Origin of the sequence: Mycobacterium sp. shizuoka-1 (genome assembly GCF_002723835.1) — a bacterium.
Taxonomy (GTDB): domain Bacteria; phylum Actinomycetota; class Actinomycetes; order Mycobacteriales; family Mycobacteriaceae; genus Mycobacterium.
Genome location: NZ_BEWG01000024.1, coordinates 22,616 through 80,286 on the forward strand (window position 1 = coordinate 22,616; position 57,671 = coordinate 80,286).

Below are 57,671 nucleotides of genomic sequence, written 5' to 3' on the forward strand. Positions count from 1 at the left end.
GCGCGACGTCGCGCACCCGACGCCGCCGGGTGCGCGTCCGGTCCGCGACCGGGCGGGCGTCGGCGGTCACCGGCCCCGGGCCTGACACACCAAGCCGGGGTTTCCCCGCCGGGCGCGCGGGTAAGTTGGCGGGCATGGGCAAGTCGATCGTCGCAACATCGTTGGCCACCGCAGCGGCGGCCGTCACCGGAAGCATCGCGAGCCGTCAGGGCGTCGAAACGTGGTATCCGAAACTGCGCAAGCCGCGCTACGTTCCGCCGAACGCCGTGTTCCCGGTGGCGTGGACGTCGTTGTACGCCGATATCGCGGTGACCTCCGCGGCGGCCATCGACAAGTTCCGGGCCAACGGCGAGGACGCCAAGGCCCGTGCGTATATCGGAGCGCTGGGCACCAATCTGGTGCTCAATGCCGGCTGGAGCTGGCTGTTCTTCAAGCAGCACAAGCTCGGCCCGTCGGTGGCCGTGGCCGGGGCGCTGGCGCTCAGCAGTGCCGATCTGGCGCGCCGAGCCGGTGGGGCGGATCCCAAGCTCGGCGCCGCGCTGGTGCCGTATCCGCTGTGGTGTTCGTTTGCGACGCTGCTGTCGACCGACATCTGGCGCCTCAACCGCTAGAGAAAGCTTGCGGACGAGGCGGATTCGCCCCGTCCGTCCCATGTCGGGCGCGGGGTCGCACACCGCACCGGCAATCAGTGGTATCAAGACCCGGTGCGGCAGCTCATCGTCTGCCTGACGACCCTCTGGCTGGCCGCCTGCGCGGCGCAGCCCCCGTCGGCGCCTCCGCCGTTGTCGACTGAGGCGGCGACTCCGGCCGCGCCGCAGTTCGACCCGGCTCACATCAAACGGATCCGGTCGGCGCTTCCGGCGGGATATGAGATCGCCGACGTGTCCGGACCGTTGAGCGCGGCGGGCTTGTGGGGCTTCGGATCCGGCTGGACTGCGGGCCCCGCGCCGTGCGCCGCGCTCGCCGACCCCGCGCCTGCCGACCCCGGCGCGCGCGGGTATTCGGCGTCCGGCCCGGGCGGAATCGTGTATGTCGTGGTCGCGGTCCCCGGCCAGGGGCCGCCAGACGCCGGGCTGATCGGCGATTGCCCCCACTGGACGATGACGTTCGCCCACACCACCGGTGAGGTGACCCTGGCCCCGCCATCCGAGGTGCCCTACATCGAGGGCGTCGACACCGTCGCGATGACGGTCGCGACCCGCACCGTCGTGGAGTCCGGCACCGAGACCGACGGCCGGGCCGTCACCGCGCAGGCCTATCTCGGCGACCACGTCGCGTTCGTCACGCTGGTCACCGATCCCGGATCGCCCCACCCGCCCCTGGATTCGCGATTCGTCGGCGACCTGTTGGTCGCGACGGTGTCCGCCCTGCGCGGCTGACCCCTGCCTGGTTGGGTACATTGGCCCCGATGGTGAAACCCGGCGCGCTCCTCGCGGTGCTGTGTGCCGGTCTGCTGGCCGGCTGCGGCGCGGCCGAACCCAAGGCCGACATCGCCAAGGTGACCACGCTGAAATCCAGCTTCGGTCCCGAGTACGCGGTGTCCGAGACGGCACCGACGGGGATCAACCCGCAACTGCTGACCGGGCAGAAACTGCCCGGCGGGTTGACATTCGACCCGCCCGGCTGCGCGAAATTCGGCACCGGACAACTCGTGCCGGCCGACACCGAGGGCAACATGGCGGCCGTCACCGCACAGGGCGCGGGCAACCGGTTCATCGTCATCGCCGTCGAGACCAGCGCCGCGATCCCGGTGACCGTGCCCGGCCCCGACTGTCAGAAGGTCGCCTTCAGCGGTGCCGGGATCCGGGGTCTGGTCGAGACCGTCGAGGCGCCGACGATCGACGGCACCCAGACCCTTGGTGTGCACCGGGTGCTGCAGACGGTCGTCGACAACCAGGTGCGCCGCGGCGAGACCTACAACTACTCCGCTCACTTCGGTGTGTACCAAGTCATCGTCAGCGCCAACCCGCTGGTGCTGCCCGACAAGCCGGTCGTGCCGGTCGACACCGGACGCGCCCGTGACCTGTTGGTCGCCGGCGTCACCGCGATCCGCGGCTGAGCTCAGCGCACGTCGCGCGGCCGGAACTGGATGCTGATCCGCGGGCCCTTCGGCAGCGCGGTTTTGGGAACCGCGTGCTCCCAGGTGCGTTGGCAGGACCCGCCCATCACCAGGAGATCGCCGTGCCGCTGCGGGAGCCGCAACGAGGGCCCGCCACCGCGGGGTCGCAGGGCGAACACCCGGGTGGCGCCGAGACTGACGATCGCCACCATGGTGTCCTCGGTGCTGCTCCGCCCGATCGTGTCGCCGTGCCAGGCCACGCTGTCGGCACCGTCGCGGTAGAGGCACAACCCGGCGCTGGTGAACGGTTCACCGAGTTCTCCGCCGTAGATGTCGTTGAGGCGGCGGCGCAGCTTGGTGATGACCGGGTGCGGTGCCGGTTCGGTGACCAGGTCGTGGAAGCTGACCAGGCGCGGGACATCGAGGACACGGTCGTACATCTGCCGCCGCTCAGCACGCCACGGGACATCCTGCAGCAGCCCGTCGAAGAGCGCGTCGGCGTCGTCGACCCAGGCCGACCGCAGGTCGACCCACGCCCCGGCACCGAGGTTGCGGCGCTCGCTGTGCTCGAACAGTGCGCCCTGAACCGCCACAGACACAGCTGCGAGGATATCGCACATCTGTTCGATGGGAAGGGCCTAGAGTCGTGCCGCCCCGGGGCCCTGGCCGGCGAGCACGTCGTCGGGGTTGGACAGCGCGCAACTGCGCAGGCTCAGGCAGCCACAGCCGATGCAGTCGGCGAGGTTGTCCCGCAACCGCTGGAGGTGACCGATGCGCTCGTCGAGGTCTTCGCGCCAGCCCGCCGACAGGCGCGCCCAGTCCCGGCTGGTCGGCACCCGGTCGGCCGGCAACGACGCCAGCGCCTCACGCACCCGCGCCAGCGGGATGCCGAGGCGCTGGGACATCCTGATGAACGCCACCCGGCGCAGCACGTCACGGGCGTAACGGCGCTGGTTGCCAGATGTCCGGCGGCTGCTGATCAGCCCCTCGCGTTCGTAGAAATGCAGTGCCGAGATCGCCACGCCGGCCCGTTGCGCGAGCTCGCCGGGCGCCAGTTCCTGCTCGGTCACACCTCAACGATAGTTGGGGTGGCTGACCTGTTGTTACGGTGCTACCTGTGACTGCCACCGTGCTGGGCTCCAACTCCGAGGTCGGGACGCTGCGGGTCGTCATCTTGCATCGGCCCGGCGCCGAGTTGCAGCGACTGACGCCGCGCAACAACGACAAGCTGCTCTTCGACGGCCTGCCGTGGGTGTCGCGGGCCCAGCAGGAACACGACGCGTTCGCCGATCTGCTGCGCTCGCGGGGCGTGGAAGTGCTGCTGCTGTCGGACCTGCTGACCGAGGCGCTGGCGAGCGGCGCCGCCCGGATGCAGGGTATCTCCGCGGCTGTCGACGCACGCCGCCTGGGATTGCCGCTGGCGCAGGAACTTTCGGCCTACCTGCGCAGCCTGGAACCTGCGCCGCTGGCTCACGTGCTCACGGCGGGGATGACCTTCACCGAACTCCCCTCGAGCGCCAAGTCCGACACGTCGCTGGTGCGGCGCATGCATCACGGCGGCGACTTCGTCATCGAGCCACTGCCCAATCTGCTGTTCACCAGGGACTCGTCGTTCTGGATCGGTCCTCGGGTGGCCATCACCTCGCTGGCGCTGCCGGCCCGGATGCGGGAGACCTCGCTGACCGACCTGATCTACGCCCACCACCCGCGTTTCCTCGGCGTGCGGCGCGCCTACGAGTCGCACACGGCGCCGGTGGAAGGTGGTGACGTGCTGCTGCTCTCGCCCGGTGTGGTCGCCGTCGGAGTGGGGGAGCGCACCACCCCGGCCGGAGCGGAAGCGTTGGCGCGCAGCCTGTTCGACGACGAGCTCGCGCACACCGTTCTGGCGGTGCCGATCGCGCAGGAGCGCGCGCAGATGCACCTGGACACCGTCTGCACGATGGTCGATGTCGACGCCGTGGTGATGTACCCGGCCATCAGCGATTCGTTGTCGGCGTTCACCATCAAACGCACCCCCGACGGCGTGACGATCATGGACGAGGCGCCGTTCGTGCGCGCGGCGGCCGACGCGATGGAGATCGATCGGTTGCGGGTGATCGACACCGGCCTCGACCCGGTGACCGCCGAACGCGAGCAGTGGGACGACGGCAACAACACGCTGGCTCTGGCACCCGGTGTCGTGGTCGCCTATGAGCGCAACACCGAAACCAATGCCCGGCTCCAGGATTCCGGTATCGAAGTGCTTCCGATCGCCGCCTCGGAACTGGGTACCGGGCGCGGTGGGCCGCGGTGCATGTCATGTCCGGTGGCCCGAGACCCGCTGTGACCGACCTGCTGATCGACGGCCGACTGCGCGCGGGCGGCTCGGGCACGTTCAGCACGATCAATCCGGCCACCGAAGAGCCGCTCGGCCCGGCCGCCGACGGTGATGCAGCGGACATGGACGCCGCGATCGGTGCGGCCCGGCGCGCCTTCGACGGCGGCGACTGGGCGCGCGACGTGGCGCTGCGGGTGCACTGCCTGCGGCAGTTACGACCGCGCTGAACACCGAGATCGAGCAGCTGCGCCAGATCACCGTCGCCGAGGTGGGCGCACCGATCAGCTTCACCTACGGCTCACACTTGCAGGGCCCGGTCGAGGACCTCGCGTTCCCCGCCGATACCGCTGAAAACTATGTATGGCGAACCGATCTCGGGGTGGCAGCCCCGATGGGGATCGCGTCGCGGCGCGAGATCGTGCGCGAGCCCTACGGTGTGGTCGGCGCGATCACACCGTTCAACTATCCGCACCAGATCAACCTGGCCAAACTCGGGCCCGCGCTGGCGGCCGGTAACACCGTGGTCCTCAAACCGGCGCCCGAGACGCCGTGGTGCGCCGCGCATGTCGGGCGAATCATCGCCGAGCACACCGACTTTCCCCCCGGCGTCGTCAATATCGTCACCTCAAGCGATCCTGGCGTCGGCGCCCGGCTGGCCGCCGACCCACGGGTGGACGTGGTGTCGTTCACCGGTTCCACCGACACCGGCTCGGCGGTGATGGCCGCCGCCGCGCGCAACATCGCCAAGGTGTGCCTCGAACTGGGCGGCAAGTCGGCGTTCGTCGTACTCGACGACGCCGACCTGATCCGGGCGTGCGAGGTGGCGGCGCTGGGCGTCACCCGGCACGCCGGCCAGGGGTGCGCATTCACCACTCGGCTGCTGGTGCCCCGCGAGCGTTATGACGAGGCCGTCGACGCCGCCGCGGCGGCGATGAGCGCGATTCCGGTGGGTGACCCGACCGATCCGGCGACGGTGTGCGGCCCGCTGATCTCGGCTCGCCAGCGCGACCGGGTGCACAGCTATCTGGATTTGGCGCTGGCCGAGGGCGGTTCGTTCGCCTGTGGTGGGGGCCGGGTCGATGGGCGCAGCCGCGGGTACTTCATCGCCCCCACGGTGATCCGCGGCCTCGACAACTCCGCCCGGGTGGCCCGCGAGGAGATCTTCGGGCCGGTGCTGGTGGTGCTGGCCTACGACGGAGACGACGACGCGGTTCGGATCGCCAACGATTCGCCGTACGGACTGTCGGCGGCGGTGTGGGGTGCCGATGTCGACCGGGCGGGCCGGGTGGCCGCCCGGCTGCGCACCGGCACGGTCAGCGTCAATGGGGGAGTGTGGTATTCGGCCGACACGCCGTTCGGCGGCTACCGGCGTTCGGGTATCGGGCGGGAAATGGGCGTGGCCGGGTTCGAGGAATATCTGGAGACCAAGGTCATTGCCGGCGCGGTGACCCTATAGTGCCCACAACGTGACCGATGTGCCCTTCGACCCCGACGCGCTGCGTGCTCGCTATGCCCGTGAGCGTGAGGTCCGGCTGCGCCCCGACGGCATCGGCCAGTACGTGGAGGTCGCCGGTGATTTCGCCGGGTTCGCCCACGACCCGTGGTCGGGACAACCGCCTGCCCGCGAGCCGCTGACCGACGAGGTCGACGTCGCGGTCATCGGCGCCGGATTCGGCGGCCTGCTGACCGGCGCGCGGCTGCGTGAGCTCGGCGTGCAGCGCATCCGGCTCATCGACAAGGCCGCCGACGTCGGTGGCACCTGGTACTGGAACCGCTATCCCGGCATCGCCTGTGACGTCGAGTCCTATGTCTACCTGCCGTTGCTGGAGGAGGTCGGTTACCTGCCGACCGAAAAGTACGCCAAGGGACCGGAGATCTTCGCCCACTGCCGGCGGATCGCGCAACACTACGACCTCTACCGAGATGCCTGCCTGCACACCGAGGTCCGCCGGATCCACTGGGATGACGGGCTGTCGCGCTGGATCGTGGAGACCGACCGCGGCGACGCGATCCGGGCCCGGTTCGTCGCGATGGCCAACGGCTATCTGCAGAAGCCCAAGCTGCCCGGCATCCCGGGCATCGCGCGGTTCGCCGGGCATACCTTCCACACCAGCCGGTGGGACTACGACTACACCGGTGAGGACCTGGAGCTGGTCTCCGACAAGCGAATCGGCATCATCGGCACGGGTGCGACCGCGGTGCAGTGCGTGCCGCACCTGGCCCGCGCGGCCGGCCACCTGTCGGTGTTCCAGCGCACGCCGTCGTCGGTCGACGTCCGCAACAACCAGCCGACCGACCCGCGCTGGGCCGCCGAGCTGACGCCCGGTTGGCAACGCCGCCGCATCGAGAACTTCCAGCAGCTCACCGCCGGCGGCGAGGCCGACGAGGACCTGGTGGCCGACGCCTGGACCAGCATCACCAAGACCCTGCTGGTGATGCAGGACGGCGAATTGGCCGACTTCGCCAAGATGGAGGAGGTTCGCGCCCGGGTCGACGCCGTCGTCACCGATCCGGCCACCGCCGAGGCGCTCAAACCCTGGTACGGCTACTTCTGCAAGCGCCCGTGCTTTCACGACGACTATCTGGCAACCTTCAACCGGCCCAACGTGACTCTGGTGGACACCCGCGGGCGCGGGGTGGAATGCATCACCGAGCGCGGTGTCGTGGTCGACGGTGTCGAGCACGAACTGGACTGTCTGATCTTCGCGACCGGCTTCGAGGTCGGCACCGAGTATGCCCGCCGCACCGGATTCGAGGTCGTCGGCCGCGGCGGTCGCACGCTGACCGACACCTGGCGCGACGGGGTGCGAACCCTGCACGGGTTGCTGGTGGCGGGCTTTCCGAACCTGTTCGTGGAAAGCATTGCGCAGTCCGGGTTTACGGTGAACTTCCCGTACCTGCTCGACGTCCAGGCCACCCACGTCGCCTGGATCATCGCCGCGGCCCTGGCCGGCGACATCAGCCGGCTCGAGGCGACCACCGCCGCCGAGGACGCCTGGGTGGCCACCGTGGTGGAGCGTTCGGCCGGTACCGCCGACCGCGCGCGGTCGTGTACCCCCGGCTACTACAACCGGGAGGGGCAGGCCAATGCCACCACCCGGCAGGGCAGCTTCTTCTACGGCACCCCTACCGAATACGCCGACATCCTGGCCGCCTGGCGTAACGCGGGCACGCTGGCCGGCCTCGCCGTCGGCGGCGGTGCCGGCCGATGACCAAGCGGTATCTGGCCGGTCGACTGCGGGCGGCGCTGCGCCGGCGCCCGTCGCCCAGGGTCGCCATCATCGGCGCGGGGTTCGGCGGCCTGGCCGCGGCGGTCGCCTTGCGCCGGATCGGCATCGACGATCTGGTGATCATCGAACGCAGCGACGGGGTCGGCGGAACCTGGCGGCTCAACACCTATCCCGGGGCGGCGTGCGACATCCAGAGCCACCTGTACTCGTTCTCGTTCGCGCCCAATCGGAACTGGAGCCGCACCTATGCCCGCCAGCCCGAGATCCTGGCGTACCTGGAGTCGGTGGCGGCCGACTTCGACCTGAACCGGCATGTGCTGACCGACACCGCGGTGCGCGGCATGCGCTGGGATGCCGGCCGATCGCGGTGGGATCTCGACCTCGAATCAGTCACCACGGGAACCGGCTTCGGATACACCGCCGATGTCGTGGTCAGCGCGGTGGGGTTGTTCGGAGAACCGAAGCTGCCCGACATCGACGGCCTGACCGACTTCACCGGTCCGATCATGCACACCTCCCGGTGGGATCGGCACGCCGACCTCGCCGGGTGCCGGGTGGCCGTGATCGGTACCGGAGCCAGTGCCGTGCAGGTCATTCCGGAGCTGGCCACCCTTGCCGCACATGTGACGGTCTTCCAGCGCACCCCGCCATGGATGGTGCCCAAGGACGATCGCGCGTTCACTGCCGCCGAGCTCGCCAGGTACGCCCGCAGCCCCTGGGCGGCGCGGCGGGAGCGCTGGCGACTGTGGAAGGAACAGCACGACAACACCGCGCTTCGGCTCGACGACCCGCTGGTTGCCGGACGGCAGGGAATCGCCGAGGAGTTCCTGCGCCGCAACGTCGCCGATGACGACCTGCGCGCGGCGCTGACCCCGGACTACCCGTTTCGCTGCAAGCGGGTGCTGCTCGGCGGCGACTATTACGCCGCCCTGCAGCGCGACAACGTCTCGCTGGTGACCGAACCGATCACCACCGTCACCGAGGCGGGCGTGCGCACGGCCGGATCGGCGACCGACGTCGATGCGATCGTGCTGGCCACCGGCTTCCAGACCAACCACTACCTGTCCGGCATCGAGGTGATCGGCGCCGACGGGCGCTCGCTGCACCAGCGGTGGGGCGAGGATCCCAGCGCCTACCTCGGCGCCGCCGTCAGCGGGTTCCCCAACTTCCTGATGCTCTACGGCCCCAACACCAACCAGGGCGGCAACTCGATCGTCTACATCCTGGAGGCCGGGGCCCGGCTGGTCGCCGACGCAGTCGGCCGGCTGGCCCGCCGGGGCGGCACGCTCGCGGTGCGACCGGAGGCCGAGCGGCGGTTCAACGAGGAGATCTCCGCCGAGCTCGAGCAGACGGTGTGGACGCAGTGCGGCAGTTATTTCCGCTCGCCGGGCGGCCGCATCGTCACGCAGTGGCCGTACAAGGAACTCGACTACGCGCGGCGCACCCGGCGGCTCAAGCCCCGTGATTGGATTCACCACCCGGCGGTCACAGCCCCAGCGGCCGGCTCCCGATGACGTCGGCATCCTCCAGGCGTGCCAGCTCCTGATCGCTGAGACCCGCTGCACCGCCGAGGATCTCGGCATTGTGCTGGCCCAGCAGCGGCGCGCTGTGATGCACGAACTCACCGGTGACAGGGGGACGCGGATATGGCAGTGGTCCGCACAGCGGGTGGGTGGCCGGCTGGAAGAAGTCGCGGGCCACCAGCGCGGGGTTGTCGATCACGTCGGGCGGTGCCACCACGGGCGCGGCCGGGATGCCCGCCGCGAGCAGCGCCGCGACCGCGGCATCGCGGGGCCGGCTCTTCAGCCAGTCGGCGAGGCGGCTGTCGATGTGGTCGGCGGTGTCGGCGCCGTATGCCAGTCCGTGGGACCAGATCGGCTGTCCGAGAACAGCTTTGAGCGCAGTCCAGTCATCGCTGTGGCGGATGCTGACCGCGGCCCACTGATCGTCGCCGGCGCAGGCGTAGACGTTCTGGACGGCGAACTCGTGGCCGCGGTTGCCCCGGCGGGTCAGCAGCACACCGGCGGCCTCGTGCTCGATGACCTGCAGAGCACTCGCGTTGAGCACCACGTCGATCATCGGCACCTCGACCAACTGCCCGTGGCCGGTGCGGCGGCGGTGCTCGAGCGCCGCGAGCGTGAGGAACGCGGCGTGCACACCCGCCAGCGGGTCGCATGCGCCGCGCGGCGCGGTGGGTAGCCCGTCGGGATAACCGGTCAGCCAGGCCAGCCCGGCGAGCTGTTCCATCGTCATCGCGAATCCGACCCGGTCGCGCCACGGCCCGTCCAGCCCGAAGCCGGGCATGCGGACCTCGATGATCTGCGGGTTGTAGGCGCACAGCTGCTCGTAGCTCAGGCCGAAGTTCTCCATCACCCGCGGCGTGAAGTTCTCCACCACCACGTCGGCGTCGGCGACCATCCGGGCGAACAGCGCCTTGCCGTCCTCGGATTCCAGATCCAATGTCACCGAACGCTTTCCGGAGTTGACCCCGTGAAACACCCAGCTGTACTCCCACCAGCGCTCGACGTCGGCGCGGAACCCGCCGGCGAATCGCATCCCGTCCGGGCGCTGCACCGATTCGATCTTCACCACGTCCGCGCCGAGCATCGCCAGCAGGTGGGTCGCGGTCGGGCCGGCCCAGAACGCCGTCAGGTCGACCACCCGGACGCCGTCGAGCGGCAGGGCCGTGCGCTGCGCCGGTGTCTCGCGTGGCGCCCAGACGTGCGCGGCACCGGCGTCGCCAACGGCGGGCGGCAGCGCAGGCGGCAGCGCGGGAGTCCGGCTCATCCGCCACGGCGGGCGCGGCGCCCGGAACCCGGCCGGGTGATCAAGGAAGGACTGACGGGCAACGAAATGATCTATGCCGGTCAGCGTTTCGCCATTGCCGATGGCGGTCATGGGGATTCGGAACAGCGCCGCCAGCTCGACGATCTCGGCGACGGTGTGGGTGGCGAAGAAGTCCGCGGTGCGGGCCCGGATGAGGTCGCGGTGTTCCCAGCGGCCGACCTGGAAGCGCAGCTCGGGAATGTCGGCCAGATCGGGGCACTCGACCATGGCGCAGAAGTCCTGCCACTGCTGGCCGGTGGCCATCGAGATGCCCACATAGCCGTCGCTGGCCCGCTCGACCGAGGGCACCTCGGTGGACCGGCCGACGACCTCCAGCAGCATCAATTCCTTACGCAGCCAGGAGAACACCTGCATCGAGGTGGTCATGGCCTCCAGGACCGACATGTCGAAACCGCCACCGCGGTGCGCGGCCAGCGCGAAGAAGGCGGCGTAACTGCCCGCGATGAACTCGCCGAGATCGCCGCCGACCGCGATCGGCGGCCGGTCGGGCTCCCCGCGGGATCCCGTCGATCCGCACCACGCCTGCAGGGTGAACTCGGTGGCGGGCAGTTCGGTCCACGGACCGGTCCAGCCGAAGTCGGAGACCGTGATCACCGATGTGGTAGCGGGTACGGTGTCGGCGGTCCAGCCCATCTCGGTCGCCTGCGCCGGGGTCGCCCCCAGGATCACGATGTCGGCGCAGGCCACCAACTCCGGCGGAATCGTCGCGCCGGTGACGCTGCGCTTGCCGCCGGCCAGAAACGCGAAGAACGGGCTGTCGCCGGCCGACGGGGTGACGCCGGCCGGGCGGTACGTCCGCAGCCGGTGTCCGCGGGGTGGTTCGAGCATCACCACGTCGGCCCCGGCGTCGCGCAGCAGTTTGCCGCAGTAGGCGGTGGCGATCCGGTCGCCGATCTCGAGTACCCGGATGCCCGACAGTGCAGATGTCATGCGCCGGTGGCGATCCCGAAGTCGATGACGCCGCGGACCAGGCGACCGCCCAGCAGGTCGTCGAATGCGGCGTTGATGTCGTCGAGGCGGTAGCGGCGGGTGACCATCTCGTCCAGGCGGAGTTGACCGGACGTGTACAGCGCCGCCAGCAGCGGGATCTCGGAGCGCGGATTGCACGAGCCGAAGACCGTTCCGCACAGCGTCTTGTTCATCAGCACCAGATCCTGGATGTCGAGCAACACGGGCAGCGCACCGGCCGGGGCCATGCCGGTCAGGACACAGGTGCCGCCTTTGCGGGTCAGCGTGAGCGCATCGCGGACGTCGTCGCCGGTGATGTCCGACGGTGCGACGATCACACAGTCCGCCATCACGCCTCGGGTCAGGTCGCGGACCAGACCGACGGCCTCGCCGGCCGATGCGGCGGTGTGGGTGGCGCCGAACTCGGCTGCCGACGCCCGTTTGGTGTCGAGGAGATCGACGGCGACGATCGTGCTCGCGCCGTTGATCCGGGCGCCCTGGATGGCTGCCGTCCCGATACCGCCCGCGCCGAGCACCACGACGGTGTCGCCGCCGCGCACGTTGCCGCGGCGCGCCGCCGAGCCGTAGCCGGTGGGGATCGCGCACGCCAGCAGCGCGGCGGGCACCAGCGGGATGTCGGAGTCGATCTTCACCAGTGAGTCGGCGGCGACGACGGTGTGCTCGGCGAAGGCGCCGATCTTGGAGGTGTGCCCGAGGTCGTGACCGTCGAGGGTGTGATGGCGAAACGTGCCGTCGGTGGGCATGCCGGGCATCAGCACGCCGGCGCCCTTGTCGCACAGGTACTCCATGCCCGAGGCACACCACCGGCAGTGTCCGCACACCGCGACGAAGGAGGTCACCACGTGGTCGCCGGCGGCCAGTCCTTTTACGCCGGGCCCGACCTCGAGCACCACGCCCGAGCCCTCGTGGCCGCCGATGGTCGGAGGCCGGGTCCGCGGGGCGCCGGGCGGTGCCATGAACCCGTTGCGGATGTGGTCGTCGGAGTGGCAGAGCCCGGCGGCGGCCAGCTGGACCAGCACCTCACCGGCGCGGGGCGGGTCGAGCTCGAATTCCTCGACCGACCAGCCGCCGCCGACGTCCCGCACGACGGCGGCGCGGCTTCTCATGGCCCTGACCTTACGGGGCGGTGCGGTCGGCGGATATTCCCTGATTCGCCGGGAGCGAAACGGGGCGCACGCCCCGCTTAATCGTGGTTACGTAACCCACGTGACCATCAAACTCGGACTTCAGATCCCCAACTTCTCCTACGGCACCGGTGTCGAAGCCATCTTCCCCACGGTGATCGCCCAGGCGCAGGAAGCCGAGGCCGCAGGCTTCGACTCCGTGTTCCTGATGGACCACTTCTACCAGCTGCCCGGTCTGGGCACGCCCGACCAGCCGATGCTGGAGGCCTACACCGCCCTCGGCGGCCTGGCCACCGCCACCGAGCGGGTACAGCTGGGCACGCTCGTCACCGGCAACACCTATCGCAACCCGACCCTGCTGGCCAAGGAGATCACCACGCTCGACGTGATGAGTCAGGGGCGGGCCATCCTGGGCATCGGCACCGGCTGGTTCGAGTTCGAGCACGATCAGCTCGGCTACGAGTTCGGCACGTTCACCGACCGCTTCAACAAGCTCGACGAGGCGCTGCAGATCATCCTGCCGATGCTGAAGGGGGAACGCCCGACCTTCTCCGGCAAGTACTACCGCACCCAGGAGGCGATGGCCAACCCCCGCTTCCGTGACCACATCCCGCTGATGATCGGCGGCAGTGGTGAGAAGAAGACAATCCCGTTGGCGGCCAAGTACTTCGACCACCTCAACGTCATCGCCGGTTTCGACGAGCTGCCCCGCAAGGTCCAGGTGGTCAAGGACCGCTGCGAAGACATCGGCCGCGATCCGGCCACCCTGGAGACCAGCATGCTGCTGATCACGATCATCGACGAGAACGTCACCGCCGACTTCATTCCCGACGACTTCAAGCAGCAGGCCGTCTTCGGCAGCCCGGAGCAGATCGTCGACCAGATCAAGACCAAGGTGCTCGACGCCGGCATCGACGGTGTCATCCTCAGCCCGGTCACCAGCCTCAACGGCTATCAGCCCGGCGGGGTCACCGCGGTCGCCGAGCTGCTCAAGCCGTTGCTGGGGCTCTAGCGACTCCCTGCCGAGATCGACACCAGGGCTGTGGTGCGGCCCGATTCACGACCGTCATGCCGATCTCGGCAGCGAGACTTGACGCCGACCGAACGCGTCGCGAACTCGCCGCAGGATGTACCCCCGGCTGTGCTCCTTGACCACGCGCACGATCAGCCAGCCCGCTTCCTCGAGCAGATCGTGGCGGCCGATGTCCCGCACAAACTGACGCCGGTCCGACTGGTGTTGACCACCTTCGTATTCCAGCCCGATCTTCGGCTCGTCCCATCCGAGATCGACGAACATCGTCGTGTGGCCGTTGGAGACCGGAATCTGGGTGGCGGGCCGGGGGAATCCGGCGTCGATCAACAGCAATCGCAGCCACGACTCCCGTGGTGACTGGGCGCCGGGATCGACCAGTGCCAGGGCGGCGCGCGCTCGTCGGATGCCCCGCGCCCCGCGGTAGCGGTCGGCAAGCGACAGCACGGCGTCCGGGTCGATTCCGGTTGCCGCGGCCAGTGCGTCGAGATGGGCTACCGCGTCCACCCTGGGCAGAAATCGCGCAAGGTCGAGGGCTGTGCGGTCCGCGGAGGTGACAGGGAGATCGCCGAGCGACACGGTTTCGTCGCTGCCGACGCGGTCCTGGCGCACGACGACACCGGGCTGGGGACGCCGGGCGCGACCGATGAGTTCGACGGGTGACGTAGCGGACACCCACGGCGACCCGTGCCGCGCAGCGGCCGCGCGCCCGGCGACGACGCCGCCGGGCACCCACAGTGCTGCCGCCCGGGTGCGCAGGTCGAGGGTGAGCGCGACCCCCTTGGGGACGTAGACATCGGGATGTAATGCGGTGTAGTTCCAGCGCAGTTGGCCCCGGGTGAGCGCGCCGGCCGCGATCGCCTGGCTTCCGATGATCGGCGAGGACATGCCCAGCATGCTGGTGCGCGGGCCCGACAACTCCGGGACCTCGACCGCGAGATCGACACCAGGGCTGTGGAATTCTCGCGATCACGACCCTGGTGTCGATCTCGTGCCAGACATCAGCGCCAGCTGGGCAGCCAGATCTCCATGTTCCACGTGGACTGTGAGATCGGGACGCCGGTCAGCACCGGGTACAGCCAGGCGAAGTTGGTGATCACCAGCGCGACATAGCAACTCACCACGATCAGCCCGAGCGTTCTTCGTTCGGCGTTCTGACGCGGTGCGTGCAGCAGGTCGCCGAGGATCAGCGCGATCGCCATCACCAGGAACGGCGCCATCGGTACCGCGTAGAAGAAGTACATCTGCCGGTCGATGTCGGCGAACCAGGGCAAAAACCCCGCGCAGTAACCGGTGAGCACCACGGCATACCGCCAGTCGCGGCGCACGAACGTCCGCCACAGGGCATAGACCAGCACGGGCACCGCCAGCCACCACATCGCGGGCGTGCCGACCAGCATCACGGCCTTGACGCAGGAGGCCGCCCCGCAGCCGGGCACGTTCTGGTTGTCGATCGCGTACAGCACCGGCCGCAACGACATCGGCCACGTCCACGGCTTGGACTCCCACGGGTGGTGGTTGCCCGCGGAGTTCGTCAGCGTGGAGTGGAAGTGATACGCCTTGTAGGTGTAGTGCCACAGCGACCGGATCGCGTCCGGCGGCTGATACCACTGCCGTTCGCCGATCGACTCGCCGACCTCGTAGCGGTTCACCGCGGTTTCCGAGGAGAACCACGGCGCATACGACGCCAGGTACACCGCGAACGGAATCAGCAGAAACACGTAGGCGGTCGGCCCGAGATCGCGCCGGATCGCCCCGAACCACGGCCGCGGCACCCGGTAGGCGCGACGGGCGGCGATGTCGAACGCCAGCGACATCGCGCCGAAGAACACGATGTAGTACAGCCCCGACCATTTGGTCGCGAACGCCAGGCCCAGCAGCACGCCCGCGCCGAACCGCCACCACCGCACCCCCAGCCGCGGCCCCCAGGGCGTCTCGGCGATGCGGCCTTCCAGCAGGGCGGTGTGCATGCGCTCGCGCATCTGGTCGCGGTCGACGATCAGCGCACCGAACGCCGCGACCACGAAGAATGTCAGGAAGGCGTCCAGCAGCGCGGTGCGGGCGGCCACGAAGCTCACACCGTCGGCGATCAGCAGTAGCCCGGCGATCGCGCCCACCAGCGTCGAGCGGCTGATCCGGCGCACGATGCGCACCACCAGGGCGACCAGCACCACGCCGAGGACCGCGGCGGTGAACCGCCAGCCCACGCCGTTGTACCCGAACAGCGCCTCACCGACGGCGATCAGCTGCTTGCCCATCGGCGGATGGACCACCAGCCCGAAACCGGGGTTGTCCTCGACGCCGTAGTTGTGCAGCATCTGCCAGGCCTGCGGCGCGTAGTGCTTCTCGTCGAAGATCGGGGTGCCCGCATCGGTCGGCGAGCCGAGGTTCATCAGCCGGGTCAGCGCGGCCAGCGCGGTGACGATCGCCGTGGCCACCCAGCCCTCGATGCGGTCGAGCGGACCGAAGTCGGCGACCGGCACCAACGGTGCCGGGCTGATGACGGGCACATGGCGCTCGTGCACCGCGAGGTCATCGGCTGTCGTGGACATCGTCTGCGATCGTAGGCTGTCGGGCGTGACTACCGGACGGCTGATCCTCGGTGCCACGCCGCTGGGTCAGCCGGGCGACGCGTCGAAGCGGCTGGTCGACGCCCTATCCACCGCCGACGTGGTGGCCGCCGAGGACACCCGGCGGGTACGCACGCTGGCCCACTCGCTGGAGGTCAAGATCCGCGGTCGGGTGGTGAGCCTGTTCGACCAGAACGAGGCGGCCCGGGTGCCCGCGCTCGTCGAGGACATCAAAGGCGGTGCCATCGTGCTGGTGGTCAGCGACGCCGGCATGCCGCTGATCAACGATCCCGGCTACCGAATGGTCGCGGCATGCATCGACGAGGGCGTCGCCGTCTCCTGCCTGCCCGGCCCGTCGGCGGTCACCACCGCGCTGGCGGTGTCCGGGCTGGCGTCCGACCGGTTCTGCTTCGAAGGGTTCGCGCCGCGCAAGCAGTCCGCGCGTCGGACGTGGCTGGCCGCGCTGGCCGCCGAACCGCGCACCTGTGTGTTCTTCGAATCCCCGCGCCGGCTGGGCGAGTGCCTGAGCGACGCTGTCGAGGTACTCGGCCCGGCGCGCCGGGCGGTGGTGTGCCGCGAGCTGACCAAGGTGCACGAGGAGATCCGCCGCGGCACGCTGGCCGAACTGGCCCAGTGGGCCGACGACAAGGTGCTGGGCGAGATCACCGTGGTGCTGGCCGGCGCTGTGCCGAGCACCGACCTGCCGACCCTGGTCGGCGAAGTCGAGGCACTGGTCGCCCACGGCATGCGGGTCAAGGATGCCTGCGCCCGGGTGGTCGAAGCCCATCCGGGCGCGCCGGCCCGCCGCGAACTCTACGAGGCGGTGCTGCGCGCCCGGGAGTCGTAGCGCGACGACGGCGCCACGATGGGGCGGGCCTTGTGCAGGCACTCCTGCCATTCCGCGGCCGGGTCGGAGTCCGCAGTGATACCGCCGCCGACGCCGAGCACCGCCGCGCCCCGGGCGTCGAACTCGACAGTGCGGATCGCGACGTTCAGCTCGGTGCCCGCGATCGGCGACGCCATGCCGACCGTGCCGCAATACACCCCGCGCCGCCGCGGCTCCCACGTCGACAACAACTGGCGGGCACGGCCTTTCGGTGTCCCGGTGACCGACGCCGGCGGGAACGTGGCGGCCAGCACGGCCGCGTTGGTGACCTGTGGGCGCACCGTGGCCGCCACCGTCGACACCAGGTGCCACACGCCGGGCGCAGCCCGAACGGTCAGCAGGTCGGGGACCGTGACGGTGCCGATGTCGGCCACCCGGCCCAGGTCGTTGCGGACCAGGTCGACGATCATGATGTTCTCGGCGACGTCCTTGACCGACGCCAGCAGCTCGGCGGCCGGACGGTGCAGCGGCAGGGTGCCCTTGATCGGGCTGGACGTCACCCGGTCGCCGACCCGCCGGATGAACAGCTCCGGGGACAGCGAGGCCACCGCACCCCAGTCGCCGGCCAGATAGGCCGCCCGGGCCGGCGCGGTCTGCATGACCGCGTCGGCGAAGAACTGCAGGGACGAACCGCGCAACGTGCCGGTGAACTGCGTGCACACGCAGGCCTGGTAGACCTCGCCGGCGCCGATCGCGGCCAGGCAGGCCCGCACGCCGGCCTGATGGCGCTCGAAATCTGGTTCTTCCCAATCAATTTCGTATGATGCGTCGGGTATGGACGACGACAGCGCGTCGGCGACCCAGCCGGAGACCGCTGCGCCGGTGAGACTTTCGTGCCACCAGCAGCCGTCGCGGTCCTGGCGCAGCACGCTGTCGGTCCAGCCGCCGGCCGCCTCCGGGATCCGCGGTGGTGCGCCGTCGGCCGCGGCGTCTGGGTAGGACAGGTAGCCGATCCACCCGCCGCCGACCGCGTCACCGCGATCGCCCGGGGCGACGGCGAACACCTCGGCGGGGGCGGTGGGGCGCACCGACACCGTCGGTGCGATCACCGCCGCCGCGGCGAACCAGTCGCCGACCAGCGCGGCCGGCGGCGGCAGCCGACGCCGCGCGGCGGCGGCGCCGACGGCGCGCAGCACGTCGGCGGCGGTGCCGAGGTCGCCGAGCCGGTCGATGCGCATCGCCATAGCCTGACGCCTGGCGGCGGCAGACGCAAAGGCGTCAGCGGCTGATCTCCCGGGGCACGGTGACGGCGGCAAGCTTGTCCGGGTTACGCATCGCGTAGAAGTTGGCGATCTTGCCGTCGATCACCTCGATCATGAACACACTGTCCGGGCGCTCGTCGCGATACACGATCGCCGCAGGCGCGCTGTTGTAGGACGCGAGCTCCACCCGGTACTCCGAGCCGGCCCGGCTCATCAGACCGATCAGCAGCCGGGCCACCTTCTCGGCGCCCAGCACCGGGCGCCTGGCCGCGCTGACCTTGCCCGCGCTGTCGGAGGTGAACACCACGTCGGGAGCCAGCATGTCCATCAGCCCGGCCAGGTCGCCGGTGGCCGCCGCGGTGAGGAACGCGGTGGTGATCTGCGCGGACCGCTGCGGGTCCAGCGGCTCGAACCGGCGCCGGCGGGCGTGGACGTGTTCGCGGGCGCGATGCGCCATCTGGCGCACCGCGACCGCGGATTTGCCTATGGCGGCGGCGATTTCGTCGTGGCTGAAACCGAACACCTCGCGCAGCACGAACACCGCGCGTTCGTCGGGTGTCAGCGTCTCGAGCACCACGAGCATCGCCATCGACACCGATTCGGCGAGCACCACGTCGCTGGCGCCGTCGTGTTCGTCGAGCAGCAGCGGCTCGGGCAACCACGGCCCGACGTAGTCCTCCCGGCGACGGGATTGGGTGCGCAGGGTGTTCAGCGCCTGCCGGGTGACCAGCTGGGCCAGGTAGGCCTTGGTGTCCCGAACCTCGGCTAAATCGACTGTCGCCCAACGTAAATAGCTGTCCTGCAAGACGTCGTCGGCTTCGGTTGTCGACCCCAGGATTTCGTAGGCGATGGTGAACAGCAGCGGCCGCAGCAGGGTGAACCGGTCGGCGTGCTCGTCGGGGGTGCTCACGGTGTCTGCACAGCCTCGGGGGCCGGGCGGGTGCCGCCGCCCTTGAGCCAGAAGTAGGACCCCGGCTTGCGGGCCTCGCGCCGCAGGAAGCTCACCGTGCCCTTGCAGACCGCCTCCTTGATCAGCGCGGCGGTCCGCCCGCCGAGGTAGAGCGGCAGCGGGACATCGTTGGTGCGGGCGATCTGCACGGTGCCGCCCGCCCGCCCAAGGCTGATGCACTGGCCGGTGAACGCCTGATTGATCACCGCGGGCGATTGGCCGGCAATGCGGGCAAGCACGGTGTTGGCGGCCTGCGCGCCCAGCGGGATCGCGGCCTGGCAGCTCATCCGCAGCGGCTGGTCGGACGGGGCCGCGGCGTCGCCGGCCGCCACCACCCGGTCGTCGTCGACGCTGGTCAGGGTTTCGTCGGTGAGCAACCGGCCGATCGCGTCGGTGCGCAGCCCGGACCGTGCCGCCAGATCGGGCACGCCGAACCCGGCGGTCCAGATCGTCACCGCGCTCGAAAGCCTGCGCCCGTCGGCCAGCCGCACCGCGTCGGCGGCCACCTCGGTCACCGTCGCCTGCGGTCCGTCGACGATCGTCACGCCGAGTTTGTGCAGCCGTTTGGCCACCGACCGGCGCCCCGGGGTGCTCAGGTACGGGCCGAGCGCCGCACCGCACACCAGCGTGACCCGCCGGCCCTGTTCGGCCAGTTCGGCGGCGGTCTCGATCCCGGTCGGCCCGGCGCCGACCACGCACACCGGCGCGCCGTAGTGCAGCTCGCCCAGCGCCGCGGTCAGCCGCTGCGCTTCCTCGAGATCGGCGATGGGATAAGCGAATTCGTCAGCGCCGGGCACGGCGGGTTGAGCCGAGCCGCTGCCGACCGCGTAGATCAGATAGTCATAGGGCAGCGGCGGGCCGCTGAACAGTTCCACCTGCCGGGCCTGGGTGTCGATCCGGGTGGCGGCGTCGACCACCAGCTCGATTCCCTCGCCGAGGATCTCGCCGTAGTCGACCACCGCGTCGTCGGATCCGGTGACCAGCTGGTGCAGCCGGATCCGTTCGACGAACTCGGGGCGGGGGTTGACCAGCGTGATGTGGACGTCGGGTCGCAACCGGAGATGGTTGGCCGCGATCACCCCGGCGTAGCCGCCGCCCACGACGACGACTCGGGTGCTGTGGTGTGCGTTGTGTTCGGTCATGCCCTCAAGACACCCCGGAGGCCATGACTGTGACTCTACGTGATGTAGATCACTGCACCTGGTACCGCGGGAACACTCCGGTCGGTGCCGGCAGCTCGGTGCCGGGCGCGATCCGCACCGCCACCGCGCCGAAGTCGCGGGCGTCCTCGGGCTGTCCGAGCAGGTCCAGCAGGGCGGCCGCCGACGTCGGCAGCACCGGCTGGACCAGCAGTGCGGCGATCCGCACCACCTCCAGCGTCACGTAGAGCACGGTGCGGAATCGTTCCTGGTCGGCCTCGGCCTCCGACTTGCGCAGTACCCACGGCTCCTGGGCGGAGAAGTAGCGATTGGCCGCGCCGAGCATCGCCCAGATCGACTCCAGGGCCAGGTGCATGGCGGGCACGTCGAACTGTGCGCGCACCGTGGGCAGCAATTCGTCGGCCAGCGCCAGCAGCTCGCGGTCGGCGTCGGTGAACGCGCCGGGTTCGGGCACCCGTGCCTCGAGGTTCTTGTTGACCATCGACAGCGACCGCTGCGCCAGGTTGCCGAACTCGTTGGCCAGGTCGGCGTTGATCCGGCCGATGATGGCGTCTTCGCTGTAGCTGCCGTCCTGGCCGAACGGCACCTCGCGCAGCAGGAAGTAGCGCACCTGATCGAGACCGAACGCGTCGACGAGCGCGGACGGATCCACGACGTTGCCGACCGACTTGCTCATCTTCTCGCCGCTGTTGAGCAGGAAGCCGTGCACGAACACCCGTCGAGGCAGTTCGATGCCGGCCGACATCAGAAACGCCGGCCAGTACACGGTGTGGAACCGGATGATGTCCTTGCCGATCATGTGCAGATCGGCGGGCCAGTACTTACGGAACGACTCGGAGTCGGTGTCCGGGAAGCCCGCGCCGGTGAGGTAGTTCGTCAGCGCGTCGACCCACACGTACATGACGTGGTCGGGGTGGCCGGGCACCGGCACACCCCAGTCGAAGGTGGTGCGCGAGATCGACAGGTCGCGCAGCCCGCCGGAGACGAAACTGACGACCTCATTGCGCCGGACGTCGGGGCCGATGAACTCGGGGTGGGCTGCGTAGTGGGCCAGCAGGCGCTCGGCGTAGGCCGACAGCCGGAAGAAATAGGTCTGTTCCTCGGTCCAGGTCACCGGGGTACCGGTCTCCAGCGAGTACTTGTTGCCGTCGGCGCGCGTCTCGAGCTCGTCTTCGGTGTAGAACCGTTCGTCGCGCACCGAGTACCAGCCCGAGTACGAGTCGAGGTAGATGTCGCCCGCCGCATCCATCCGCTTCCAGATCTCGATCGAGGCGTCGATGTGGTCGGCGTCGGTGGTGCGGATGAACCGGTCGAACGACGCCCCGAGCTTCTCCTGCATCGCCTGGAAAGCGTCGGAGTTGCGCCGGGCCAGCTCGGCGGTTCCGATGCCCTCGGCGGCGGCCGTCTGCGCCATCTTGAGCCCGTGCTCGTCGGTGCCGGTGAGGTAGCGCACGTCGAAGCCGTCGAGGCGTTTGAAGCGGGCGATGGCGTCGGTCGCGATGTACTCGTAGGCGTGCCCGATGTGCGGCGCACCGTTCGGATACGCGATCGCGGTGGTGAGGTAGAACGGCGTCTTCTGGCTCATGTCAGAACTCACCTTATGGTGTTGCGGTGGCTTCCAAGCGTTCGGCACCGCCGCTCCCAGAGCCGTTGTCCCCGCTGATCGACGCGCACACCCACCTCGACGCGTGCGGCGCCCGTGACGTCGGTGACGTGCGCGCGATCCTCGACCGCGCTGGTGCGGCCGGGGTCGAAGCGGTGGTCACTATCGCCGACGACCTCGACGCCGCCCGCTGGGCCGCCGAGGCGGCCACCTGGGATCCGCGGGTCTACGCGGCGGTCGCGCTGCACCCGACCCGGGCCGGCGCCCTGGACGACGCCGCCCGTGCCGAGCTCGAGCAGCTGGCCAGCCAGGAGCGGGTGGTGGCGATCGGGGAGACCGGCATGGACCTGTACTGGCCGGGCCGGCTCGACGGCTGCGCCGAACCTTCGGCGCAGCGAGAGTCCTTCGCCTGGCACATCGACCTGGCCAAGCGGACCGGTAAGCCGCTGATGATCCACAATCGCGACGCCGACACCGAGGTGCTCGACGTGCTGCGCGCCGAGGGCGCCCCCGAAACGGTCATATTCCACTGTTTCTCCTCCGGGCCGCAGATGGCACGCACCTGCCTCGAGGCCGGCTGGGTGTTGAGCCTGTCCGGCACGGTCAGCTTTCGCAACGCCCGTGACCTGCGAGAGGCGGCCCTGCTGATCCCGCCCGGCCAGCTTCTGGTGGAGACCGACGCTCCGTTCCTCACGCCGCATCCGTACCGCGGGGCCCCCAACGAGCCGTACTGCCTGCCCTACACCGTGCGGGCGCTCGCCGAACTCGTCGACCGTCCGGCGGAGTTGCTGGCGGAGCAGTCCTCGGCGACCGCGCGACGGGTCTACGGTCTCTAAGGGTCTGTTGAGAGCGGCGTCCCCGGGTTGCTCCGGTCCGGCCTGGTTCGTTACCGTCTTGTGATCAAAGGGGGCCACGACGGCCCCTTGTTTTGTTTAGTGCTGAGGCGGGATCGAACTTTTGAATGCGTTGACCAAGCTCCACCAGTCGCCGTCACCGATCCTTCGTCTCGTCGTCGCCGCCGTGCTGCTGACGCTGTCCGGTGCCGGGGTGTTCGCGGTCGTGTCCGACAAGACCGTGACGCTGAACATCGACGGAACCCAGATGAAGGTCAGCACGATGAAGTCGCGGGTGATCGACGTCATCGAGGAGAACGGCTACACCGTCGGCGAGCGTGACGATCTGTTTCCGGGCGCCAACCAGACGGTGAACGACGCCGAGACGATTGTCCTGCGCCGCAGCCGCCCGCTCCAGATCTCGCTGGACGGCCAAGATTCCAAGCAGGTGTGGACCACCGCGTCGACCGTGGACGAGGCACTGGCTCAGCTGCGGATGACCGACACCGCCCCGGCCGCCGCCTCGCGCGGCAGCCGGCTGCCGCTGGAGGGGATGGCCCTGCCCGTGGTCAGCGCCAAGACCGTGCAGATCAACGACGGCGGCGTGGTAAGCACGGTTCATCTGGCCGCACCGAACGTAGCCGGACTGCTCGCCGCCGCGGGCGTGCCGCTCGAGCAGGCCGATTCGGTGGTGCCCTCGGCGTCGTCTCCGGTGATCGCCGGCATGCAGATCCAGGTGACCCGGACCCGGGTGGAGAAGGTCACCGCGCGGGTACCCCTGGCACCGGTTGCCCAGCGGATCGAGGACCCCACGATGAACATGAGCCGCCAAGTCGTCGAAGACCCGGGAACTCCGGGAGTGCAGGACGTGACTTTTGCTGTCGCCACGGTCAACGGGGTCGAGACCGGACGGTTGCCCGTTGCCAACACCGTGGTCGTCCCGGCCCGTGATTCGGTGCTGCGGGTCGGCGCCAAACCGGGAACGGAGGTGCCGCCGGTGCTCAACGGTCCGATCTGGGACGCCATTTCCAGGTGCGAGGCGGGCGGAAACTGGGCGATCAATACCGGCAACGGTTACTACGGTGGCGTGCAATTTGATCAAAACACCTGGGAAAGAAACGGCGGACTGCGGTATGCTAGCCGTGCCGATCTGGCAACAAGAGAAGAACAAATTGCAATTGCTGAAGTAACGCGTTCGCGACAAGGCTGGGGAGCGTGGCCCGTGTGTGGTAGGGGTGCATCGTGACAATTCGTCTCCTCGGGCGTACCGAGATCAGAAATCTGGCCAAAGAACTCGACTTCAAGCCGCGTAAATCTCTCGGCCAGAATTTCGTCCACGACGCAAATACCGTGCGTCGCATTGTCTCGGCGTCCGGCATCAACAAGCACGACCATGTGCTGGAAGTCGGGCCAGGCCTGGGTTCGCTGACTCTGGCGTTGCTGGATCGTGGCGCCACCGTGAGCGCCATCGAGATCGACCCCGTGCTGGCCGCGCGCCTGCCCAAGACCATTGCTGAGCACTCGCACAGCGAAATCCATCGGCTGACCGTGCTCAACCGGGACATCCTGGGTATCGAGCGCGCCGACCTGCCCGAGCAGCCGACCGCCGTCGTCGCCAACCTGCCCTACAACATCGCCGTTCCGGCGCTGCTGCACCTGCTGGCCGAGTTCCCCTCGATCCGGACGGTGATGGTGATGGTCCAGGCCGAGGTGGCCGAGCGGCTGGCGGCAGAGCCCGGCGGCAAGGACTACGGCGTTCCCAGCGTCAAGGTCCGGTTCTTCGGCAAGGTCCGCCGCTACGGCATGGTGTCGCCGACGGTGTTCTGGCCGATTCCCCGGGTCTACTCCGGCCTGGTGCGGATCGACCGCTACGAGACCTCGCCCTGGCCCGCCGATGACGGCTTCCGCCAGCAGGTGTTCGACCTGATCGACATCGCGTTCGCGCAGCGTCGCAAGACCGCCCGCAATGCCTTCCTGGAATGGGCGGGCACGGGTAACGAGTCCGCCGAGCGGCTGCTCGCGGCCAGCATCGACCCCGCCCGTCGTGGGGAGACGCTGACCATCGCCGATTTCGTCCGGCTGCTGCAGCGCTCCGTCGACTTCACCGAGAAGGACTCCTCAGACGGCCCGTCGCGGCCGGCTCAGGTGTTCTAGACGCTTCGTCTCACCGTTTCGGCCAGTTGGTGCACCAATTCGGTGCATGACGGGTACCGCCGGTCCGGATCCTTGGCGATCGCTCGGGCCAGGACCATGTCGAACGACCGTGACAGCCACGGGGTCTGCCGAGACACCTCGGGCGGCGGCAGGTGCAGGTGCGCGTCGACCAGGATCACCGGATCGTCGGCCGGGAACGGTGGCGCGCCGGTCAGCAACTCCACTGCCGTGCAGGCCAGCGCGTATTCGTCGGTGGCGGCCTGGGGTAGTCGGCCCTGCACCAGTTCGGGCGCCGCGTAGGGCAGCGACGCCAGCACCTGGGCCGGCCGGTGCCAGACGTCCTCGGCGAGTACGTGGGCGACCCCGAAGTCGATCAGTACCGCACCGCTTTTCGAAAACTCCTGGTGCACAAGAATATTCGCAGGTTTCACGTCGCTGTGCACCACCCCGTCGTGGTGGGCGTGGTCGAGTGCGGCGGCGATCTGGGCGAGCGCCTCGAGCTTGGCCTGCAAGCTCGGCAGCCTGGTCACGTTGCCGCCGTCGACGTACTGCATGGTCATCCAGTGCGGGCCGTGGTCGTAGACGGCCACGATGTGCGGGTGGCGCAGCCGGTCCGCGAGACGAAACTCGCGAGCCAGCCGGGCGGTGCTGATGTGGTCGCGGTGGTCGTCGTCGAGCACCTTCAGCGCGACCGGTCGCAGGTTCGCGTCGTGGGCGAGGTAGACGCAGGCCTGCCCGCCGCGGCCGGCCACGCCGTCGACGACATAGCCCGCGACCGACTGCCCAGGAGGTAGCACGCTTCGACCCTAGATACGCGGGCCGGCGGCCGGCCGGGGAATCCCGCACGGCGCGATAGTCTCGTCCGGTGTCCCCGACCAACGGCTCGATCGCGCCGGAATGGGTGCCGACCGGGTCGGTGACTGTACGAGTGCCGGGCAAGGTGAACCTTTACTTGGAGGTCGGCGACCGGCGCGCCGACGGCTATCACGAACTCACCACGGTCTTCCACGCGGTGTCGCTGGTCGACGAGGTGACCGTGCGCAACGCCGACGTGTTGTCGCTGCGGATGGTGGGGGAGGGTGCTGAGGAGCTGCCCGCCGACGAGCGCAATATCGCCTGGCGGGCTGCCGAGCTGATGGCGCAGCACGTCGGGCGCGCCCCGGACGTGGACATCACCATCGAGAAGTCGATCCCGGTCGCCGGCGGCATGGCCGGCGGCAGCGCGGACGCCGCGGCCGTTCTGGTCGCGATGAACAACCTGTGGGAGCTCGGTGTGCCCCGGCGCGATCTGCACGCGCTGGCCGCGCAATTGGGCAGTGACGTTCCGTTCGCGCTGCACGGCGGGACGGCGTTGGGCACCGGCCGGGGTGAGGAGCTGGCGACGGTGTTGGCCCGCAGCACCTTTCACTGGGTGCTGGCGTTCGGTCAGGGCGGATTGTCCACCGCCGAGGTCTACCGGGAGATCGACCGGCTGCGCGAGACAGGCGACCCGCCGCGGCTGAGCGACCCCGAGCCGCTGCTGGGTGCGCTGGCCGGCGGCAACCCGCGCGAGCTGGCGGCCCTGCTGGGCAACGATCTGCAGGCCGCGGCGTTGAGCCTCAACCCCGGGCTGCGCCGCACGCTGCGGGCCGGCGCCGACGCCGGTGCGTTGGCCGGGATCGTGTCCGGATCCGGTCCCACCTGTGCGTTTCTGTGCGAGTCGGCGGCGGCCGCGGTGGATGTCGGCACCGAACTGGCCGGTGTCGACGTGTGCCGCACCGTGCGGGTGGCCAGTGGCCCCGTGCACGGCGCCCGCATCGTGTCGAGCTAGGCCTCTCCGAATCCGCCGGCGTGGTGTGACGCGCTTCTCAATAGCTCTTAAAACTTGGCAGTAACTTAAGGGAAGTTTAAGATGATCGGCGGTGATAACTCGCGGCCTGGCACTGCATATGTGCTCGTCGCCCACCCCGACCCGGGGCGGGCGATGGCCGGGCGGCACCGCGGCGTGTGATGTCGCATCACCATTTCGAGACCGAACCGCTCCCCAGTCGTACTGGCGTGCCTCCTATGCAGTGCGTTGCGGTAGGCGGAGCATGAAGTCATCGTCGCTGATCAGCCAGCTCCGGATGCCGAGGAGGTCGTCGTGAGCCGTTTCACCGACAAGATGTTCCACAGTGCCATGACCAGCAGCAAGGGCATGGTCACCGGTGAACCCAACGAGCCGGTCCGGCACACGTGGCGCGAGGTCCACGAACGCGCCCGCCGGATCGCCGGCGGCCTGGCCGAAGCAGGCATCGGTCTCGGTGACGCGGTCGGCGTGCTGGCCGGCGCTCCGGTGGAGATCGCACCCACCGCCCAGGCGCTGTGGATGCGCGGCGCCAGCCTCACGATGCTGCACCAGCCGACTCCGCGCACCGACCTCGAGCAGTGGGCCAAGGACACCGCCACCGTCATCGACATGATCGAGGCCAAGGCCGTGATCGTCTCCGACCCGTTCCTGGTCGCCGTGCCGGTGCTCGAGGAGCGCGGGGTCACCGTGCTCACGGTGGAGGCATTGCTGGCCGCCGAGCCGATCGACCCGGTCGAGACCTCCGAGGACGACGTCGCGCTGATGCAATTAACGTCCGGATCGACTGGTTCTCCGAAGGCCGTGGTGATCACCCACCGCAACATCCACTCCAACGCCGAGGCGATGTTCATCGGCGCCAAGTACGACATCGACAACGACGTCATGGTCAGCTGGCTGCCCTGCTTCCATGACATGGGCATGGTCGGATTCCTGACCATCCCGATGTACTTCGGTGCCGAGCTGGTCAAGGTCACCCCGATGGACTTCCTGCGCGACACGTTGCTGTGGGCCAAGCTCATCGACAAGTACAAGGGCACCATGACCGCGGCGCCGAACTTCGCGTACGCGCTGTTCGCCAAGCGGCTGCGCCGCCAGGCCAAGCCCGGCGAATTCGACCTGTCCACGCTGCGGTTCGCGCTGTCCGGTGCCGAGCCGGTCGAGCCCGCCGACGTCGAGGACCTGCTGGACGCCGGCCGTCCGTTCGGGCTGCGGCCCGAGGCCATCCTGCCGGCCTACGGCATGGCCGAGACCACCCTGGCGGTGTCGTTCTCCGAGTGCGACGCCGGGCTGGTGGTCGACGAGGTGGACGCCGACCTGCTGGCGGCGTTGCGGCGCGCGGTGCCTGCCTCCAAGGGCAACACCCGCCGGCTGGCCACCCTGGGCCCGCTGCTGACCGATCTCGAGGCGCGCATCGTCGACGAGGACGGCAATGTGTTGCCGGCCCGCGGCGTCGGCATCATCGAGTTGCGCGGCGAGTCGCTGACCCCGGGCTACATCACGATGGGCGGCTTCGTGCCGGCCCAGGACGAGCACGGCTGGTACGACACCGGTGACCTGGGCTACCTGCTGGAGAACGGCCACGTCGTGGTCTGCGGCCGGGTCAAGGACGTCATCATCATGGCCGGGCGCAACATCTACCCGACCGACATCGAGCGGGCCGCCGGCCGCGTCGAGGGCGTGCGTCCCGGATGTGCAGTCGCGGTGCGGCTCGACGCCGGCCACTCCCGCGAGACCTTCGCGGTGGCCGTCGAATCCAACGCCTGGCAGGACCCGGCCGAGGTGCGCCGGATCGAGCACGAGGTGGCGCATGAGGTGGTGGCCGAGGTCGACGTGCGACCGCGCAACGTGGTGGTTCTCGGCCCGGGCACGATTCCCAAGACGCCGTCGGGCAAGCTGCGCCGGGCCAATTCGGTCGCGCTGGTCACCTAGCTCAGACCCGGCAGCTGATCTCCATCGCGTCGGAGTCCCGGACCGGGAAGCTCACTCCGGCGTAGCCGTTCGCCGGGTCGCGGATGTACTCGACGTAGGGCCGGGCGTCCGGCAGACCGGTGTTGTCGGCGACGACCAGCGCGCCCGGACGCAGCCTGGGCTCCAGCAGATGTAGGACCGGCAGATAGAGGTCCTTCCAGCCGTCGAGCAGCACGAAATCCACCGGTTCCTCGATGCCGGCGAGCGTCTGCAGCGCGTCGCCGGCCAGCACGGTGATCAGATCGCCCAGGCCGACCTCGGCAAAGCTGGCCTCGGCGGTCGCGACCTTGGCCTCGCTGAGTTCGGTCGTCACCACCCGGCCGGTGCCGTTGTCGCGCACCGCGCTGGCCAGATGAAGTGCCGAGAGCCCCAACGACATTCCGAACTCCACCACCAACGCCGGGCGGACCGCGCGGACCAGGGTGTAGAGCAGCTGCCCGGACTCCGGAGTCACCGGCAGGTAGAAGTCGGCCAGGGCGTCGGCGCGTTCCTGAGCCGTGGTGCCCGCGAAGATCTGGCCGCCACGCTCGCGCAGCTGTGCCATCTGCTCGCCGGCCTCTTTGTACATGCGGTCGATGGTCGCGGCGACTTTCGGATCGCGCAGGGTGTTCATGGCGCGAGGCTACCCTCGTCATCTGAGTATGCTGTACCATACTCAGCTATGAGCGTGCCGCCCCGTTTGGCCGACCACCCGACCGTGCAGGCAGTGGCGGCCCGACGGAAACCGCCGCCGGCGCCGGTGATCGACGCCGGCTGGCTGCGCGAACTGTGCCTGTCCGCCGGAGCCGACGATGTGGCGTTCGCCAGCGTGGACAATGCCGAACTGGCAAGTGAGCGAGACCATGTCGAGGCGGCACTGCCCGGGACCCGCAGCTACATCAGCCTGGTGGTGCGGATGAACCGGGACAACGTGCGCTCGGTCGCGCGCAGTGTCGCCAACCAGGAATTCCACCGCACCGGTGAAATGATCAACGAGGCCGCGCATCGGATCACTCGTGCGCTGCAGGACGCCGGTCACCGCGTCCTCAACCCGTCGGCCACCTTCCCGATGGAGATGGATCGCTACCCCGGCCGGATCTGGGTGGTGGCGCACAAGCCCGTCGCGGTGGCCGCCGGTCTCGGCGTTATGGGCATCCATCGCAACGTCATCCATCCGAAGTTCGGCAACTTCATCCTGCTCGCCACCATTCTCGTCGATGCACCGATCAGCAGTTACGGTGTGCCGCTGGACTATTCGCCCTGTCTGGAATGCAAGCTCTGCGTCGCCGCCTGTCCGGTCGGGGCGATCAAGAAGGACGGCGAGTTCGACTTCGTCGCGTGTTCGGTGCACAACTATCGCGAGTTCATGGGTGGGTTCACCGACTGGGCGCAGACGATCGCCGACAGCGAGGACGCCGCCGACTTCCGCTCCAGGGTCACCGATTCGGAGAACGCGTCGATGTGGCAGAGCCTGTCGTTCAAAGCGAATTACAAGGCCGCCTACTGCCTGGCGGTCTGCCCGGCCGGCGAGGACGTCATCGAGCCCTACCTCGACGACCGCAAGGGTTTCATGGACCTGGTCTTGCGGCCGCTTCAGGAGAAGGTGGAAACCCTTTACGTGCTGCCGAATTCAGCAGCCAAGGCGCACGCCGAACGGCGCTACCCGCACAAGCCGGTCAAAGTCGTGGACTCCGGTACCCGGGGGCGCGCGTAGGCTGGGGCGATGGAGCGCGCTCTCGGCTGGGTCGGGGTGTCCGGTGCCGTGGCGGCGATGGTCGTGGTGCTCGCGCTCGACGCCCTGCTCGGCGGGCAGCGCACCCGGGGCCGCGAGCTACGCGCGGCAACGATCTCCGAATACGTCTACACCTCGGGCAGTTGGGCTTTCGTGGCCGCGGTGCTGATGCTGGCCGGCGGCTCGACGGCCCTGCTCTTCGGACTGATCAGGGCCGGCCTGGTCCGTCTGTTCTCGGCGGGGTCGGTGGCGATGGCGCTGTGGGTTGTTGCACTGGTGGCCATTGTGGCTTTTCCCAAACACAATTGGGTCACCGGGCCGAGCGCGTCGGGCACGGTACACCGGGTTGCCACCCTGGTCGCGTTCATCGCGCTGCCGGTCGCAGTCCTGCTGATCGCCGACGGCCGGTCCGGCACCGCCAGGGCGGCCAGGTGGTTCGCCGTGATCGGAATCGGCTGGCTGACAGTCCTGTTCGGGGCCATCGCGGCCGGCATGATGACCGACCGGCCGTGGTGGCGGCTCATCCCGCTCGGCTTGGTCGAGCGGGGGATCGCCGGGTTCGAGGTGGCGGCTGTCATCGCGCTCGGGCTGTGGCTGGCCCGCGCTCAGCACGCCAGGCTAGCCGGCCGGCTGCCGGCGTCCTGATTGCATCGACAGTGTCACCGCGCGGGGCTGCGGCTCCATCGCCTCGAGAACGTCGTACACCTGCCACCAGCGCGCCTCGTGCTGCGACACCGAGATGCGGCCCTCGTCGAGGTCGAGGTCGGCGTGGTCCAGTGCTCGGGCCAGGTCCCGCAGCGTCGCGTAGCGCCGGTCGACCTCGTCGTGGCCGTAGCCGGCGACCGTCACGGCCGTCAGCGTCTGAACCCTGGCCCGCACGTCGCCGGCCAGCACGAACGTCAATGCGCCGACGGCGATGTAGACCATCGTCCCGCCGATCAGCGCGGTCTCCGGCATGCCGGTGAATTCCCCGCCGACTTGCAGGCCCAGCCACAACGCGGCGCCCCACAGCGGCCAGCCCCGCCACACCCGCAGCATGCGCCGCTGCCCGGCGGTGATACCGGGCGGGAACACCACCAACCGATAGCGGGCCACGCCGTAGCGCGCGGGGTAGGCGTCGAAGGAACCCCAGGTACGTGTTGATCTCACGTATTCAGATCTACGCCGGTGGCGCCCCCGGAGCGGCGATCCCTACGGAATCCTGACGCCCCGCGCCCGAATCCTTACGGTCGCCTCACCAGGCGTGCACCTGGTTCTGGGCGGTCTCCAGCCCGACCTCGATCAGCAGCTCGGTCGCGTCGGCGGCCTGCTCGCAGATCGCCGGGACCTCCCTGCGCTCGACCGCGCTGAACGGCTCCAGCACGTAGGCCGCCGGATCTTTGCGCCCGGGCGGGCGCCCGATCCCGATGCGGACCCGCTGAAAGTCCTTGGTGCCCAACACGTTGGCCACCGACCGCAGCCCATTGTGCCCGCCCTCGCCGCCACCGAGCTTCAGCCGGATCCGGCCGAAGTCGATGTCGAGCTCGTCGTGGATGACGATGATGTCGGCCGGGTTCACCGAATAGAACTTCGCGAGCGGACCGACCTGGCGCCCCGACTCGTTCATGTAGGTGCGCGGCTTGGCCAACACCACCGGACGGTGCGCGAGCCGGCCGGTCACGATCTCCGCGCCGGACCGCTTGTGCACCTTGAACTGGTCGCCCATCCGGGCGGCCAGCAGGTCGGCCACCATGAAGCCGACATTGTGCCGGGTCTTGGCGTACTGCGGTCCGGGGTTGCCGAGGCCGACGACCAGCAGGGGTTCGGCCATCCGGGCTTACTCGGCCTCGGCCGACTCGCCCTCGGCGGCTTCGGCAGCCTCGGCTGCCTGGTCGGCGATCGACTCGCCGCCGCCCTCGGACTCGAGCTCCTCGGCCGACGGCGCGGTGACGATGTTGACGACCAGCAGCTCGGGATCGCTGACCAGGGTGACGCCCTTGGGCAGCTCGACCTGGCCCGCGGTGATCTGGGTGCCTTCCTCGGCGCCCTCGATCGAGATGGTCAGGTGCTCCGGGATCGACATGGCTTCCGCCTCGATCTCGATGACGTTGGCGTCCTGGGTGACCAGCGTGCCGGGGGCGGCATCGCCCTCGAGGGCGATGTGCACCTCGACGGTCACCTTCTCGCCGCGCCGGACGACCAGCAGGTCGGCGTGCTGGATGTTGCGACGGATCGGATGGATCGACAGGGCCTTGGTCAGCGCCAGCTGCTCCTTGCCGTCGACGTCCAAGACCAGCACGGCGTTGGTGCCGGAGTGCCGCAGGACGGCCGCGTAGTCGTGGGCGTTGAGTTCGAGGTGCTGGGGCTCGGCGCCGTGGCCGTAAAGGACGACGGGAACCTTGCCCTCGCGGCGGGCCTGGCGCGAGGCGCCCTTGCCGGTCTTCGCCCGCACGGTGGCGGTGAGATTGTTGGTGCTGTCCTTCTTGGCCATGATCGGTGCTCCTGAGTTATCCGTCGTCTTTCGCACGGAGAAGGCAGGCACCGATTACAGGAAGCCTCGTCGATAACGGTGGTCGGACCACCCTCGCCGTGACGCGGCCACCAGGGTAGCCGACCAGGGCCTCAGAGCGGAAATTCGATGGCGGTGAGCTGCTCGGACAGCCGCCACAGCGCCTTGGCGGTGGTCTGATTCCTGGCCAGCGGGCTGCGCGGGGACGGGCCGGTCGGGCCGCGCATCGCGAACCTGGGCCCGATGAAACTGTTGCCGGGCAGATCCTGGCTGGCGGCGTAGAGCGTGTGGCTCGCCCCGAAGTCGGCGCTGGTGGCGAAGACGCTGTTGCCGAGGTCCCAGATCCGGGTGCCCATTCGGTTGCCGGTATGCCCCTGCAGGTTGGTCGCCGAATAGCCGGGATGGGCGGCGTGCGACTTGAGCGGCGAACCGGCGGCGTCCAGGCGTTTCTGCAGTTCACTGGTGAACAGCAGGTTGGCGAGCTTGGACTGGCCGTAGGCCAGCCACGCCGAGTACGGCCGCGCCTTCCAGTTCAGGTCCTTGAGGCTGATCTTGCCGAGCAGGTGCATGAACGACGAGACCGTGACCACGCGGTCGGTGATCTTGGGCAGCAGCAGGTTGGTCAGCGCGAAGTGGCCCAGGTGGTTGGTGCCGATCTGGCTTTCGAAGCCGTCCTTGGTCACGGCGTACGGAACGGCCATGATGCCGGCGTTGTTGATCAGCACGTCGACGGTGTCCACGCCGTCGGCGAAGTCCCTGATCGAGGCCAGGTCCTGCAGATCGAGGCTGCGCACCTCGACGTCGCCGGTCACAGTCGCTGCTGCGGCGGCGGCCTTCTCAGCGTTGCGGCAGGCCAGGATGACGTGCGCGCCGACCCGGGCCAGTTCTCGGGCCGTGACCAGTCCCAGCCCGCTGTTGGCTCCGGTGACGATGGCGGTACGTCCGGCGAACGACGGCAGATCTGCAGCGGTCCAACTCATGGGAGATCACTTTAGGGGGCGGGCGTGCTCGCCCCTACTTGAGCGCGACGCTGAAACCTCTGATGATCGCCTCGACATCGTCGGAGGCGGCCGCAGCCTGGTCGGCCAGGGTGGTCACGGTCAGCTGGACCAGGTAGCGCTGGAAGGTCGGAGCGGCGGTCACCGGGATCACCACCCGGTTGTAGGAATGCAGGCGCTTGTCGTTCAGGTCGTAGCTGCCCTCGATCATCGACGACGGGAAGCCGTCAAAATCGGCGTCCGACGCGTTGAGCTTGGTGAAGTTCTTGCTCATCTCGGCATCGGCGCTGGCGTGCTTGAGCGCCTCGCGCACGTCGAAGTTGCCGGAGAGTTTGAACACGATCACCATCGCCGTCGGGTAGGTGTTGTTCTTGGCGATCACCTCGGTGCCGGGGGAGAAGTTCGAGTTGGTGTACTTGGTCCAGCCCGGCGGCTTGGGCAGCGTCACAGTGATGTCGGTGAGCTTGTCCAGCGGGATCTGCTCGCCGGTGACCCCGACGCCGTAGAGGTATTCGGCGATCGGCTGCGGGGTGTCCGACGTGGTGGGCGGCGCCGTCGTCGTGGCCGGTGAGGTCCACACCGAGGAGTAGTCCGGCGGCGTCGACCCGCACGCCGCCAGGGTCATGGCCAGCGCGATGGACAGGGCTGCGCTGCGCGCTCTCACAGAATTTCGTGCACCGATTCGATCGGGCGAGCCAGCCGGGTGCCCTTGGACGTCACCACGAACGGGCGCTCGATGAGGACGGGGTTGGCTGCCATGGCATCCAGCAGGTCATCGTCACTGGCTTCGGCGAGATCCAGCTCGCTGTAGAGGGATTCGCGCTTGCGTACCGCGGTGCGCACGTCGATGCCGGCGTCGGCGATCAACGTGGCGATCTCGGCGCGCGACGGTGGCGTCTTCAGATATTCGACGATCGTGGGCTCGATGCCGTTCTCGCGCAGCAGATCCAGTGTCTTGCGGGAGGTGCTGCAGCGCGGGTTGTGATAAATGGTCGCCGACAACTATGCGTCTCCGTCGAAAAGACCTGTCACCGAACCATTTTCGAAGACCGCACGAATGGTGCTGGCCAGCAGTGGGGCGATGGACAGCACCGTCAGCTGCGGGAAGCGCTTGGACTCGTCGATCGGCAGGGTGTTGGTGACGATCACCTCGCGGGCGCCGCTGTCGGCGAGGCGCTCGCGGGCCGGGTCGGACAGCACGCCGTGGGTGGCGGCGATGATCACGTCTTTGGCGCCGTCGTTGTGCAGCAGCTTGACCGCGCCGGCGATGGTGCCGCCGGTGTCGATCATGTCGTCGGTCAGCACGCAGGTCTTGCCGGCCACGTCACCGACGACCCGGTTGGACACCACCTGGTTGGGCACCTTCGGGTCGCGGGTCTTGTGGATGAACGCCAGCGGGGTGCCGCCCAGTGCGTCGGCCCACTTCTCGGCGACCCGCACGCGGCCGGAGTCCGGCGAGACCACGACGACGTTGGAGCAGTTGTAGTTGTCCCGGATGTAGCCGGTCAGCAGCGGCTGGGCCCGCATGTGGTCGACCGGGCCGTCGAAGAAGCCCTGGATCTGGTCGGTGTGCAGGTCGACCGACACGATGCGGTCGGCGCCCGCGGTCTTGAACAGGTCGGCCACCAGCCGGGCCGAGATCGGCTCGCGGCCGCGGTGCTTCTTGTCCTGGCGGGCGTAGGGATAGAACGGCAGGATCGCGGTGATGCGTTTGGCGCTGCCGCGCTTGAGCGCATCGATCATGATCAGCTGTTCCATCAGCCATTTGTTCAGCGGCGCGGGATGGGACTGCAGGACGAAGGCGTCGCAGCCGCGCACGGATTCATCGAAGCGAACGAAGATCTCGCCGTTGGCGAAGTCGCGTGCGGTCTGCGCGGTGACCTGGACGTCGAGCTCTTTGGCGACCTGATCGGCCAGTTCCGGGTGCGCGCGGCCCGAGAAGAGCATCAGATTTTTGCGGTTGTCGGTCCAGTCCGTGCCCACTGTGTGCTGCCCTTGCCGGTCGGAGGTCGATACGGGGCAATCGTACGGTGCCGGGTCCCCGGGTTACCAAAAAGGCAACATCTGGCGACGTCGTCACTGCGTCGGTTGACCCGCCTCGGGTTCTTTCGCCTTGGCCGCGGCCTGCGCCGATGCACTGCCGGGGCGTTTGCGGATCACCCAGTCCTCGATATTGCGCTGTGGTCCAGCCGACACCGCCAGCGCGCCCGGCGGCACGTCGTCGCGCAGCACCGTGCCTGCGCCGGTGTAGGCGCCGTCGCCGACGGTGACCGGCGCGACGAACATGGTGTCTGAGCCGGTCCGCACGTGCGAGCCGATTCTGGTGCGGCTCTTGTTCTCGCCGTCGTAGTTCACGAACACGCTGGACGCGCCGATGTTGCTGTGCTCGCCGATGTCGGCGTCACCGACGTAGGTCAGGTGCGGCACCTTGGTCCCGGCGCCGATCACGGCGTTCTTGGTCTCCACGAACGCCCCGAGCTTGCCGGTCTCGCCCAGCGCGGTGCCGGGGCGCAGGTAGGTGAACGGGCCGACGGTCGCGCGCTCGCCGATCACCGCCTCGCTGCCGTGCGTGCGGACGACACAGGCGCCGTCGCCGACCGTCACGTCGGTCAGCGTCGTGTCCGGCCCGATCTCGCAGCCTGCGCCGATCCGGGTGCCGGCCAGCAGCTGGGTGCCGGGCCGGATCACGGTGTCGCGGCCGATCGTGACCTCGACGTCGATCCACGTGGTCAACGGGTCGACGACGGTCACGCCGTTGCGCTGGTGGGCGGCCACCACGCGCCGGTTGAGTTCCCGGGCCAGTGCCGAGAGCTGGACGCGGTCGTTGACCCCGGCGACCAGTGCGTGGTCGTCGATGTGGGTGGCGGCCACGATCCGTCCGTCGGCCCGCACGATCGAGATGACGTCGGTCAGATACAGCTCATGCTGGGCGTTGTCGGACGACAGGCGGCTCAGCGCCGACCGCAGTTCGGTGATGTCGAATGCGTAGACACCGGAGTTGACCTCGCGGATGGCCCGCTGCTGCGGGGTGGCGTCGGCCTCCTCGACGATGGCGATCACTTCGCCGTCCTGGGTGCGCAGGATCCGGCCGTAGCCGGTCGCGTCGGGCACGGTGGTGGTCAGGATGGTCGCCGCCGCACGTCCGCCGTGATGGGTCGTGATCAGCTCGGCCAGCGTCCGGGCATCCAGCAGGGGCACGTCACCCGCGGTCACGACGACGGTGCCGGTGAAATCGTCGGGCAGCCCGGTCAGTCCGCACAGTGCGGCGTGTCCGGTGCCCAGTTGCTGTTCCTGTACCGCGACCTCGATGGGGCGGCCCAGGTCCTCGGCGAGCCCCGCGACGACGGGCGCGATGCGCTCGCGGTCCTTGCCCAGCACGACGACCAGGTGTTCGGGGGCGACCTCGGCGATCGCGTGCAGGGTGTGCGAGAGCATGCTGCGGCCACCGAGGGTGTGCAGCACCTTGGGGGTGTCCGAGCGCATACGTGTCCCGGCACCGGCCGCGATGACCAAGACGGCTGCCTGCGAGGGTGTCGTCACGCTACGGCCTCCCAAAGAACGCTCCGTCGCCAGGACTCGAACCTGAACTATCTGAACCAAAATCAGAGGTGCTGCCGATTACACCACGACGGACTGGCCGAAATATCCGCCTGAGACTCTAGTCCAAGGAGGTGATGGGTTACGGCGGGCAGGAGCGCAGCGACCCGGGGAGTGGTTACGGCGGGCAGGAGCGCAGCGACCCGGGGAGTGTGTAAGGCGGGCAGGAGCGCAGCGACCCGGGGCTAGGCTCAACGGGTGGCAGCACCGGAGAAGGAGCCGCGGGCACCGCGCGCTCGGATGACCGGCACCGAACGCCGGCGCCAGCTGATCGACGTGGCCCGCACGCTGTTCGCCGAACGCGGGTACGAGGGCACCTCCATCGAGGAGATCGCCCAGCGGGCCAACGTCTCCAAGCCGGTGGTCTACGAGCACTTCGGCGGCAAGGAGGGCCTCTACGCCGTCGTCGTCGACCGGGAGATGTCGGCGCTGCTCGACGGCATCACCTCGTCACTGACCAACAACCGCTCCCGGGTACGGGTCGAGCGGGTGGCGTTGGCGCTGCTGACCTATGTCGAGGAGCGCACCGACGGATTCCGCATCCTGATCCGCGACTCACCCGCCGCGATCAGCACCGGCACCTACTCCAGCCTGCTCAACGACGCCGTCGGCCAGGTGTCCTCGATCTTGGCCGGTGACTTCGCCCGCCGCGGCCTCGACCCCGGGCTGGCGCCGCTCTACGCCCAGGCGCTGGTCGGTTCGGTGTCGATGACCGCGCAGTGGTGGCTGGACACCCGGGAACCCAAGAAGGAAATGGTGGCCGCACATCTGGTGAACCTGATGTGGAACGGGCTGACCCACCTGGAAGCCGATCCGCAGTTGGAGGGTGAGTAAGCCGACCCCGGGCCGGTGGCGGGCACGTATTCTGTCGGACGGGAGGACGACGCCGTGGCGGAGCAGCGGGAGGTCATCGAGCAGGTCGGTGCTGCGCTGGCTGCGGCCGCACGGCTCGAGGACGTCCAGCAGGTGGTCAAGGTGGCCGCCCGCCGGCTCGCCGACGCCCACGGCTCGACGTTCGTTTTGCTGGACCACGACATGTGTTACTACGCGGACGAAGATTCGATGAGTCCGTTGTGGAAGGGCCAGCGTTTCCCGGCCTCCGACTGCATCAGTGGCTGGTCGATGATGCACCGCACCGCGGTGACCATCTCCGACATCCGCCGCGACGAACGCATCCCGCAGGAGGCCTACCGCCCGACCTTCGTCCGCAGCCTGGCCATGGTGCCGATGCTCGGGCCCGACCCGATGGGTGCGATCGGGGTGTATTGGGCCCAACCTGGCCGGCCGGACCCGACGGTAGTGCCTGCGCTGCAGCAGCTGGCCGGGCTCGCGGTGCAGGCGTTACGGCGTTTCCCAGAGGGTATTCCGGACCCGGGTTTCACCGTCGTCGGCGCCTACCCGACTGGTGGCGACGCCCGCTGAGGCGACCTGCGTCACAACGCACAGGCGAATCGCGGCCCGCCGCAACGTGTTCGGCGGTCCTGCCTAGAATGGGGTGATCATGACCGCACCGGGGCACCAGTATGTCCAGACCCCGATAGCGGGGCTGGTGGATGTGGCGCTGACCGCGCCGGGCTTCGTCGAACTCGCCCGGCGAGCGGCCGAGCGTCCCGACACACTCGCTCTGGTCGGGCCGGCCAGCGCCCAGTTGTACACCGCGTGCGCAGTGGCCCGCGGCGGTCCGCTGCTGGTGGTCACCGCGACCGGCCGGGAGGCCGACGACCTCACCGCCGAACTGCGCGGCGTGTTCGGCGACGCGGCGGCGATGTTCCCGTCCTGGGAGACCCTGCCGCACGAGCGATTGTCGCCCGGGGTGGATACCGTCGGCGCCAGGCTGATGGTGCTGCGACGGTTGGCCCACCCCGACGACGCCCGGCTGGGCCCGCCGCTGCGGGTGGTGGTCACCACGGTGCGTTCCCTGCTGCAGCCGATGGCCCCGGATGTCGCCGACGTCGAGCCGGTGACCTTGAGTGCCGGCGCCGAGTTCGACTTCGACGAGCTGATCGCCCGGCTGGTGGAGCTGGCCTACACCCGTGTCGACATGGTGGGCAAGCGCGGAGAGTTCGCGGTTCGCGGCGGCATCCTCGACGTGTTCCCGCCGACCGCCGAGCACCCGGTCCGGGTCGAGTTCTGGGGCGACGAAGTCAGCGAGATGCGGATGTTCTCGGTGGCCGACCAGCGTTCGATCACCGAGCTCGAGGTGGACAGCGTGGTCGCGGTGCCGTGCCGCGAACTGCTGCTCACCGACGACGTCCGCGCCCGCGCCGCCGCGTTGCTGGCTGACCGGCCCCGCGACCCCGACAACCAGGTCACCGGCAGTGTCGCCGACATGCTGGCCAAACTGGCCGAAGGCATCCCGGTCGACGGGATGGAGGCGCTCACGCCGGTGCTGCGGCCCGACGAGCTGACGTTGCTCACCGACCACCTGCCGCCGGGCACCCCGCTGCTGGTGTGCGATCCGGAGAAGGTGCGCACCCGCGCGGCCGACCTGATCAAGACCGGGCGGGAGTTCCTCGAGGCGTCGTGGTCGGTCGCCGCGATCGGCGGTGACGCCCCGATCGACGTCGAGGAGCTCGGCGGCTCCGGGTTCCGCGAACTCGAGGACGTGCACGCCGCCGCCCGGGCGTCTGGTCACCCGTGGTGGACGCTGAGCCAGTTGGCCGCCGAGGACGCCTACGAACTCGACGTGCGGGCCGCCCCGTCGGCCCGCGGGCAGCAGAGCACCGTCGACGAGATCTTCGCGATGCTGCGCGCCCACGTCACCGCGGGCGGCCCGGACCACTACGGCGTGGTGGTGGCGCCGGGCACCGGCACCGCGCACCGGGTCGTCGAACAACTCGGCGAGCGGGACGTCCCGGCGGCGATGCTCGAACCCGGCCAGGCCCCGAAACCCGGCGTGGTCGGCGTGCTCAAGGGCCCGCTGCACGACGGCATCATCGTGCCGGGCGCCAACCTGGTCGTGATCACCGAAACCGATCTGACCGGTAACCGGGTGACCGCCACCGAGGGCAGACGGCTGGCCGCCAAGCGTCGCAACACCGTCGATCCGCTGGCGCTGACCGCCGGTGACCTGGTGGTGCACGACCAGCACGGCATCGGCCGGTTCGTCGAGATGGTGGAGCGCACCGTCGGCGGTGCCCGGCGCGAATACCTGGTGCTGGAGTACGCCTCGTCGAAACGTGGTCAGGGAGCCGACAAGCTCTTCGTCCCGATGGACTCCCTGGACCAGCTCTCGCGCTACGTCGGCGGCCAGGAGCCCAGCCTGAGCCGGCTCGGCGGCAGCGACTGGACCAACACGAAAACCAAGGCGCGCAAGGCTGTTCGCGAGATCGCCAGCGAACTGGTGGCCTTGTACGCCAAGCGGCAGGCCGCGCCCGGGCACGCCTTCGGCCCGGACACCCCCTGGCAGGCCGAGATGGAGGACGCGTTCGGCTTCACCGAGACCATGGATCAGCTGACCGCCATCCAGGAGGTCAAGGCCGACATGGAAAAGCCGGTCCCGATGGACCGGGTGATCTGCGGCGACGTCGGCTACGGCAAGACCGAGATCGCGGTGCGGGCGGCGTTCAAGGCGGTGCAGGACGGCAAGCAGGTGGCGGTGCTGGTGCCCACCACGCTGCTGGCCGACCAGCACCTGCAGACGTTCACCTCGCGGATGGCCGGTTTCCCGGTCACCGTGAAGGGGTTGTCGCGGTTTACCGATCCCGCCGAATCCCGCGCGGTCGTCGAGGGGATGGCCGACGGCAGCGTCGACGTCGTGATCGGCACCCACCGGTTGCTGCAGACCGGTGTGCGCTGGAAGGACCTCGGCCTGGTGATCGTGGACGAGGAGCAGCGCTTCGGCGTCGAACACAAGGAGCACATCAAGAGCCTGCGCACCCACGTCGACGTGCTGACGATGAGCGCGACCCCGATCCCGCGAACCCTGGAGATGAGCCTGGCAGGCATCCGGGAGATGTCGACCATCCTCACCCCGCCCGAGGAGCGCTACCCGGTGCTGACCTACGTCGGCGGACACGACGACAAACAGGTCGCCGCGGCGCTGCGCCGGGAGCTGCTGCGCGACGGGCAGGCGTTCTACATCCACAACCGGGTCAAAAGCATCGACGCGGCGGCCGCGCGGGTGCGCCAGCTGGTGCCCGAGGCGCGGGTGGTGGTCGCGCACGGCCAGATGCCCGAGGAGTTGTTGGAGCGCACGGTCGAGGGGTTCTGGAACCGCGAGTACGACATCCTCGTCTGCACCACGATCGTCGAGACGGGCCTGGACATCTCGAATGCCAACACGCTGATCGTGGAGCGGGCCGACACCTTCGGCCTGTCCCAGCTGCATCAGCTGCGTGGCCGGGTGGGCCGCAGCCGTGAGCGGGGTTACGCCTACTTCCTGTATCCGAAGGAGATGCCGCTCACCGAGACCGCCTACGACCGGCTGGCCACCATCGCGCAGAACAACGAGTTGGGCGCAGGCATGGCAGTGGCGTTGAAGGACTTGGAGATTCGCGGCGCCGGCAACGTCCTTGGGGTGGAGCAGTCCGGCCATGTGGCCGGGGTGGGGTTCGACCTCTATGTCCGGCTGGTCGGTGAGGCGGTGGAGGCCTACCGGGCCGCTGCCGACGGCAAGACGGTCACCACGGCCGAGGAGCCCAAGGATGTGCGCATCGATCTGCCGGTCGACGCCCACCTGCCGCCGGATTACATCGACAGCGACCGGTTGCGGCTGGAGGCCTACCGCCGGCTGGCCGCCGCCGCCGACGACGCGGGCATCGGCTCGGTGGTGGAGGAGCTCACCGACCGCTACGGGCCGCTGCCCGAGCCCGCGCAGCGTCTGCTGGCGGTGGCCCGGTTACGGCTGGTGTGCCGTCGGTACGGCGTGACCGAGGTGGCCGCCACCGGAAGTGGTTCTGCCACAACGATTCGGGTGTCGCCGCTGACGCTGCCCGACTCGGCGCAACTGCGCCTCAAGCGGGTGTACCCGGGCGCGACCTACCGGGCCACGACGTCGACGGTGACGGTGCCGATCCCACGCTCGGGTGGTGGCGTCGGCGCACCGCGGATCCGGGACCTGGAACTGGTGCAGATGGTCGCCGACCTGCTTCTCGCACTGGACGGACAACCCCAGGGTGAGCTTGATATAACGACTTTCACACCGGCGGGCTCGCAGAAGGGAGATCGGCAGTGACGGTCATCCTCGTCGACCCGCGCCGTCCGTCGCTGGTGCCGGTCGAGGCGGTCGAGCTGCTCGGCGGCGAGGTGCAGTACACCGAGGAGATGCCGATCAAGGTGCCGTGGTCGCTGCCGTCGGCGCGGCCGCTGTTCACCGGCGGGCAGGACGCGCCTGCGCCGGTGCTGCTGTCCTCCGACCGTCAGCATCCCGAGGTGCGTGCCCGGCTGGCCGCCGGCGAACGATTGATCGCCGTGCCGGATCCGCAGCCCGGCGAGCGACTCGTCGACGCGGTGGCCATCATGGACCGGCTGCGCACCGCCGGGCCGTGGGAGAGCGAGCAGACCCACGATTCGCTGCGGCGCTACCTGCTGGAGGAGACCTACGAGCTGTTCGACGCCGTGCGGGGTGGCAACCTGCAGGAACTGCGCGACGAACTCGGCGACGTGTTGCTGCAGGTTCTGTTCCACGCCCGGATCGCCGAAGAGGCACAGCGCGATTCGTTCACCATCGATGATGTCGCCGACGCGCTGGTGCGCAAGCTCGGCAACCGGGTGCCCGCGGTGCTCGCCGGCGAGTCGATCTCGCTGGAAGACCAGCTGGCCCAGTGGGAGGAGCGCAAGTCGCTGGAGACCAGTACGCGGGTGTCCTGTGTCGATGACGTGCCCACCGGGCAGCCGGCGCTGGCGCTGGCCCAGAAGGTGATCGCCCGAGTGCGCAACGCGGGTCTGCCCGCCGAGCTCATCCCCGCGTCGATCGTGACGGTCACCGTGGCTGCCGAGAAGGATGCCGAGAACGAGTTGCGGACCGCGCTTTTGGAGTTCATGGATACCGTGCGCGCGGTGGAACGCGCGATCGAGGCCAGCCGCCGCGCAGCCGATGTGCCCAGTCAGCTCGACACCGCCGCGCCGCTGGGTGCGGTCAGCGAGCAGGAGTGGCGCCGGCACTGGCCCGCGCCGCACGGCGTATCGGTGGAGCTGCCGCTGGTGCCGGAGCTGATCTCAGAAGACGACCCGCTCGACGATGTCGACACCGTGCACATCGATTCCGGCGACGAGGAATTCGACGTCCCGGAGTTGGCCGTCGACGATGTAGAACTGGTCGAGCCCGAACTCGATCAGTCCAGCAGCGTCGAACCCCAGTAGTCACCGTCGCGCAACCCGGGCGGCACGGCGAAGATCGCGCTGCCGGTGTGGGTGATGTACTCGTTGAGCAGGTCGCGGCGGGCCAGCTCCATCTGCATCGGGATGAACTGGGTCACCGGGTTGCGCACGAAGGCGATGAAGAACAACCCGGCGTCCAGGTGCCCGAACCCGTCGGAACCGTCGGTGAAGTTGTATCCGCGGCGCAGTATCTGGATGCCGTTCAGGTGCTGCGCCGAAGCCAGCCGCACGTGCGCGTCGCGGTCGATCAGCGGCTCGTTCTTGTTGTCGACGAGGTCGAAATTGAGCTCTTCGAACTCCTGCTTGAGCCCGTTGGGCGCGCCGCTGCCCTTCTGCCTGCCGATCACCCGCTCCTGCTCGAGCAGCGTTGTGCGGTCCCAGGATTCGATGCGCATCCGGATCCGGCGGCTGATCATGTAACTGCCGCCGGTCATCCAGTCCGGGCCGTCGCCGGGGGCCACCCACACCTGCTTGTTGAGGGTGTCGGTGTCCTCGGCCTTGATGTTGGCCGTCCCGTCCTTGAACCCGAACAGGTTTCGTGGAGTCGACTGCTCACGGGTGGTCGACGAGGTGCGGCCGAAGCCCAGCTGGCTGTAGCGCACCGCGACCGTGCCGAAGCCGACCCGGGCCAGGTTCCGGATGGCGTGCACCGCCACCTGAGGATCATTCGCACAGGCCTGGACCACGATGTCGCCGCCACAGCGGGCCGGGTCCATCGTCTCGTTCGGGAACTTCGGCAGGTTCTCCAGCAGTGCCGGCTTCTGGGCGGCGAGCCCGAAGCGGTCCTTGCCGTCCTTGAGGAACAACGTCGGGCCGAACCCGATCGTCAGCGTCAGCTGGGAGGCGGGCAGACCCAGTGCCTCACCGGTATCCGACGGCGGCGCATAGGGATTGAGTCCGATCGCGCCGTCGTGAACGGCCTCCTCGCCGGCGGTCATCCGCTCGGCCATGCCGGTCCACTCCTTGAGCATCGCGACGAGGTCGGCCTTGGATTCGGTCGTCACGTCGAATGTCGCGAAGTGCATCCGGTCCTGCGCCGGGGTGATGATGCCGGCCTGGTGCTCACCGCGGAACGGCACCGGCTTGTCCAGACCGCCGGTGCCGGTGCTGGCTGCCCCGGCCCGCCCGGCCAGCACCCCGGCGCCGGCCGCGCCGACCACCGCGGCGGTCACGCCGGCGGCACCGAAGAGCTTGCGTCGCGAGAGGCCGGACCGGTCCGATTGGGCCGGGGTGGTCTCGTCGGCGTTACTGGGGAGCGATGACACCCTGCACCTGACTTACTTCCTTGCTCAGCGCGTCGATGGCGCGTGAGAGTTCTTGGCGCTGCGGCTCGGTCACCGTGTCGTAGGACACGAATCCGTCGCCCTTGCGGTACTTGGCCAGCAGTGCCTCCACGTCGGCGAAGCCCTTGTCGACCCGCTTGCCCAACTCCGGGTCGCGGCTGTCGAGGATGGGGCGAACCGAGGCGACCGCGGTCTGCGAGCCCTGCACGTTGGCGTTGAAGTCCCACAGGTCGGTGTGGCTGAAGATGTCCTCTTCGCCGCTGATCTTGCTGGCGGCGACCTCGTCGAGCAGACCCTGTGCACCGCCGGCGATCTGGGTGGAGTCGATGGTCCAGCCCGGTGCCTTCACACCGTCGTTGAGCTCCTTGACGTCGGCCAGCAGCTGATCGGCGAGGGCGTTGGCGTCGGGCTGCAGGCCGGTGACCCACAGCTGCTTCTCCAGGGCGTGGAAGCCGGTCCACTTCTGGCCGGGTTCCAGGTCGGCCTCACGGAGGTCGATGCGCGGATCGAGGTCGTTGGGGAACGCTTCGGCCACCGGCTCGATGCGCTCGTAGTAGGTGCGTGCGATCGGGTACTGGGCCTTGGCCGCCGCGACATCGCCCTTCTTGATGGCGTCGACGAACAGCTGGGTGGCCGGGATCAGGGCGTCGGTCTGGCTGTTGACGTAGCGCTTGTAGCTCTCGGAGGCTTCCTTGAACTCGCCCTGGGTGTCGACGGCAACGGCGTCGCCGGTGACGGTGAAGTCGCCGCGGATGCCGTCACCGATCATCCCCGGCTTGCAGGCCGTCTGGTAGGTGCCCGGCTGACCGAGCTGCACGATCAGCTTGCGCTGCAGGCCCGGCGAGATGTTTTCGACCTCGCCCATCACCCGTTCGCCCTCGCCGTAGACGTAGAACTCGGTGACCTTCGTGCCGTTGTTGGTGATCACGAAGGTGCTCGGTCCGGTCGTGGCCTTGGTGCTCGACAGCGTGCACTCGGTGTCGGAGGCGGTGACGGTGATCTCGGAAGACGACTTGGTGCTCGAGTCCGCGGATGTGGTCTCTTTGGCCGTGCAGGCGGACAGGGAGACGCCGGCCAGTAGTGCCGCGGCAGCGGCGGTACTGGTCTTGATGCCGTGGGGGATCGTCACTGAGGGGACCTTTCGGAGAGGGAGGAACGCTCCGGATGCGCGGTGGCAGGGGAGCTTTCGGCGGAAAGGGGACTTTCGGTGGAAGCCTGCGGCTTCGGTGCGCGGCTGGTGGGCCGGACGAACAGGGCCAGCACCACGACGACGTAGGCCAGCCAGCAGGTCAGTTGCAGCACGGTCGGGGTCGGGGTGACGTTGAAGACGCCCTGCACGATCTCGCCGTACCAGGCCGACCAGTGCTGCGAGCTGATGTCGAACGCCTTGTTGCCCAGCCCGGGCAGCCAACCCACGGTCTGCATGGCCCCGATGCCGTACGACAGGACGCCTGCGGCGACGAGGATCAGGAACACCCCGGTGTATTTGAAGAACTTGGCCAGGTCGATCCGCACGGCGCCGGCGTACATGCCCCAGGCGATCGCGGCGGCGGCCAGCACGCCGATCAGCAGCCCGAGCAGCGGCCAGGCGGTCTCTGCTTCGGCATAGCCGACCATGAACAGTGCCGTCTCGAAGCCTTCGCGGCCGACGGCCAGGAACGCCAGCATGAACACCGCCAGCGCGCCGGTCTCCAGCGCCTTGGACATCCCGGCCCGCAGTTCACCCGACATGCCGGCGGAGGCCTTGCGCATCCACAGCACCATCGAGGTGACGATCGCGACCGCCACCAGCGAGGCCACCCCGGCGATGGCCTCGGCGGCCAGGTCCTTGATCGTGTAGGCGCCGTACTGGATCGTCAGGAACACGCCCACGGTCATCAGGACCGCCGCCCCGACGCCGAGCCACACCCATTTCAGGGCGTCGCGGCGGCCGGATTTCACCAGGAACGCGGTCAGGACCATGACGATGATCCCGGCCTCGAGGCCTTCGCGCAGACCGATCAGGCCGCTGCCGAAAAGCTGGGCGGTGACGTTGGGGGCCGCCGCGCTGAATGTGGTGTGAATGCCTGCTGTCGAGAGGGATGCGATGCCCGCCAGGTCACTCATCGGCGCGTCCTAACTCACTGACTTCGGATAATGCCAGGTAAGCAAGGCTTACCAAACCAAGGTTGGGCTCACCTTAACAGACGGCAGAGAACGAAATTACCGACTGTTGGCCCCGACGGTGAGGACTAATGACACCGAACCCATGGGACGATGAAATCCGATTGACCGGGTTCGAGGAGTGCAGTGTCGTCAACGCGTTGGCTGCGTGCAGTCGCCGTCATTGCGGCGACGGCAATGCTGCTCGCTTCGAGCTGCTCCTGGCAGCTCGGCACTCCGATTCCCGATGGTGTGCCGCCACCGCCGGGCGACCCGGTGCCCGCGATCGACACCCACGCCAAGGGCAGGCCCGCCGACCAGCTCCATGACTGGGCGGCGCAACGGGCGCCCCAGCTCGGCATCCCGATCAACGCGCTGGAGGCCTACGCCTACGCGGCCCGGGTCGCCGAGGTGGAGAACCCGGACTGTCATCTCGCCTGGACGACGCTGGCCGGGATCGGCATGGTCGAAAGCCACCACGGCACCTATCGCGGCGCGGTCATCGCCCCCAACGGGGATGTGAGCCCGCCGATCCGCGGGGTGCACCTCGATGGCACCAACGGCAACCTCGAGATCATCGACAGCGAACAGACGCTCGACGGCGAGCAGCCGGTCTACGCCCGGGCGATGGGCCCCATGCAGTTCATCCCCGAGACCTGGCGGCTCTATGGCGTCGACGCCAACAACGACGGCCTGATCAGCCCGGACAACTTCGACGACGCGGCCCTGTCGGCCGCGGGTTACCTGTGCTTCCGCGGCAAAGACCTGGCCTCGCCCCGCGGCTGGATGAACGCCCTGCACGCCTACAACCACTCCGACCAGTACGCCCGCACGGTGCGCGACTGGGCGACGGCCTACGCCCAGGGCCATGCTCTGTGAGCGGACTGCCGGCGGCTCGCGACTCGGCATCTAGGAGCGCTTTCGCGCTGGTGACCATCTAGGCTTACAGCGGTCATCGGGTGACCGGCCCAGTGCGCGACGAGCACGTTCGCCGCGCATCACGACGCTCGCACGTCACGACGCTAAGGAGAATGCCAAGTGCCCATCATCGAGCAGGTCGCGGCCCGCGAGATTCTCGACTCCCGCGGCAACCCGACCGTCGAGGTCGAGGTGGCCCTGATCGACGGCACCTTCGCCCGTGCTGCGGTGCCCTCGGGTGCGTCGACCGGCGAGCACGAAGCGGTCGAGTTGCGTGACGGCGGCGCCCGCTACGGCGGCAAGGGCGTCCAGAAGGCGGTCGAGGCCGTGCTCGACGAGATCGCCCCCGCGGTCATCGGGCTGTCCGCCGACGATCAGCGCCTGGTCGACCAGGCCCTGCTCGACCTCGACGGCACCCCCGACAAGTCGCGGCTGGGTGCCAACGCCATCCTCGGCGTCTCCCTCGCGGTGGCCAAGGCGGCGGCGGATTCGGCCGCTCTGCCCCTGTTCCGGTACCTGGGTGGGCCGAACGCCCACATCCTGCCGGTGCCGATGATGAACATCATCAACGGCGGCGCGCACGCCGACACCGGCGTCGACGTCCAGGAATTCATGATCGCCCCGATCGGGGCGCCGAGCTTCAAGGAAGCGCTGCGCTGGGGCGCCGAGGTCTACCACTCGCTGAAGTCGGTGCTCAAGAAGCAGGGCCTGTCCACCGGCCTGGGTGACGAAGGTGGTTTCGCCCCCGACCTGCCCGGCACCAAGGCGGCACTGGATCTGATCGGCTCGGCCATCGAGGGCGCCGGCCTCAAGCTGGGCAGCGACGTGGCACTTGCCCTCGACGTCGCCGCCACCGAGTTCTACACCGCGGGAACGGGTTACGCATTCGAAAAGGCGACCCGTACCGCCGAGCAGATGGGCCAGTTCTACGCCGAGCTGTTGGATTCCTACCCACTGGTGTCGATCGAAGACCCGCTGTCCGAGGACGACTGGGACGGCTGGGTGGAAGTGACCACCGCGATCGGCGACCGGGTGCAGATCGTCGGCGACGACCTGTTCGTCACCAACCCCGAGCGCCTCGAGGAGGGCATCGAGCGCGGAGCGGCCAACGCACTTCTGGTGAAGGTCAACCAGATCGGCACGCTGACCGAGACGCTGGACGCGGTCGCGCTGGCGCACAACAGCGGCTACCGCACGATGATGAGCCACCGCAGCGGCGAGACCGAGGACACCACCATCGCCGATCTGGCCGTCGCGGTCGGCAGCGGCCAGATCAAGACCGGGGCGCCGGCCCGCAGCGAGCGGGTCGCCAAATACAACCAGCTGCTGCGGATCGAAGAGACGCTCGGCGACGCCGCCCGCTACGCGGGTGACCTGGCGTTCCCGCGCTTCGTGATCGGCGAATAGGCCGCACAGCGACTGTGGCAGAAAGCAAGCGGCCCGACCCGAAGCGGCGCTCACCGGCCTCCCGGCCGGGGGCGTCGGGTCGGATCCGCTCGCGGGCGGCACCGGTGGCCAAACCGCGGCCCGCCGAGGCGCGCGCGGCGGCGGAGCCGGTCAATGTCACCGAACCGATCCGCCGGGCGATCGCGGCCTCGGTGGAGCAGCAGAGCGAGCAGCGGCTCGGCTTCACCGCGCGCCGCGCGGCCATCCTGGCCGCGCTGGTCTGTGTGCTCACGCTGACGATCGCCGGACCGGTGCGCACCTACTTCGCCCAGCGCACCGAGATGAAGCAGCTGGCCGCCACCGAGGCGGCGCTGCGCAAGCAGATCGCCGACCTCGAGTCACAGAAGGCCAAGCTCGGTGATCCGGTCTACATCGCCGCGCAGGCGCGCGAGCGGCTGGGTTTCGTGATGCCGGGCGACATCCCCTACCAGGTGCAACTGCCGCCGGGAGCGGCCGCCGCGCCCGATACCGGCCCGCAGACCGCGCCCGCGCGCAGCACGGATCCGTGGTACACCGCGCTGTGGCACACCATCGCCGACACCCCGCACGGTCCGCCGCCCGCGGCGCCCGCCGACGATCCCGCCCAGCCGGCGCTGCCACCCCCGCCGGAGCCCGTCGCACCCCCGCCGGCGCCCGGTGGTTGATCCCGCCGATCTCGACGCGGTGGCGCGGCAGTTGGGCCGGGAGCCGCGCGGCGTACTGGAGATCGCTTACCGCTGCCCCAACGGTGAACCCGCCGTGGTCAAAACCGCCCCGCGGCTGCCCGACGGCACGCCGTTCCCGACGTTGTACTACCTGACCCATCCGGTGCTGACCGCGGCTGCCAGCAGGCTGGAGTCCGACGGGCTGATGCGGCGGATGAGCGAACGCCTGCAGCAGGATTCGGAGCTGGCCGCCGACTACCGTCGGGCCCACGAGTCCTACCTGGCCGAACGGGATGCGATCGAGCCGCTCGGTACGACGTTCTCCGGCGGTGGCATGCCGGACCGGATCAAATGTCTGCACGTGCTGATCGCCCATTCGCTGGCGAAAGGCCCCGGCGTCAACCCATTTGGCGACGAGGCGCTGGCCGTGCTGGCCGCCGAACCGGAGATGGCCGGAATTCTGGACAAGGGGGAGTGGGCATCAACGTAGAGACCAACCGGGTGGCGGCCATCGACTGTGGCACGAACTCGATCCGGCTGTTGATCGCCGACATGGTGGCCGGGCGCCTGCACGATGTCCATCGGGAGATGCGCATCGTGCGGCTGGGCCAAGGTGTCGACGCCACCGGGCAGTTCGCGCCCGACGCGCTGGCCCGGACCCGGGCGGCGCTGGCCGACTATGCCGCGCTGCTGCAGCGTTTCGAGGTGGGCAAGGTCCGCATGGTGGCGACGTCGGCAACCCGTGACGCGTCCAACCGCGACGTGTTTTTCGCGATGACCGCCGAGGTGCTCGACCCGGCCGTCCCGGGCGCGATCGCCGAGGTGATCAGCGGCCAGGAGGAGGCCGAGTTGTCGTTCAACGGCGCCGTGGGTGAATTGGACAGTGCCGCAGCCCCGTTCGTGGTCGTCGACCTCGGCGGTGGCTCGACCGAGGTGGTCGTCGGCGACAGCGGTGGTGTCCAGGCCAGCTTCTCGGCCGATATCGGCTGTGTACGGCTCACCGAGCGTTGTCTGCATTCGGATCCGCCAACGGCCGCCGAGGTGGCCGCTGCCCGCGATGTGGTGCGCGAGCGGCTGGGTGAGGCGCTGCGGGTGGTCCCGGTCGACCAGGCCAAGACCTGGGTGGGGGTGGCGGGGACCTTCACCACGCTGGCCGCACTGGCCGCGGGAATGACCACCTACGATCCCGACGCGATCCACCTGTCCAGGGTGGGTTTCACCGATCTGCTCGCCGTCTGCGATCAGCTGGTCGGGATGACCCGCAAGCAGCGCGCCGCGCTCGGGCCCATGCACGAGGGTCGCGTCGACGTCATCGGCGGGGGTTCGATCGTCGTCGAGGAACTGGCCTACGCGCTCGGACAGCGCGCCGGCATCGACGCGTTGGTGGTCAGCGAGCACGACATCCTGGATGGGATTGCGCTGTCGATCGCGTGAGCCCGCTCAGTCCTCCGGGGGGATCAACGGCTCCCCGTCGGCTCCGGTGGGGATCCGGCTGCCGGCCAGTGTGACACCCAGAAGGACCATCACCAGGCCGACCGAGAAGTGCAACCAGTTGTCGGCGTTGTTGAGCGGCAGCACGTTTCGCGGACCGCCCAGGTCGATGAGCAACCCGTACACCCACAGCCCCAGATAGATCAGGCCGCCGCCGATGAGATAGGCCCGGGCGCGGGCAAAGGTGCTCGCCAGCAGCAGGCCGGTGACCCCGAAAGCCAGATGCCAGAGGTTGTGCACCACCGAGACCGCGAACATCCCGAACAGTTCGGCCCGGGATTGATGGCCGAACCAGTGCAGCTGGTCGAGGCGGCTGGTCAGCCCGGGGATGAACCCGGCGATCGCGACCGCCAGGAACGCCGCGGCCACCAGGACCGCGGCTCCCTGTACCGCCAGCAGGCCAACCTGGGGTCGCCGGAGCCTGCCAGGGTGGGCAATCTCCATGGGCGCTGGCATACCCGTCAATACCGGCGATCAATCCGGCGTGGCGGAGCTCCGCTAGATCTTCACCTTGCAGCCGCTACCGATGTTGTGGCAGTGATGGCCCCCGTCGCAGGCATTGCAGCGACACGAGCAGCCACCGGTGTGTTTGGCGTGGAAAACGGTCATGGCAGACATCTCCTTAGCTGTGACCCACCTCACAATAGCCATCGGCGGCCCGCAGGTGAAGGGGCTGGTCAGAACCGGATCAGCCCACGCAGGTTCACTCCGGCATGCATGTCGGCGTAGCCCTGATTGATCTCCTCGAGCGAATACTCGCGGGTGACCAGCTCGTCGAGTTTGAGCGCTCCGGCGCGGTGCAGCTCGAGCAGCCGCGGTATGTCGCGGCGGGGACTCGACGAGCCGAAAAGCGATCCGCGGACCTGCTTTTCGTACAGGGTCAGGTCGAACAAGGACATGTCGACGCTGGTGTCGGTCGGGTGCGGGATCGCCGTCATGACGACCCGGCCGCGCTTGCCGACCAGGCTCAGGCCCTCGGCCACGTAGCGGCCCTCGGCGATGTCGGTGCTGATCACGCACACATCGGCCATCGCACCGCGGGTGACCTCGGCGATCAGTGCTTGGGCCTCCTCGACGGTGGCGGCGGTGTGGGTGGCTCCGAACTCACGGGACCGGGTGCGCTTGTACTCGACCGGGTCGAGCGCCACGATCGTGCGGGCGCCGGCGATCCGTGCGCCCTGGATCGCGTTGATGCCGATCCCGCCGACCCCCATGACCACCACCACGTCGCCGTCACGGGTCTCGCCGGTGCGAACGGCGGAGCCGTACCCGGTGGTGACGCCGCAGCCGACCAGCGCGGCGGTGTCCAGCGCGACTGTCGGATCCACCTTGACCACCGACGAGGTCGGCACCACGGTGTATTCCGAGAACGTTCCCAGCACGCACATCTGGCCCAGGCCTTGGCCTTTGGCGTGGAAACGGAACGTGCCGTCCAGCTGTGGGCCGGCGATGATCGCGGCACCCAACACGCACAGGTTGCTCATCCCGCGAGCGCAGGGCTCACAGCGTCCGCAGGCCGGTATGAAGCTGAGCACCACCGGATCGCCTTCGGCGACATCCGTGACGCCGGGGCCGACCTCGACCACCACCCCGGCCCCCTCATGCCCGCCGACCACCGGCAGCTGCATCGGCATGTCGCCGGTGACGAGGTGGTCGTCGGAATGGCACAGCCCGCTGGCGGTCAGCTTGACCAGGACCTCGTCCTGTTTGGGCCCGTCGAGATCGACCTCCTCGACCTCCCACTTCTGGTGCAGACCCCACAACACTGCGGCCTTTGTCTTCATCTCTGCTGATCTCCTTGCGGTTCAGTGCTTCTCGGGTGTCCAGGTCGCGGGCAGGCTGTTGATGCCGTTGATGAAGTTGGCGATCTGGAATTCGGGCTGCGGTGCGCAGATGTCCGGGATGCGGGTGTAGACCTCGGTCAGCAACGAGCGCAGCATGGTCCTGGCCAGTGCCGCACCAAGGCAGAAGTGCGGCCCACCGCCACCGAAGGCGATGTGCGGGTTGGGGTTACGCGTGATGTCGAAGGTGAACGGATCGGTGAACACCGTCTCGTCGCGGTTGCCCGAGATGTACCACAACACCACCTTGTCGCCGGCCTTGATCTCCGAGCCGCGCACGGTGACGTCCTGGGTTGCGGTGCGCCGCATGTGCAGCAACGGCGACGACCACCGCAGCACCTCCTCGACCGCGGTGTCGATCCGCCCGTCGACGTCCTCGATGAGGAGCGCTTTCTGTTCGGGGAACCGGGAGAACGTGTAGATGGCCTGCGCCGAGGCGTGCCGGGTGGTGTCGTTGGAGGCGACGGCCAGCAGGACGAAGAACGCCTTGAGCTCCTCGTCGGTCATCTTCTTGCCGTCGAACTCGGCCTGCACCATCCAGGTCAGCAGATCGTCGCCGGGGTTGGTCCGGCGCTGGGGGATGAGCTCGGCAGCGACCGCGTGCAGGTCCATCACGGCACCCATGAAGAGTTCCAATTCGCCCTGGTCGCCCCGGATCCGCGGGTCCGTCCAGCCCAGCAGGCGCTGGGCGGCGTCGGTCGCCTTGTCGCAGATCTCGCCGGGCGGCAGGCCGAAGAAGCTTCCGAAGATTCGCGCGGGCAGCTTGACGGAGACCAGTTCGACGAAGTCGCCCTCGCCGAGGTGGGACATCTCGGTGACCAGATCCCGTGCGTGGCCCCGGATCCAGCCCTCCAGCCTGCGCATGTTCTTCGGCTTGAACGCTTCCATGGTGATGCCGCGCAACTGGGCGTGCCGGGGGGCGTCCATGGCGATGAAGGACTGGGCGACCTCGATCGCCTCGGGAGCGAAGTCCTCCATCGTGATGCCCGCCGCCGAGGAGAAGATCTCCGGATGGCGGCTGGCCATCCGGATGTCCTCCTGCGTGGTCAGCGACCAGAAGCCTTTGGTGTTCAATTCCGGGGGCAACAGGTCGGATTCAGCAGGCCGGCTCCACGGCACCGGGTTCTGTTTGCGCAGCACGGCGAACGCCTGATCGCGCTCGTCGGGGTGCTGGGTCCAGAACGACCGGGCACTCAGGTCGATGTCGCCGTGGGTGGGCGCGGTGGTGGGGGCGGTCATCGGCGTCCTCTCGTGGCTGCCGCGCGCTGGTGTGGTTCACGTCACGTCGGCGTGGACCCATGGTCGCCAGCGGGTCGCCCGGGCGGGACCGGCGCGCGTGCCAATCGGTGGCCTGCGCGGGCCAGCGTCAGGTTCCGACCGGCGTCCGCACCGTCGCGACCAGGCCGCCGCCGTCGCGGGCGGTGAAATCGACGCGGCCGCCCATCGCCTCGACGATCTGCTGCACGATCCACAGGCCGAGCCCGGCGGTGCCCCGCTGACCGCCGGCGCTGACGTATTTGGCGGTGAGTTCGCCGAGGCTCTCGGTGGGGATGCCCGGCCCGCGGTCGAGCACCGCGATCACCAAATCGTCACCGTCGCGGTGGCAGGCCACGTCTACCGGAGCGTCGCGGCCGTGCCGGGAGGCGTTCTCCAGCAGATTGGTCAGCACTCGGCGCAGTCCCTGCGCGTTGAGTACGACCGCGCCGAGATCCCCGGTCACGCTCAGGCGCAGCCGTGGCGGGGTCAGGCCGACCGCATCGGCGGCTGCGGTGACGATGTCGGCGACGTCGACGCGCCGGACCCGGCCCGAGGAGAAGGTGGGCCGTCTGCTCAGGGCGACGTCGGAGAGCGCCTCGATCATGTCGGCGAGATGGTGCACGTGCCGGTCGGCCAGCCGCAGGCTGGTCTCGCGGTCCGCCGGCGACATCGGCGCTCCGGCGGTCAGGGCGCTCATCAACGCTTCGAGCGAGGCAATCGGGGTGCGGAACTCGTGCACCAGGACCTGCAGCCCGTCCTGCTGGGACTGATAGGCGCGCAGCAACCGGGCTCGCAGGTCGCGCTCCTCCTCGGCGGCGGCGTGTTCGGCCTCGGCCTCCACCAGCGCGCGGACCCGCGACCGGTGCTCGCGTTCGGCCAGCGCCGCCAGGCCCGCGGTGATGATCGCGATGCAGACCACGAAGAACGCCCACCAGCCGGTCTGCACCGCCGGGGCGATGGTGAACGGCGTCGTGGGCGACGTGGTCAGCGCGATCGGGATGAACGCCGCGCTGAACAGCACGGCCGCGGCCAGCGCCTCGGCGAACGACAGCCGTGCCGCCGAGGCCACGATGACCGCGACCGGTACCGCCACCACCGGGCTGTACGCACCGCCGGTGAGCGCCACCACCGCGAGGGTGAAGCCGGCATCCAGCATCGTGATCAGCACCGAGTAGCGGGTGCGCCGCACTTCCAACTGGGCGTTGGCCAGCAATATGGCGGCGTACAGCAGTGCGGCGCCCAGGACCGCGAACGTCGCAGGAGCGTGCTGGCGGGCCCAGGCGGGACCGACGAGCAGGACGACACCGATGGACACCACGATCGCGGTGCGCACCGCGACCACGATCCGGGCCAGTGCGTAGCCGTCGTCGGTTTCGGTCAGACGATCGAGCGGTCTCACCCGGCTGACCATAAGGTTGGCGCTACCATCGCGGCAATGAAAGCCGGGGGAGCCAAGATCGTGGTGGTCATCGTCGACGACCACGAGCTGTTCGCCCAGGGGCTGGCCCTGCTGCTCACCCGCGAATGGGGCGAGTTGTTCACCGTCGGAGGCCAGACGACGTATGTCGAAGAGGCGGCCGATCTGGTCGCCGCGTGTGCGGCCGACGTCGCGATCATCGATCTGACCATGCCGCCGCTGGGTGGGGTGGCCGCGATCCAGCACGTCAAGGCCCGCCACCCCACGACCCGCATCCTGGCTCTGTCCGGCACCGACGACCGAGGGCTGGCCGAGGAGGCACTGCGGGCCGGTGCCGACGGGTTTTTGCCCAAGACGGCACGGCCCGAAGCGCTGGCCGGCCCACTGTGGACGATCGCCGAAGGCCTGTGCGTGGTGGACCGGACGCTGCTCGACGCGCTGCTCAGCAGTACCCGCAGGCCGCCGTCGGCGCTGCTGGCCGGTCTGTCCGACCAGGATCTGCGGCTGTGGACGTTGCTCGCGACCGGCATGGAGACCACCGACATCGCGGCCCGGATGCTGGTCTCGGAGCGCACCGCCAAGCGGATGGTCGCAGCGCTGCTGCACAAGCTGGGCGTCACCAACCGGATCGCCGCGGCGGCCATGGCGGGCCGCTACCGCCTACTCGACGACCTTGCTGAGGCCGACCGGCTCAGCTGACCGTGATCGCCAGTGCCGGACACATCGCGGCGGCCCGGATCGCCCGCTCGCGTTCGGATTCGGGTGGATCGGTGTCGGACACCACCACCTGTGTGGCGCCGTCGGGCAGGTCGAACAGTTCCGGTGCGGCCATCAGGCACTGCCCGTGGCCCTCACACAGGGCGTAGTCGACGGTGATGTGCATGGCGCCAGTATTCGCCGCTGTCGCGGCCGTGCGGCGGGCCGTTCGCGCCAGATGTTGGCCTGCCCGGGCCAGCGCTCACTGCTCGAAGCGGTAGCCCATCCCGGCCTCGGTGAGCAGATGACGCGGATGTGAGGGGTCGTCTTCGAGCTTGCGGCGCAGCTGCGCCAGGTACACCCGCAGATAGTGGGTCTCCTTGGCGTAGGCCGGGCCCCACACCTCTTTGAGCAACTCCTCGCGGCCCACCAGCTTGCCGCGGTTGCGCACCAGCATCTCGAGCATGCCCCACTCGGTGGGGGTGAGGTGGACCTCGGCGCCGTTCTTGATCACCTTCTTGGCGGCCAGATCAACGGTGAACGAATCGGTTTCGACCACCGGCTCGTCGGTCTCCGACGCCGCTGCACCGCGGCGCACCGCGGCGCGCAGCCGGGCCAGGAATTCGTCCATCCCGAACGGTTTGGTCACGTAGTCGTCGGCGCCCGCGTCGAGTGCGTCGACCTTCTCGGCG

General features: G+C 69.1%; 54 protein-coding genes, 1 tRNA gene and 1 pseudogene (1 of these 56 cut by a window edge). 26 read left to right on the plus strand and 30 right to left on the minus strand.

Translation table 11 applies throughout. From position 1 onward, the window contains the following. Positions 1–134 precede the first annotated feature (134 nt). The 3 genes from MSZK_RS32280 (at position 135) to MSZK_RS08045 (ending at position 2,059) form a co-directional block, all read left to right on the plus strand. Positions 135–611: a TspO/MBR family protein gene (locus MSZK_RS32280; RefSeq protein ID WP_158230562.1), complete on the plus strand. Its 477-nt coding sequence runs from the start codon at positions 135–137 to the stop codon at positions 609–611. A 93-nt stretch (positions 612–704) separates the two neighbouring features. Beyond that, a complete protein-coding gene (locus MSZK_RS08040; RefSeq protein WP_099246642.1) occupies positions 705–1,379 on the plus strand; it encodes a DUF5642 family protein in 675 nt (224 codons plus the stop codon). Positions 1,380–1,408: 29 nt separating this feature from the next. After that, positions 1,409–2,059, plus strand: coding sequence for a DUF5642 family protein (locus MSZK_RS08045; protein WP_099246644.1), 651 nt, complete (start codon positions 1,409–1,411; stop codon positions 2,057–2,059). A 2-nt stretch (positions 2,060–2,061) separates the two neighbouring features. Here the strand turns inward: MSZK_RS08045 and MSZK_RS08050 are convergent, their stop codons facing one another. After that, positions 2,062–2,658, minus strand: coding sequence for an alpha-ketoglutarate-dependent dioxygenase AlkB (locus MSZK_RS08050; protein ID WP_199203240.1), 597 nt, complete (start codon positions 2,656–2,658; stop codon positions 2,062–2,064). Between the two features lie 39 nt (positions 2,659–2,697). Further along, complete coding sequence (gene soxR / locus MSZK_RS08055) at positions 2,698–3,129, minus strand: redox-sensitive transcriptional activator SoxR (RefSeq protein ID WP_099246648.1); 432 nt, start codon at positions 3,127–3,129, stop codon at positions 2,698–2,700. 59 nt (positions 3,130–3,188) lie between these two features. Between soxR and arcA the strand changes: the two genes are divergently transcribed. The 4 genes and pseudogenes from arcA to MSZK_RS08075 all read left to right on the plus strand — a co-directional run bounded on the left by arcA (position 3,189) and on the right by MSZK_RS08075 (position 9,120). Continuing rightward, a complete protein-coding gene (gene arcA / locus MSZK_RS08060) occupies positions 3,189–4,385 on the plus strand; it encodes an arginine deiminase (protein ID WP_199203249.1) in 1,197 nt (398 codons plus the stop codon). Beyond that, positions 4,349–5,832 (plus strand): annotated as a pseudogene (locus tag MSZK_RS08065) (aldehyde dehydrogenase). Before arcA ends, MSZK_RS08065 begins: the two are co-directional and overlap by 37 nt. A 19-nt stretch (positions 5,833–5,851) precedes the next feature. Then, positions 5,852–7,588, plus strand: a complete 1,737-nt coding sequence (locus MSZK_RS08070) for a flavin-containing monooxygenase (protein ID WP_371411302.1) — start codon at positions 5,852–5,854, stop codon at positions 7,586–7,588. Continuing rightward, on the plus strand, positions 7,585–9,120 hold the full coding sequence (locus MSZK_RS08075) for an NAD(P)/FAD-dependent oxidoreductase (protein WP_099246654.1): 1,536 nt from the start codon (positions 7,585–7,587) through the stop codon (positions 9,118–9,120). Before MSZK_RS08070 ends, MSZK_RS08075 begins: the two co-directional genes overlap by 4 nt. Here MSZK_RS08075 and MSZK_RS08080 read toward each other — a convergent pair. Together MSZK_RS08080 and MSZK_RS08085 are read right to left on the minus strand one after the other, a co-directional pair. Next, positions 9,092–11,383, minus strand: a complete 2,292-nt coding sequence (locus tag MSZK_RS08080) for a CoA transferase (protein WP_099246656.1) — start codon at positions 11,381–11,383, stop codon at positions 9,092–9,094. The two genes, MSZK_RS08075 and MSZK_RS08080, sit on opposite strands and share 29 nt — an antisense overlap. Next, positions 11,380–12,528 carry a Zn-dependent alcohol dehydrogenase gene (locus MSZK_RS08085; RefSeq protein WP_099246658.1) on the minus strand — a complete coding sequence of 383 codons (1,149 nt, stop codon included), beginning with the start codon at positions 12,526–12,528 and terminating at the stop codon, positions 11,380–11,382. Before MSZK_RS08085 ends, MSZK_RS08080 begins: the two co-directional genes overlap by 4 nt. Positions 12,529–12,628: 100 nt before the next feature. Between MSZK_RS08085 and MSZK_RS08090 the strand changes: the two genes are divergently transcribed. Then, positions 12,629–13,558 carry an LLM class F420-dependent oxidoreductase gene (locus MSZK_RS08090; RefSeq protein ID WP_099246660.1) on the plus strand — a complete coding sequence of 310 codons (930 nt, stop codon included), beginning with the start codon at positions 12,629–12,631 and terminating at the stop codon, positions 13,556–13,558. Positions 13,559–13,612: 54 nt separating this feature from the next. Here MSZK_RS08090 and MSZK_RS08095 read toward each other — a convergent pair whose 3' ends face one another. After that, positions 13,613–14,464 carry a hypothetical protein gene (locus tag MSZK_RS08095; protein WP_099246893.1) on the minus strand — a complete coding sequence of 284 codons (852 nt, stop codon included), beginning with the start codon at positions 14,462–14,464 and terminating at the stop codon, positions 13,613–13,615. Between the two features lie 113 nt (positions 14,465–14,577). Beyond that, complete coding sequence (locus tag MSZK_RS08100; protein ID WP_099246662.1) at positions 14,578–16,128, minus strand: dolichyl-phosphate-mannose--protein mannosyltransferase; 1,551 nt, start codon at positions 16,126–16,128, stop codon at positions 14,578–14,580. 25 nt (positions 16,129–16,153) lie between these two features. Between MSZK_RS08100 and rsmI the strand changes: the two genes are divergently transcribed. Then, entirely contained in the window at positions 16,154–16,993 is an 840-nt protein-coding gene (gene rsmI / locus MSZK_RS08105; protein WP_099246664.1) for a 16S rRNA (cytidine(1402)-2'-O)-methyltransferase, read from the plus strand. Here the strand turns inward: rsmI and MSZK_RS08110 are convergent. The 4 genes from MSZK_RS08110 to metG are packed head-to-tail and all read right to left on the minus strand — an operon-like array spanning position 16,960 to position 21,928. Continuing rightward, positions 16,960–18,210 carry an aminodeoxychorismate synthase component I gene (locus MSZK_RS08110; protein ID WP_099246895.1) on the minus strand — a complete coding sequence of 417 codons (1,251 nt, stop codon included), beginning with the start codon at positions 18,208–18,210 and terminating at the stop codon, positions 16,960–16,962. The two genes, rsmI and MSZK_RS08110, sit on opposite strands and share 34 nt — an antisense overlap. 40 nt (positions 18,211–18,250) lie before the next feature. After that, a complete protein-coding gene (locus MSZK_RS08115) occupies positions 18,251–19,144 on the minus strand; it encodes an RNA polymerase sigma-70 factor (RefSeq protein WP_099246666.1) in 894 nt (297 codons plus the stop codon). After that, the gene (locus MSZK_RS08120) at positions 19,141–20,325 is read right to left on the minus strand and encodes an NAD(P)/FAD-dependent oxidoreductase (RefSeq protein ID WP_099246668.1); all 1,185 of its coding nucleotides are present in this window, start codon (positions 20,323–20,325) and stop codon (positions 19,141–19,143) included. Before MSZK_RS08120 ends, MSZK_RS08115 begins: the two co-directional genes overlap by 4 nt. Positions 20,326–20,374: 49 nt before the next feature. Beyond that, positions 20,375–21,928, minus strand: coding sequence for a methionine--tRNA ligase (metG, locus tag MSZK_RS08125; protein ID WP_099246670.1), 1,554 nt, complete (start codon positions 21,926–21,928; stop codon positions 20,375–20,377). Positions 21,929–21,954: 26 nt separating this feature from the next. Here metG and MSZK_RS08130 point away from each other — a divergent pair, with 26 nt between their 5' ends. The 3 genes from MSZK_RS08130 (at position 21,955) to rsmA (ending at position 24,933) form a co-directional block, all read left to right on the plus strand. After that, complete coding sequence (locus tag MSZK_RS08130; RefSeq protein WP_099246672.1) at positions 21,955–22,782, plus strand: TatD family hydrolase; 828 nt, start codon at positions 21,955–21,957, stop codon at positions 22,780–22,782. A gap of 121 nt (positions 22,783–22,903) precedes the next feature. Then, positions 22,904–24,025 carry a resuscitation-promoting factor gene (locus tag MSZK_RS08135; protein WP_099246674.1) on the plus strand — a complete coding sequence of 374 codons (1,122 nt, stop codon included), beginning with the start codon at positions 22,904–22,906 and terminating at the stop codon, positions 24,023–24,025. Continuing rightward, on the plus strand, positions 24,022–24,933 hold the full coding sequence (gene rsmA / locus MSZK_RS08140) for a 16S rRNA (adenine(1518)-N(6)/adenine(1519)-N(6))-dimethyltransferase RsmA (RefSeq protein ID WP_099246676.1): 912 nt from the start codon (positions 24,022–24,024) through the stop codon (positions 24,931–24,933). The genes MSZK_RS08135 and rsmA overlap by 4 nt, the downstream gene beginning before the upstream one ends. Here the strand turns inward: rsmA and MSZK_RS08145 are convergent. Next, the gene (locus MSZK_RS08145) at positions 24,930–25,730 is read right to left on the minus strand and encodes a serine/threonine-protein kinase (RefSeq protein ID WP_099246678.1); all 801 of its coding nucleotides are present in this window, start codon (positions 25,728–25,730) and stop codon (positions 24,930–24,932) included. The genes rsmA and MSZK_RS08145 overlap by 4 nt on opposite strands. Positions 25,731–25,798: 68 nt before the next feature. On the opposite strand from MSZK_RS08145, the gene MSZK_RS08150 reads away from it, so the two are divergent. Then, positions 25,799–26,743 (plus strand): 4-(cytidine 5'-diphospho)-2-C-methyl-D-erythritol kinase, encoded by a 945-nt coding sequence (locus MSZK_RS08150; protein WP_099246681.1) that lies wholly within the window; start codon positions 25,799–25,801, stop codon positions 26,741–26,743. 312 nt (positions 26,744–27,055) lie between these two features. Then, entirely contained in the window at positions 27,056–28,690 is a 1,635-nt protein-coding gene (locus tag MSZK_RS08155; RefSeq protein ID WP_099246683.1) for a fatty acyl-AMP ligase, read from the plus strand. A gap of 1 nt (position 28,691) precedes the next feature. Here MSZK_RS08155 and MSZK_RS08160 read toward each other — a convergent pair whose 3' ends face one another. Further along, entirely contained in the window at positions 28,692–29,342 is a 651-nt protein-coding gene (locus MSZK_RS08160; protein ID WP_233211173.1) for an O-methyltransferase, read from the minus strand. 48 nt (positions 29,343–29,390) lie between these two features. Here MSZK_RS08160 and MSZK_RS08165 point away from each other — a divergent pair, with 48 nt between their 5' ends. Continuing rightward, a complete protein-coding gene (locus MSZK_RS08165; RefSeq protein ID WP_099246685.1) occupies positions 29,391–30,422 on the plus strand; it encodes an epoxyqueuosine reductase in 1,032 nt (343 codons plus the stop codon). 9 nt (positions 30,423–30,431) lie between these two features. After that, positions 30,432–31,085, plus strand: coding sequence for a DUF998 domain-containing protein (locus tag MSZK_RS08170; RefSeq protein WP_099246687.1), 654 nt, complete (start codon positions 30,432–30,434; stop codon positions 31,083–31,085). On the opposite strand, the gene MSZK_RS08175 is transcribed toward MSZK_RS08170, so the two are convergent. From MSZK_RS08175 to MSZK_RS08215, 9 genes are all read right to left on the minus strand, one after another. Continuing rightward, positions 31,059–31,589, minus strand: coding sequence for a DUF6611 family protein (locus MSZK_RS08175; RefSeq protein ID WP_142389900.1), 531 nt, complete (start codon positions 31,587–31,589; stop codon positions 31,059–31,061). The genes MSZK_RS08170 and MSZK_RS08175 overlap by 27 nt on opposite strands. Positions 31,590–31,674: 85 nt before the next feature. Continuing rightward, complete coding sequence (gene pth / locus MSZK_RS08180) at positions 31,675–32,250, minus strand: aminoacyl-tRNA hydrolase (RefSeq protein WP_099246691.1); 576 nt, start codon at positions 32,248–32,250, stop codon at positions 31,675–31,677. A gap of 6 nt (positions 32,251–32,256) precedes the next feature. Then, on the minus strand, positions 32,257–32,910 hold the full coding sequence (locus tag MSZK_RS08185) for a 50S ribosomal protein L25/general stress protein Ctc (protein ID WP_099246693.1): 654 nt from the start codon (positions 32,908–32,910) through the stop codon (positions 32,257–32,259). A gap of 131 nt (positions 32,911–33,041) precedes the next feature. Continuing rightward, entirely contained in the window at positions 33,042–33,908 is an 867-nt protein-coding gene (locus MSZK_RS08190; RefSeq protein ID WP_099246695.1) for an oxidoreductase, read from the minus strand. Between the two features lie 34 nt (positions 33,909–33,942). Continuing rightward, the gene (locus MSZK_RS08195; RefSeq protein ID WP_233211174.1) at positions 33,943–34,590 is read right to left on the minus strand and encodes an LpqN/LpqT family lipoprotein; all 648 of its coding nucleotides are present in this window, start codon (positions 34,588–34,590) and stop codon (positions 33,943–33,945) included. Beyond that, the gene (gene arsC, locus MSZK_RS08200; protein WP_099246698.1) at positions 34,587–34,928 is read right to left on the minus strand and encodes an arsenate reductase (glutaredoxin); all 342 of its coding nucleotides are present in this window, start codon (positions 34,926–34,928) and stop codon (positions 34,587–34,589) included. Before arsC ends, MSZK_RS08195 begins: the two co-directional genes overlap by 4 nt. Beyond that, on the minus strand, positions 34,929–35,909 hold the full coding sequence (locus MSZK_RS08205) for a ribose-phosphate diphosphokinase (RefSeq protein WP_099246700.1): 981 nt from the start codon (positions 35,907–35,909) through the stop codon (positions 34,929–34,931). It abuts the gene before it with no gap. Positions 35,910–36,002: 93 nt separating this feature from the next. Continuing rightward, positions 36,003–37,466, minus strand: a complete 1,464-nt coding sequence (gene glmU, locus MSZK_RS08210; RefSeq protein ID WP_099246702.1) for a bifunctional UDP-N-acetylglucosamine diphosphorylase/glucosamine-1-phosphate N-acetyltransferase GlmU — start codon at positions 37,464–37,466, stop codon at positions 36,003–36,005. Positions 37,467–37,487: 21 nt separating this feature from the next. Then, positions 37,488–37,559, minus strand: a tRNA-Gln gene (locus MSZK_RS08215). 204 nt (positions 37,560–37,763) lie between these two features. On the opposite strand from MSZK_RS08215, the gene MSZK_RS08220 reads away from it, so the two are divergent. The 4 genes from MSZK_RS08220 to MSZK_RS08235 all read left to right on the plus strand — a co-directional run bounded on the left by MSZK_RS08220 (position 37,764) and on the right by MSZK_RS08235 (position 43,826). Further along, entirely contained in the window at positions 37,764–38,357 is a 594-nt protein-coding gene (locus tag MSZK_RS08220; RefSeq protein WP_036420722.1) for a TetR/AcrR family transcriptional regulator, read from the plus strand. A gap of 54 nt (positions 38,358–38,411) precedes the next feature. Next, entirely contained in the window at positions 38,412–38,945 is a 534-nt protein-coding gene (locus MSZK_RS08225; protein WP_099246901.1) for a GAF domain-containing protein, read from the plus strand. 79 nt (positions 38,946–39,024) lie between these two features. Beyond that, positions 39,025–42,699, plus strand: a complete 3,675-nt coding sequence (gene mfd / locus MSZK_RS08230) for a transcription-repair coupling factor (RefSeq protein WP_099246903.1) — start codon at positions 39,025–39,027, stop codon at positions 42,697–42,699. Beyond that, entirely contained in the window at positions 42,696–43,826 is a 1,131-nt protein-coding gene (locus MSZK_RS08235) for a nucleoside triphosphate pyrophosphohydrolase (RefSeq protein ID WP_099246706.1), read from the plus strand. Before mfd ends, MSZK_RS08235 begins: the two co-directional genes overlap by 4 nt. Here MSZK_RS08235 and efeB read toward each other — a convergent pair. Genes efeB through efeU form a run of 3 tightly spaced genes read right to left on the minus strand, consistent with a single transcriptional unit; the run spans position 43,799 to position 47,233 of the window. Continuing rightward, complete coding sequence (gene efeB / locus MSZK_RS08240; protein ID WP_099246708.1) at positions 43,799–45,109, minus strand: iron uptake transporter deferrochelatase/peroxidase subunit; 1,311 nt, start codon at positions 45,107–45,109, stop codon at positions 43,799–43,801. The two genes, MSZK_RS08235 and efeB, sit on opposite strands and share 28 nt — an antisense overlap. Then, positions 45,090–46,256, minus strand: a complete 1,167-nt coding sequence (efeO, locus tag MSZK_RS08245; RefSeq protein ID WP_099246710.1) for an iron uptake system protein EfeO — start codon at positions 46,254–46,256, stop codon at positions 45,090–45,092. The genes efeB and efeO overlap by 20 nt, the downstream gene beginning before the upstream one ends. Further along, positions 46,253–47,233, minus strand: coding sequence for an iron uptake transporter permease EfeU (gene efeU, locus MSZK_RS08250; protein WP_099246712.1), 981 nt, complete (start codon positions 47,231–47,233; stop codon positions 46,253–46,255). The genes efeO and efeU overlap by 4 nt, the downstream gene beginning before the upstream one ends. A 183-nt stretch (positions 47,234–47,416) precedes the next feature. Between efeU and MSZK_RS08255 the strand changes: the two genes are divergently transcribed. The 5 genes from MSZK_RS08255 (at position 47,417) to MSZK_RS08275 (ending at position 51,711) form a co-directional block, all read left to right on the plus strand. Continuing rightward, entirely contained in the window at positions 47,417–48,148 is a 732-nt protein-coding gene (locus MSZK_RS08255) for a lytic transglycosylase domain-containing protein (protein ID WP_099246714.1), read from the plus strand. 159 nt (positions 48,149–48,307) lie between these two features. Beyond that, positions 48,308–49,594, plus strand: coding sequence for a phosphopyruvate hydratase (gene eno / locus MSZK_RS08260; protein WP_099246716.1), 1,287 nt, complete (start codon positions 48,308–48,310; stop codon positions 49,592–49,594). Between the two features lie 14 nt (positions 49,595–49,608). After that, entirely contained in the window at positions 49,609–50,277 is a 669-nt protein-coding gene (locus tag MSZK_RS08265) for a septum formation initiator family protein (RefSeq protein ID WP_099246718.1), read from the plus strand. After that, positions 50,270–50,767 carry a DUF501 domain-containing protein gene (locus MSZK_RS08270; protein ID WP_099246720.1) on the plus strand — a complete coding sequence of 166 codons (498 nt, stop codon included), beginning with the start codon at positions 50,270–50,272 and terminating at the stop codon, positions 50,765–50,767. Before MSZK_RS08265 ends, MSZK_RS08270 begins: the two co-directional genes overlap by 8 nt. A 62-nt stretch (positions 50,768–50,829) precedes the next feature. Then, positions 50,830–51,711 (plus strand): Ppx/GppA phosphatase family protein, encoded by an 882-nt coding sequence (locus MSZK_RS08275; RefSeq protein ID WP_233211184.1) that lies wholly within the window; start codon positions 50,830–50,832, stop codon positions 51,709–51,711. A gap of 6 nt (positions 51,712–51,717) precedes the next feature. On the opposite strand, the gene MSZK_RS08280 is transcribed toward MSZK_RS08275, so the two are convergent. From MSZK_RS08280 to MSZK_RS08295, 4 genes are all read right to left on the minus strand, one after another. Next, positions 51,718–52,212 carry a DUF4383 domain-containing protein gene (locus tag MSZK_RS08280; protein ID WP_233211175.1) on the minus strand — a complete coding sequence of 165 codons (495 nt, stop codon included), beginning with the start codon at positions 52,210–52,212 and terminating at the stop codon, positions 51,718–51,720. Positions 52,213–52,445: 233 nt separating this feature from the next. Further along, complete coding sequence (locus tag MSZK_RS08285; protein WP_099246724.1) at positions 52,446–53,552, minus strand: NDMA-dependent alcohol dehydrogenase; 1,107 nt, start codon at positions 53,550–53,552, stop codon at positions 52,446–52,448. 21 nt (positions 53,553–53,573) lie between these two features. After that, positions 53,574–54,848 carry a cytochrome P450 gene (locus MSZK_RS08290; RefSeq protein ID WP_099246726.1) on the minus strand — a complete coding sequence of 425 codons (1,275 nt, stop codon included), beginning with the start codon at positions 54,846–54,848 and terminating at the stop codon, positions 53,574–53,576. Between the two features lie 127 nt (positions 54,849–54,975). Further along, positions 54,976–56,265 carry a sensor histidine kinase KdpD gene (locus MSZK_RS08295; protein ID WP_233211176.1) on the minus strand — a complete coding sequence of 430 codons (1,290 nt, stop codon included), beginning with the start codon at positions 56,263–56,265 and terminating at the stop codon, positions 54,976–54,978. A gap of 36 nt (positions 56,266–56,301) precedes the next feature. On the opposite strand from MSZK_RS08295, the gene MSZK_RS08300 reads away from it, so the two are divergent. Next, the gene (locus tag MSZK_RS08300) at positions 56,302–56,982 is read left to right on the plus strand and encodes a response regulator transcription factor (RefSeq protein ID WP_099246730.1); all 681 of its coding nucleotides are present in this window, start codon (positions 56,302–56,304) and stop codon (positions 56,980–56,982) included. Here the strand turns inward: MSZK_RS08300 and MSZK_RS08305 are convergent. Then, the gene (locus MSZK_RS08305) at positions 56,975–57,166 is read right to left on the minus strand and encodes a ferredoxin (protein WP_099246732.1); all 192 of its coding nucleotides are present in this window, start codon (positions 57,164–57,166) and stop codon (positions 56,975–56,977) included. The two genes, MSZK_RS08300 and MSZK_RS08305, sit on opposite strands and share 8 nt — an antisense overlap. 75 nt (positions 57,167–57,241) lie before the next feature. Beyond that, positions 57,242–57,671: the 3' portion of a response regulator gene (locus MSZK_RS08310; protein WP_099246734.1), read on the minus strand. The gene runs 257 nt beyond the window's last position; only the last 430 of its 687 coding nucleotides appear in the window; its start codon lies beyond the right edge, outside the window; its stop codon occupies positions 57,242–57,244.

Bases quoted from the DNA above. Each gene is read 5' to 3' on its own strand.
- MSZK_RS08170 (WP_099246687.1), top strand. From the start codon at position 30,432: ATGGAGCGCGCTCTCGGCTGGGTCGGGGTGTCCGGTGCCGTGGCGGCG.
- mfd (WP_099246903.1), top strand. From the start codon at position 39,025: ATGACCGCACCGGGGCACCAGTATGTCCAGACCCCGATAGCGGGGCTG.
- MSZK_RS08085 (WP_099246658.1), bottom strand. From the start codon at position 12,528: ATGAGAAGCCGCGCCGCCGTCGTGCGGGACGTCGGCGGCGGCTGGTCG.
- MSZK_RS32280 (WP_158230562.1), top strand. From the start codon at position 135: ATGGGCAAGTCGATCGTCGCAACATCGTTGGCCACCGCAGCGGCGGCC.
- MSZK_RS08100 (WP_099246662.1), bottom strand. From the start codon at position 16,128: ATGTCCACGACAGCCGATGACCTCGCGGTGCACGAGCGCCATGTGCCC.
- MSZK_RS08275 (WP_233211184.1), top strand. From the start codon at position 50,830: ATGGTGGCCGGGCGCCTGCACGATGTCCATCGGGAGATGCGCATCGTG.
- MSZK_RS08110 (WP_099246895.1), bottom strand. From the start codon at position 18,210: ATGCGCATCGACCGGCTCGGCGACCTCGGCACCGCCGCCGACGTGCTG.
- MSZK_RS08160 (WP_233211173.1), bottom strand. From the start codon at position 29,342: ATGAACACCCTGCGCGATCCGAAAGTCGCCGCGACCATCGACCGCATG.
- MSZK_RS08165 (WP_099246685.1), top strand. From the start codon at position 29,391: ATGAGCGTGCCGCCCCGTTTGGCCGACCACCCGACCGTGCAGGCAGTG.
- MSZK_RS08220 (WP_036420722.1), top strand. From the start codon at position 37,764: ATGACCGGCACCGAACGCCGGCGCCAGCTGATCGACGTGGCCCGCACG.
- pth (WP_099246691.1), bottom strand. From the start codon at position 32,250: ATGGCCGAACCCCTGCTGGTCGTCGGCCTCGGCAACCCCGGACCGCAG.
- MSZK_RS08185 (WP_099246693.1), bottom strand. From the start codon at position 32,910: ATGGCCAAGAAGGACAGCACCAACAATCTCACCGCCACCGTGCGGGCG.
- MSZK_RS08080 (WP_099246656.1), bottom strand. From the start codon at position 11,383: ATGACATCTGCACTGTCGGGCATCCGGGTACTCGAGATCGGCGACCGG.
- MSZK_RS08095 (WP_099246893.1), bottom strand. From the start codon at position 14,464: ATGTCCTCGCCGATCATCGGAAGCCAGGCGATCGCGGCCGGCGCGCTC.
- efeU (WP_099246712.1), bottom strand. From the start codon at position 47,233: ATGAGTGACCTGGCGGGCATCGCATCCCTCTCGACAGCAGGCATTCAC.
- MSZK_RS08305 (WP_099246732.1), bottom strand. From the start codon at position 57,166: ATGCACATCACCGTCGACTACGCCCTGTGTGAGGGCCACGGGCAGTGC.
- MSZK_RS08280 (WP_233211175.1), bottom strand. From the start codon at position 52,212: ATGGAGATTGCCCACCCTGGCAGGCTCCGGCGACCCCAGGTTGGCCTG.
- metG (WP_099246670.1), bottom strand. From the start codon at position 21,928: ATGAGCCAGAAGACGCCGTTCTACCTCACCACCGCGATCGCGTATCCG.
- MSZK_RS08120 (WP_099246668.1), bottom strand. From the start codon at position 20,325: ATGACCGAACACAACGCACACCACAGCACCCGAGTCGTCGTCGTGGGC.
- MSZK_RS08285 (WP_099246724.1), bottom strand. From the start codon at position 53,552: ATGAAGACAAAGGCCGCAGTGTTGTGGGGTCTGCACCAGAAGTGGGAG.
- MSZK_RS08075 (WP_099246654.1), top strand. From the start codon at position 7,585: ATGACCAAGCGGTATCTGGCCGGTCGACTGCGGGCGGCGCTGCGCCGG.
- MSZK_RS08045 (WP_099246644.1), top strand. From the start codon at position 1,409: ATGGTGAAACCCGGCGCGCTCCTCGCGGTGCTGTGTGCCGGTCTGCTG.
- MSZK_RS08300 (WP_099246730.1), top strand. From the start codon at position 56,302: ATGAAAGCCGGGGGAGCCAAGATCGTGGTGGTCATCGTCGACGACCAC.
- MSZK_RS08290 (WP_099246726.1), bottom strand. From the start codon at position 54,848: ATGACCGCCCCCACCACCGCGCCCACCCACGGCGACATCGACCTGAGT.
- MSZK_RS08190 (WP_099246695.1), bottom strand. From the start codon at position 33,908: ATGAGTTGGACCGCTGCAGATCTGCCGTCGTTCGCCGGACGTACCGCC.